Below are 56,721 nucleotides of genomic sequence, written 5' to 3' on the forward strand. Positions count from 1 at the left end.
TGTGGTCTGCTCGGCACTGGCCGCAGAAATTTCGTTATTCAGATCTGCCACCTTCTTAATGGAATTCACGATGTTATTTAGAACATCCCCGGACTTATCCGCAATGTGGGTCCCATTTTCAATTTTTTCCACCGAGTCTTTAATCAAAGACGTGATGTCTTTGGCGGCTGAAGCGGATCTTTGTGCCAGGGCACGAACCGCTTCGGCAACAACTGCGAAGCCTTTCCCCTGCTCGCCGGCACGGGCGGCTTCCACCGCCGCATTCAGGGCCAGCAAATTCGTCTGGAAGGCGATATCGTCGATGACGTTGATGATCTCTTCGATCTTTTTCGAAGACTGAGAGATATCACGCATGGATTCAACCAGATTCTTGATCTCGCGTTCACCGTCCTCGGCCGCGGAACGGGAGGACTGCGACAGCGTCGCCGCCTGTTTGGCATTGTCAGAATTCATTTTCACCATGGAAGTCATTTCCTCCAAAGAGGCCACGGTTTCTTCCAAAGAAGCCGCCGCAGAAGTGGAGGACTGAGACAGCCCCTGACCGGCCAGGGTCAGTTGTGTGATGGCTTCGTTCACCTGATGACCAGCCCCTGCCAGACGGGAAACCGTGTTGTTCACCGTACGGCTCAAAGACATACCGATAAACATCAAAAGACCAAACACCAAAGCCGCTGCCACACCACCAATGGCCGCCAGCATGATCAGGCCTTTTTGGGTTTCAGCTTTCTGTAAGGTGTTTTTTTGAGCGGCAAGCTTTTCATACATCACCACAACATCGCCAGCGACTTTTTTAATCACTGTGGAATGCTTCAGGTAGGAACCCTCGGTCATAACCTCACGCAACTTATCAAAGTCGGCGCCTGGTTTTTCCAATGCTGCAATGAGTGCTTCGACTTCCTGAACATATTCCGCATTGACTTTACGTGCGGGCTCATACATCTCGGCTTCACCGGGCTGGAACGAGGCCGCTTCATAGGCCTTGATGGCATCCTTATATTCAGTAATGGCTGTCTTTGCTTTGCCTACATAACTGTCACGATGCTTGGGAACATCTTTGTTGGCCAGTGCCCCCCAAAGATACTGCCCAATGCGGGCTCGACTGCCTTCGATTTCGCCGACGGCCTTCATGTTCGGAATGACATTAACATAAGCGTCATTCAGCATAGAGCCGGCGATGTTCAGATCTTTATAGGCCACCCAACCCAGCAGCGCAAAGCCTGCCATCGGAATCAAAGCACACACAAAAAGCTTGCCTTTAATACCCTTGAACCAAGAACTGATTGCCATAATATTTTTTGAAACCTCAAAAAGAGTTGTTTTTAGATCCCCTCTTTTTTCGGTGAAAAACTGGCCCACCTGAAGGGCTTAATACAAATAGTAAAAATGGGACAGTTCCACGAGTTTACTCACATGCCGAACTTACACTAGTTGCTTTGGTTTATGTCGAAACTGAGACGCCCGCCTCAAGTAAACGAATCTTTGAACTATTCAATGATTCCGAAGGTGTGGCTTTTTTATCGGTGTAACAAAGCGGGATTATTGCATTCAGGAATTATCGATAACACCCCTAATTGAATTTCAAAAAGCTCCCGAAGAATAAGACGTCACCTATTTGGGGTAGCTATTAAACCATAAGGAAGTTGAAATGAAATTCTCAAACGGCACGTGGAATCATAAAGCAGTCATCGCAATCGCTCTAACCTCCCTTTTCTTTGGTTGCGCCAAAAAAGAAGAAGAAACACCCAGCACCGGCGAGGTGACTGTGGCCCAATTGGAAGGCACACGCTGGGGCTCATGCACAGCGGTGAGCGGCAGCACCTATGGGTCAGCAGTAAATGGCATGTCTTATATGCGCGGCCTTACTTTCCAGTCTGATGGCACTTATGCAATTACGACGTTGTTCTTCACGGGCACGACCTGCGCCTTTGGTGGGGATAACGTCTTTACTATGAGTCAGGCAGGGACCTTCGAAATCGGTGAAGTTCAGGAATCCGGCGCCACTCAGATCATTTACACTACCGCAGGTTCTGTACTGACGACCTTTGCAGGCACCTCCGCCGGCGGAACGACTTGGGCCGGAAACTTTAACGACGCAACCTGCACGGGCGGCCCTGATCTGGTCGTGGATACAAATGCGACTGACACTAACACGGTAACTGGTCTGTCGTGCTCTGATTCAAGTCCCGACTTTGCCTTCCCAGAGTTTGCGCCAGCGGGAACTGTGTTCTATGACCTGGTAACTCTTTCTGGCTCCACCCTTACAGTCGGTGATCTGGCCCAACTATGGAACATTGGTCAGGTGTCCTCGTACCCAACCAGCGCCACTCAACAATTCATTGAATACTAAATTCACACCTGCCGCCGCAGAGAAAAACTAGCGGATAGGAAGAATACGGATCTGACCTGGCATGCGCACGATGCGAACCAGGGACAGGTCCTTTTTCAGAACGCTTGGAGTGCCATTTTGCTGATTCATTTCAGCATTTACTTCCTCTTGAATCACTACCATGTAAGTGGCTTCAAAGATGTGCCCGGTGCCGGCATGACGGAAACCCACAAAGTAAGTGTACTGAGCTCCGGCACTCATCCAGCCTCCACGGGCAAAAGACGTCTGGACCGGGTCGGTGAACTCTACGGAACCACAGTCCTCAATCCAACTGTCAAAACGTGGTGCCGAAGGGTCACAGTTTTCTTTTTCCAGTTCATCCCGCAAGCTGGCCAAACGGGTGTTTGGATCATCCAAAAGCATTTTCATGAACTTTTCATTTTCTTCACCGTCGACAAACATGGCCGCCTGAATTCCCTGCCCTTCATCGGTAACGATTTTGACCACAGCCCTTTCAGCATCAACTTTCGTGAAATGGCGGCTTTCTGCGGCAAAAGCGGCGGAAGAAAAGACAATAGAACCCAAAATGGACAGCACAATCCATGTTTTCATTATAAAGAACTCCTTGTTGTGAAGAACATAAGGGATAGTGCAGAACTTTTCTTGAGACAAATTAACATGCCTTCATTAAGGCACTGTCATGTGGTAGGTTGGACGGATGACTGAGCTCAAAGAACGATTATTAAAATATTACGAAGAAAACGAAACCAAAGTTGATATAGCATTCTTTCTGGGCGGCTTCTTTTTCGATATTCTGACCCTTTCCGCCATAGATGATCTGTTGGGTATCTCGCAACAAATCATCTATTTACTGATTCTGGGGTCGGTGCTTTATTACGACTTCCTGTTCACCCATGGCCTGTTCCAGCCCTCCCGCCGCCTGGGCAAAATCTGGGAATACCGCCAGTTGATCGTGCATTTCCTGCTGGGAAGCCTGCTCAGTTTGTATTCGCTGTTCTTCCTGAAAAGTGCGTCTCTGTTTTCGTCGGTGGTCTTTGTCGCCCTGCTGATGGGGCTTATGGTGGCCAATGAAATGAAGCGCGTTCAGCGCAGTGAAATCAATATCAAGATCGGCCTGTACGTCATCTGTGTGTTTTCATTCTTTTCCATGACGATCCCGGTGATCCTGGGCTTTGTCGGGCTGTTCCCGTTCCTGCTGTCCATCGCCTTTACCGGGGTTGCCATTTATGGGGCTTTCCTGCTGTTGAAAAGAAAGATCCAGGATCAGCGCACCTTGCAAAAATCCCTGCTGCTTCCCGGAGCCACGGTGCTGGTGCTGTTTTTGGCGTTCTATTTGGTGGGGTGGATTCCGCCGGTGCCGCTGTCGATTCAAAACATGGGTATCTATCACAGCGTGGAAAAATCCGAGGGCAAATACATCCTGTCCCACGAACAGGCCTCCTGGAGATTCTGGCGCCGAGGAGATCAGGAATTTTACGCTGAACCCGGCGACACCGTTTATTTCTTTGCCGAGATCTTTTCCCCGGCAAGGTTCAGCGACTCGGTGATTCTGCACTGGTATTACAAAGACCCCGTCCGCGGCTGGCAAACCACCGACAAAATCCCGATGAACATCACCGGCGGCCGTAAAAACGGCTATCGCGGTTTTGCCTCAAAACAAAACTATTCCGCCGGTGACTGGCGCATCAGCGTAGAAACCACCGACGGCCGCGAAATCGGACGCATCTATTTCAAAGTAATTAAATTAGAATCAAACAACCCAGAACGAACCTTCTACAAAGACATCTACTAAAGAGGCCTTATTGATTCACTCGCACCAGTTTCACTTCAAAGTCCTGGGAGGGGCTTTTTTGAAGCTGTTCCTGGGCTTGTTCATTGGCGGCAATCGCCACTTCCGAGCTATTCAGAATTCTCAGCAACCTCTTGCGCAGAATCTTTTCGCTGATTGAGGCTTCCTTGATCATTTCGTTGAATCCCTGAACCTCAGCTTGGGAAAACGAAGCAGACATTAAAATCAGTGAAATTATTAAGAAGCGCATCCGTGCCCTCCTGTTCCTATCTATAGGAAACAGGCTGGGCTTCGGTCGGTTAATAATTAATTAGAAGCCTCTGGCGGGTGCTGAGGATCAATATACGTCTTTTCAGCATCCTCTTTAAGGACCTGGGCCAACTGCTGAGCGGCCTGGCGGGAGACGTCGATGAAAGTCTTCTGATCGTGGCGAACTTTGAATTGCTCTTGCAGCATCAGTTCATCATGCAGGCGGAAGCGCTCAATGATTTCATGGGCGCGCTTGGCAGGAGTGCCCATTGCAACCAGCAACTGCTCAGAAAGCGCAATGCTGGAATCAATCGTTTCACGGCGAACATAAGCGACTCCGGCTTCCATCAGGTCAAACGTGTGCTGACGGTTGCGGGACCGGGCAAAGACTTTCACATGCGGATAATCATCCCGCAAAACCTGGGCAATTTTGTTGGAGGTCTCAACATCATCCACCGCCAGCACGAAGAACTTGGCATTTTTGATCCCCGCAGCCTCCAGAATCTCGGGACGGGAGGCATCACCATAATAGACCTTATTGCCAAAACGGCGAAGCATGTCGATTTGTTCTGTATCATGTTCAATCGCGGTGAATTTGACATCCTGGGTCCGCAAGACACGGCCAAAGATCTGACCGACACGACCGAAGCCGGCGATAATCACGGCATTGCCACTGTCACCCTCATCAATCTTGTCATATTGAGGACCACCGCCCGCCGGGCTTTTGCAGGCAATCATGGCCTGGATCTTTTCATTCAGCACGATGATAATCGGACTTGCGATCATGGAAAGAGTCACCACCAGAGTGAATCGCTGGGTCCATTCTGGTGAAAGCACCTGCGCACTTTGCCCCACCCCGAAGATCACAAACGCGAACTCCCCGCCTTGCACCAGATACACGGCCAGATTGTTGGAGGCCGGACGGTGCAGGTTCATCACACGTCCCACACCATAAATCAGGAAGCCTTTCAGAACCATGTAACCCACAGTGATCCCCAGGATCAGACCGGGATTTTCAATCAGCAAAGACAGCTTGACCGACATGCCCACAGATACAAAGAACAGACCCATCAGCAAACCCTTGAACGGTTCAAGGTCGGCCTCCAATTCATGGCGGTATTCAGATTCTGAAAGCAGGACGCCGGCCAGGAATGCCCCCAATGCCATCGACAGTCCCACGCTTTCCATCAGGAAGGCCACACCGATCACCGTCAGCAACGTCACCCCGGTGAAAAGTTCGCGGCTGCGGGTTTCCGCCACCACTTGCAAAAATCTTCCCATCAGAATGCGACTTCCCAACGCCAGGCCGATAAAGATCGCCAGGGCCCCGCCCCAGTTCACCTCGCGGGTGGAGGCCGTCACCAGCCCCAAACTTGGGATCACCGCCAATGCCGGAATGGCCACCACGTCCTGCATCAACAGGATCGCAAAAGAAGCCCGGCCAAATTCGGTGTTCAGAACCTTTCTTTCAGACAAGCTTTGCAACGCAAACGCCGTCGAAGACAATGACAGAGCAAAACCCACAACAGCCGCGCTGGCCCAAGAGATGCCCAACTGGTGCCCGGCGAAAGTGAACACCACGGTACAGAACAGAATCTGCAACCCACCGAAGCCCAGCAGGGTTTTTCTTAAACCCCACAGTTTTTTGGGCTGTAGCTCAAGGCCGATGATAAAGAGCAGGAAGACCACGCCGAATTCAGCGATGGTTTGCACGAACTGAAAGTCGGAAATCAAACCCCAACCCAGGGGACCAATCAATATCCCGGCCGCCAGGTAACCCAGAATGGTTCCCAGGCCCAGCTTTTGAAACAGGGAAACAAGAACGACAGAAAAACCCAGGAACGCAAGAATCTGCAGAAGCTGCTCATGTAAAATCATGTTAACGAAGGTATCAAGCTGTCTTGATCCGGGCAAGATTCCTGTGACAACCATGGAACGATCTTTTAGTCTGGGGCCTATGACAAAGAAAACTGCAGGCATCTGGTTTATTTTTATCACCGTGACTTTGGACATGATCGGACTGGGTTTGGTGATCCCGTCCCTTCCGGACATCATGCGCCGTTTTGTTTCCAGCGAAACTTCGGTCACGGAGTACTTCGGCTATTTCATTTCCATTTATGCGCTGATGCAGTTTTTAGCGTCCCCGCTTTTAGGGGCCCTGTCGGACCGTTTCGGTCGACGCTCCGTCCTTTTGATTTCACTGCTGGTCGCGGGCTTTGACTACATCCTGATGGCTTATGCGCCAACGCTTGAGATCCTTTTTGCCGGGCGAATCATCGCGGGCCTGACTGGTGCCAACATCACCGTGGCGATGGCCTATATTGCTGACGTCAGCAATGATGAAAACCGTTCGGCGAACTTTGGCATGGTGGGCGCTGCCTTCGGCCTGGGCTTTATTATCGGGCCGGCGATCGGGGGACTGCTGGGACACCTGGGACCTGAGTACCCGTTCTTGGTGGCAGCAGGTCTGAACCTGCTGAATTTTTTATTTGGTTTGTTCATTCTGCCGGAATCGCTGCCAAAGAACCTGCGACGCAAAATCGATTTGCGCCGAACCAATCCGCTGTATTCGCTGTTGGGGGTTTTGCGTTCCAAACACCTGCTGGCTCTGTTGCTGGTTTATTTTTTCTTCCAGTTGGCGGGTCAGACTCACCCATCCATCTGGACGCTGTACACTGAAACACGTTACGGGTGGACAACAGCGCAGGTCGGCCTGTCGTTGGCTGTGGTCGGACTGCTTTCTGCTGTGGCCCAAGGTTGGCTGACAAGGCTGGTGATTCCGAAGTTTGGCGAACATCGCACTGTGGTGATCGGGGCCTTTGGTTATGCGGTTTCATTCATTTTCTATGGCATGGCCACAGAAGGCTGGATGATGTATGCGATTCTGATTTTGTCAGCGGTGTTCTGGACTTCACCTCCGGCACTGCAGTCCTTGATCAGTCACAAAACACCTCCTCAGGAACAGGGTGAATTGCAGGGCTCCCTGGTCAGTCTGTCCAGCCTGGCCGCGATCATCACCCCGCTGGTTACAACCAAACTGTTCGCACATTTTTCTTCAGGAAATCCGGCAACTCTCTACCTCCCGGGGGCACCTTACTATTTCGGCGCGCTGATCTGCTTCATTTCCTGGGCGATAATGTACCGTCGTAAAGTGTAACCAGAGAATTGCTAACTTTCTCGTTCGGCTTTCATCAAATCTTGACCTCTCGTTTTTTCGGCGTCCATGTTATGCTTAAAAAAACGGGAGGTGGTTATCTATCACGGCGAACGCTTTAACAGCATCACTCACCTGATCGGTGCCGCCTTGTCGGTGGCAGGATCTTCTGTGCTGATCACGCTGGCGACCGTGACCGGTGACTTTTGGAAAATTGTCGCGACCAGTGTTTATGGCGGCATGCTGGTTCTGCTCTACACCATCTCGACGCTGTATCACAGTTTTCAAGGCCGCTCGAAACAGATCTTTCAAAAGCTCGATCACATCGCCATCTATCTTTTGATTGCCGGAACCTACACACCCTTCACCCTGATCACTTTGCGTGGTCCCTGGGGCTGGTGGCTGTTCGGTATCAACTGGACGCTGGCGCTTTTGGGAATCATCTATGAACTGACGCTGTCACACCGCACGCGCATCCCGTCGATGATTATCTATGTGCTGATGGGATGGCTGGTTGTTGTCGCCCTGAAACCTTTGACGGCCGCGCTCCCCACTTCCGGCATTTTCTGGCTGACACTGGGGGGACTGCTGTACACCGGCGGCATCGGATTCTTTTTGTATGATGAAAAGGTCAAACACTTCCATGGCATTTGGCATCTGTTTGTACTTGGTGGAAGTGCGTGTCAGTACTTCTGCATTCTCTTCTATCTGATTTAAGTGTCACATTGACCCTGATCGGGCTGGCACTGTCTTTGAAATATTTTCCTGCGTGATCCAACAACGGAGGGAAAATGAAACCACTAATGACTTTTGCAATGATCTGTTTGTTCTCGATGAACGTGTTTGCCGCCAATATCTTTGACTGGGTGAAACCCGACCGTCCTGGAGACCGTCCTGGTTATGGCCGCCCGCAAGTCAGTTGTTCTGCCAGCGACGACGGTTGGGAGGAGCACTGGAGCGGCCACCGTGATTGCCGCGAGTGCTTGAAAAAGCACGGCAACTGTATCGAAACCTGTTCTGCCAAATACTATGCCTGTACGGCGGAAGGTGTCGACTATCGTGGTTACCGCATGACAATCGAAAGCCGTGGCAACACTCAGTACGCTGCTGAACGCGAGGCCATTGACCGCTGCCACTACCGCTACAGCAACTGCCGCATCACCTCCTGCAACGAAAAGAACGAAACCGTCTCGCGCAGATCTTGCCGCTAGTTCGTATTTCCGGTTATCTTTGAGGGAGTCATGAGCTCCCTCAAAGAATCTCTTTATTCCGCCATCAATGTGACCATGCCCGTGGACCTTTCCACGCAGCTGGATCGTCATGCCTGCGTGGCCCTGATCCTGCGCGGAGATTCCTGGGACAATCTGGAGCTGGGATATATCCAGCGCGCCTTCAGCGAATCCGACCGCTGGTCAGGACAACTGGCTTTCCCCGGCGGTAAACGCGAAGAGACCGACAAAACCGATCTGGACGCTGCCCTTCGTGAGACGCGGGAAGAAATCGGCATTGAGCTGACAAATCCGGAACTGCTGGGACGTCTGAATGATATTCAGGCCCGCAAAGCCGGAACCATGCTGGATTTTTACATCCGCCCGTTCGTGTTTTTCATCGAGCGCGATTTCAATATTGTGCTGGATCCAAATGAAGTGGCGGATTTTTTCTGGATTCGACTTAAAGAAATTCAAAATCCCCACAGAGTGACGACCTATCGCCTGCAAAGGGACAACATCTCTCTGGAGCTTCCGGCCGTGTATCTGGATCGTGAGCCGCCTTTGTGGGGTTTGTCGTACATGATGACCCTGAATCTGCTTGAAGTTCTGGCAGCGGCGAACAAATAACCATCAAATTGTCTCACCACTGATCGTCAAAAAGAACGACACCCCTTTTTTATCGCTGTTCGCAGCGAGCTTTACGTCTCACGCTTGGACGACGTTCATTTTTTTCCAGAATTTAAAAAAAGTCGCTCAACTATCCAAAGGTCTGGCCGATAAGTTTTATGAACCTCAGGTTAGGTTCTGCGAAAGGAGCCTTGAATGGCTAAAATGCATGCAGTACGTAAGGAATATATCTGGAACCGGGAGATTCGTGAATTGGCTCTCCTGACAGAGACGGGTCCACCTTAACTACTCCAGCAGATTTAAGATTGGTGATTAAATAAAAAAACCAGAGCGAATAAGGCGCCCTGGTTTTTTTATTTTTATAATGCGGTCTGAAACTACAGGATCGAGAAGATCGTGGAGAAGCTCAGAGTCGTGGACTCGGTACGAGCATCTTTAGGGTAATAGTTCAGATAAGGCGCGAAGTAGATATCACGAGAGAACGCATAGCCCATGCCCACGCGGCCGCTCAGGGTTTTGTTCAGCAAATCCATCTCGCCATCACGGTAACGTGGATTCCAGAAGTTCATCGCCAGGGACGTGTAAACGTTCAACTTGTCAGAGAAGTTGTATTTCACCTGTGGATAGAAACCCAGGTGGTAACGGGATGCTTTACCGTCTTTTGGTTCATAACCGCGCTCATACAGGAAGACGCTCAAGCCTGTGTCCAGGCCCACCGCAAAACCGGAAGCCCCGATGTTGTAAACCAGAGAGTTATCGTAAGAAAGAGAAGAGTACTGACCCACATCGCGGAAGTTCGGAACCGTCGTCAGGGAGGCACCGTAAGAGTTGCGAACCTGAACATCACCCAAACGCGCATTGCGATCATAGCTGATGAATGGAGTTTTCACATCCGTGCGCTCTGCCCCCTGGAAGGGAGTCAGAACGTTGATGCCCGTCCCCGCGCTGATCGCCGCTTTGGAATCCAAACGGTAACGACCGCTGATGGAGCCGCTCAGGGAAACCTGATTCACACCGATGGAACCATCCGGATTCGGCTGAAGTTTGCTGTCAAGGTCGCCCACAGGAGGACCAAAGTAAGAAAGAGAGAATTTCAAAGAGTAACGGGACAAGGAACCGGATTCCGCTTTCAACTTGGAATCAGTGATGTCTTTGTCGTCTTCGAATTTTTTGTTTTTCAGAACATCACCCACGGAAGTGGTTGTTTTCTGAGTTCCGGATTCCACAGATGGAGTGGAAAGAGTGGTAGAAGAAGTCTGAGCGTTGGCTGCCAACGAAAGACCCAGCACTGCCGCGAACAAAAGCCCTTTAGTCATTAAATCCCCCAAAGTTTCGGCAGGTTGTACCTGCCCAAGAGGGAAAAGGAAAGTCATGCTTTTGTTATGGAACGGGGCGGGTAGTTTTTTCTAAAATCCCTCACGTAATTTATAGAGCACCTGGGGCAGAGATTCGACCACGTCGGACGCCGTCATGCTTAAAAGATCGCGCTTTCGGGACTTCCACAGATTCGCCGTGGCTCCGTGAACGTAGGCCCCCAGCAGGGCTGCCCTTAAAGCAGGCACCTTTTGTGCCCTCAAAGCCGTTATAATCCCCGCCAGCACATCCCCGGTTCCGGATTTCGCCAAAGCGGCGTTTCCGGTGGAAATTCCAAAAACCCGGTTGGGGCCGGCCACCAAAGTCTGCGGGCCTTTCAGCAAAACCACACAACCCATCATCTCCTGAGCAATGCGAACAAATCCATAGCGGTTGGCGGCGATTTCTTCGGCCTCCACCCCCAGGCAGCGCGCAAGCTCTCCGGTGTGAGGTGTGACGATCCAGGTTGGGGGTAACGGAAACAGATCCTGTTCCGCACAGACCGTCAGCGCATCGGCATCGAGCACCACCCGTTCGATCTTGCGGGCTTTCAGTTCACGAATCACCTCCGCTGTGAACGGAGTGACTCCAAATCCCGGTCCGCACAAGAGCGCATCAAACTTTTGATCCTGCCATTTGTTTTTCTTAAGATCCAAAACCAAAAAATCCGGATTTCCCAACGATGAAACCGCCATCCCTTGCGGGGCCAGCATCACATAGCCACTGCCCATGCGCAAAGCCCCGCGGGCCGCCAATATCCCGGCCCCTGGGTACTGGGAACTGCCCGCCAGCAAAAGACTGCGGCCCCTAGTGGCTTTATTATCATGGGTGCCGACAGCAGGTAAAAGTTTCCGCGCCGTTGATTTCTTAAGGATGCGAACGGGATCATTGGCTTTTTCCATAAACCTTAGTGTATAAACCAAATCCATGATCGTAAAGACAGAAGCCGACCTGGAAGGTCTAAAAAAAATCGGGAAAATCGTCGCCAACTGCCTGCAGTACATGGCTCGTAAAATGGAACCCGGCATGAGCACCAAAGAGCTGGACAACCTCGGTGGCCAGTATCTGGAGCTTCATGGCGCCAAGTCCGGCCCCATGGCAACGTACAACTTCCCCGGCTACAACTGCATCAGCCTGAATCACGAAGTCGCCCACGGCGTGCCCTCTGACAAGAAGATCATCAAAGCCGGTGACCTGATCAACATCGACGTGTCGGCGGAATTCGGCGGCTACTTTGCGGATAACGGCGGATCCTTCATCGTGCCTCCGGCAAAGAAAACGGACGAAGAGCTTTTGAAAGTCACCCGTCTGGCGCTCGACACAGCGATCAAGGCCGTGAAAGCCGGAGAGCTGATCAATGTGATCGGCTACAATATCGAAAAAGTCGCCAAGTCCCACGGTTACACCGTTATTGAAAACCTGGGCAGTCATGGTGTGGGCCGCGGCCTGCACGAAGAACCAAAATTCATCGCGGGTTATTACGACAAAACCGACAAACGCAAACTGAAAGACGGCCATGTCATCACCATCGAGCCTTTTGTTTCCACCGGCGCAAGATTCGTCGATGAAGAACCCGACAACTGGACACTGGTGGCCGGCAAAGAACATCGCACCGCTCAGTTCGAACACACGATGGTGGTTCTGAAGGACCGCGCCCTGATCGTGACCATTCCTGATTCTGTTTAAATACACGAGGGCTTTCTTTGCAGAGGGCCTTTTAAAAGTTCTAAGATTTTCTCCTCACCCTTAGGAGACCTTATGAACAAACGCATCGCCGCTCTGACCGTGGCTTTGATGGCCAGCCCCATCGCGCAAGCCGCATCCCCTTCCGCCGGATTCAAAATAGAATCCAACATCACTCTGGCTTTGGCTGAAGAGGCCGCCAAAGAAGCTGTCGCCAACTGCGCAACCAAGGGCTATCAAGTGGCCGCTACCGTCGTCGATAAGGCAGGCGACGTTAAAGCGATGTTTCGCGCCGATGGCGCGGGCCCTCATACCGTCGATGCCAGTCGCCGCAAAGCCTACACCTCCGCTTCAGCCAAGAACGGAACCTCCGCAATGCTTGCAACATCTCAAAGCAATCCTGCCGCTCAGAATCTTGGCGCCATTGACGGATTCCTATTGCTCGGCGGGGGCCTTCCCATTCGAGCTGGCAGTATCGTCATTGGTGCTATTGGCGTGGGTGGTGCTCCAGGCGGTCCTTTGGACGACCAGTGCGCTCAAGCTGGAATCGACAAAATCAAGGATCGACTAGGAAATTGAAACACTAGATTCCCCGACACGCTGCCTAAAGGCTTTAAGCCGGAAGAAAAAGGTGAAAGGCTGTTTACGTTCCTAAAATAACCGGAGGATTTATGAAACTGTTTTTTGCTATCGCTTCTTTGCTAGTGGCTTTCTCTGCGCAAGCTTCTGACCGTAAAGTCGGAAACATCATCGCGGTTGAAAGAGAAATCTCCAACCTTTACAACACGTGCTTGAAGAACGTATCTGGTGCGACAGACAAACCTCAAAGCTTCTTCTCTTGCGCTATCAAGTTCACAACTGATGGTGAGCTTCCGGTGACGAAGGGCCGCGTTCTGAAACTGATGGATGACCGCTGTCAGGTTGTGGGTGAAGCGATGAATGGTGTTGTGCTGATCACTTTCTCTGGCACAAAATCTCCGTCCACTTTCGAAACTTCCCGCGCGTGCCTTGAAAGATCTCTGAGCGATAAAGACTTCGTAAAAGTGATCGTTTACACTCTGGAATAATTGCTCCACGCGATTATCAATTCATTTGCAGGAAGAAGTGCTTCAACACTTCTTCCTTTTTTTTGCTTTCGCTCATCTCGAATGAGAACGATCTCACCTAAAAAGGCGAGAGACCTTTTTGTTTTTCTGCGTCCTTTTACTTGCCTCATCTTAGCCCCCTAATTAAAATGATAAGGAAGCTTTAATATGCTTGCTGACAGTTCTAGGAGATCCTATGGCAAAGCTGTTTCTAACTGAAATTCCCTCCCGTGAAGCCATTCAAGAAGAGGCTGGTGTTCTTTATCCCCAGGTGAACCCAGAGGCGTGGTACTCGCATATTCTTTTGCGCAAAATCACCACGGAGTTTGAAATCAATCTGGACAAATTTTTCACTCAGTACAATTTGTCCTCAGGTCGTTTCACGCTGATGATTTTGCTGAACAAATATGTGGACGGCCTGATGCCTTCTGAATTGGCCCATATGGTGGGTGTGACCCAAGCCACAATCTCGGGGCTGATCAACAGTCTTGAAAAAGCCGAGATCGTGCAAAGAACCACGCACGAAAAAGACGGCCGCTCGTACGTGATCAAGCTGACTGAAAAAGGAAAAAAACAAACCGGCGAGATCCTTCCAGAGTACCAAACCCGCATCAATAGATTCTGGAGTGAGTTCCCATCCCAGGAAAAAGATCAGATCAACGGTTACTTTGAAAGACTGCTCAAACAAATGAAAGGCTCAAACAAATGAAAGAAATCGGACAAAAACCCGCTGCCGAATAAATAAAAAAAAGCCCGCTTACAAAGCGGGCTTTTTCTTTTTCAAATTTCCAATTTCCAATCTCTAATTTCCAATAACTATTCGCCTGCCATAGTACAACTGATGATGTTGTCCAGAGTAAAGCCCGATGTATTCTGGAATGGACCGAAGTGGTTGTAAGATCTGCCCACGGACATGTGCGGGCTTACACAACGCTCTGCCGGAGCTTTCAAGGAACCGTTGGAGTTCACGTTGTACGGGTGCGTGTTCTTGGAGCTTGTCGCATTCACCTGAACTGCGAAGCTGCCAGTGACTTTCGCTGCCGCACAGAAGGCGTTGAAGGTCTGCAAAGAGCTTCCCAGCACACGGATCAATTCAGACTGGGATGCATTCGTTTTGATGCCGCACTTTGGATACAGTTGATTCCATTCACGGATACAAGCCTGGATATTACCACCAGCGTCCGGAGTGAACTGGAACAGACCGATGTTCAGACGGGATTCCGCAGGCTGGTTTGGATCTTCATAGAAGTTCACACCCGCTGGACGGCGATAACCGGATGGAGCATATTTATCCGCCACTCTTTGCGCTTTCGCCGTATCTGCCGTCGTCAAAGACTCCATGTAAGACAGACACATCATGAACTTGGACCACAATTTAGAGGCTTTCACGTAACCTTCGCGGTTGCCGGACAAAGCCTCACGGCGATAACCATTCATCAGATTTGTGAAGTCATTGATTTTTTTGATCGTTGCCGCACTTGGAATATTTTTACCCGCAAAGGTCGTGTTCAAAGTCGAGGACGTCACGTTACACAGTGGATGTGAAATCAAACTGTTTGGCAGATACGTGTTCACGTCTTTATTCAGATTGAAGTAAGAAGCCACATAGCCCAGTTGCGCTTTGCTTGGCTGCATTTTCAGTTCAACTGCGTAAGCGATACGATCTGCAAAACGGTCGTTGGAATCCAGGTTCGTGTCACATTTATCTGTGGCATGAGCTTCCTGGGCGTTACGAACCGGCAAAAGCTCGCGGTAAGTGCTGTATTTGGCATCCACCACACCGCCGACCGGGTAAGCCACTTCTGTAAAGACGTTGAAACCTTCCGGAGTGATAGAGTCTGTCACCGCCGCAGGTTCACGCACCGGAGGGGTTGTTGTTGGTGGAGTCGTGGTTGGCGGAGTTGTTGTCGGAGGTTTCGTAGAACCAGTGGATCCGGAGCTGCTGCTGCCACCGCCGGAGTTCACCGGCTTCTTCGCCATGGCGAAGGTCGTGGAGGAAAGAGTTGTCGTAACGATAAGGCCCATCAGGATGTTGGTTGTGCTTTTTTGTGTTTTCATACCTCCTAGATCGGAGATAGGTCGCGCGACTAAAGGCGTTCTGGACCATTTTAAGGTCCAGTTTTCAGGATCTTGGTAAAGTCCGGGAAAACTGAAAAATTAATAAACAGAAACCCTCTGGACCTTGGACCGTACTTTGGGTTTAAGAACTGCCAACGGTCCACCGATAATAAAGGGGTAGGTAAACAACAAAAAGGGAGTCTCAATATGAGTCAAAAATATGATGTACCGAACCTCTTTAATTTCCTTCTACATACTCCAGAGGGCGGTCTCAGAAAAATGCTCGTGGACAACAAACCGTTCACTGAAGCGCACTTTAATCTGATGATGAAAGTGGTTCGCGCGTGCAACGAATCCCAGTTCACTGAACACTTTGAAAAACAGGATTTCCCAAAAGTAAAAATGGGCCCTGCGGATATGAAACTAAAAGAGAAGTTCTGGGCTGACTGCATGGTTGTATGGGATAACCGTGGACTTCTGACTCCGGCTGTGGCAACTAAGGCGGCATGATCGCATATCTTGCCCCGGAAAAATTTCTGCCTGATCTTCTGGAAGAACTTAAATACGTAAAATCAGTTCACGGAAATCTGGTACTCACTGATGGGCCCCTGCAGAATCCTGTATGGGCCCAAAATATTTGGCTTGATGCCGAAATCATTCCTTTTGAATCCATCACCCAGGCTGCCAAGGCCTTAAAGTCCCGCGGTAAACTGTGGGCCCCCTACACCATTGAAAATCACCGCCGTGCCCAGTTGATTCAGGACCAACTGCCGAAACTGCGCCCACGGGTGATCAACTTTCTGGATCCGCTTCCGGAAAACAATCTGGGTGCCTGGATGCTGCTGGATAAAAACACGCTGCTGGCATCGCCGACGACGAACTCCCCGTTTCCATTGGGGGACATTCAGTTCAATGAAGATAAAAAGAATCCTCCGTCACGGGCCTACCTGAAACTGTGGGAGCTATTCACTGTCTATGGCATTCGTCCCGACAAAGGGCAAAGGGTTGTGGACTTTGGCAGCTGCCCCGGCGGATGGACTTGGGTGCTGCAGACCGTGGGTTGTGAGGTCGTCAGTATCGACCGCGCCCCGCTGGAACCACATATCGCCGCCTTGCCCGGCGTGAAGTTCATGAAGACCAATGCCTTTAACGTGAAGCCCGAGGACATTGGGGCCATTGATTGGTTCTTCTCGGACATCATCTGTTATCCCGAGAAATTGCTCGAGTTGGTTCAAAATTGGCAAGCTTCAGGACTTTGCTCAAACTTCGTTTGCACGATAAAATTCCAAGGTAAGACCGACTATGAAACTTTGAAAAAGTTTCTGGCGCTCGATAATGTACGTATACAGCACTTGCACCACAACAAGCACGAGGTCACGGTATGGATCAAAGCACCTTCAAGCTCATAGCGCGCGCTGATGAAAGAGCGAAACTTTGGGATGATATGGCCAAAGCTCGCGGCGAATTCCTGTGCAAGGGCACGGACGATTCTATCTGTAAGTTGCGTGTGGTGCTGTTCAATTCCAAACACCAGGCTTTAGAGTGCACGTTTGAATCGCCAACCCAAATGAAGGATCAGGAAGAATACCTGGGGCATTTCTTTTTGGGTGGTGAAAAGTACTACTTCCAAAGCAAGGCCCAGGTCATCAACGGCAAAGTGCTGATCCCCGTCCCTCAGGAACTGTATCACCTGCAACGCCGCCAAAACTATCGCGTGCGCATCCCGGATGGATACCAGGCTTTCTATAATATTATTCTGGTGAATGATAAACCCCAGAAGATCACAGGCCAGTTGGCGGATCTCAGCAGCCAGGGCTGTCGTGTGGTGTACCGCTTGGATGCCCCTTTGATGAAAACCGGCGACAAAGTCACAGGTCACCTCCTGATCGGCAAAAGAAGCCCGATCGAAGTTCAAGGCGAAGTCCGCCACATCAAAGTCGACGACGGCAACAAGGTCATCCAAACCTTCGGCATTGAGTTCACCCCCCTGCCAACAATCCTGGAAAACAAACTCTTCGCCATCACCCTAGAAATCCACAAAGAAGTCTTCCGCCGCTAAAAGGTGCCTGGTGACTTTTTACACCTACGGCGCGTTATTCGCCGGCAGGTCCGAGGATCGTCGGATCCTGCTTGCGGATCGCTTCGTATTCTTTTTCCAGATCCTGCTGCTGTTGTTTCTTTTTTAGCTCGGCTTGTTTTTTCTGATCTGCCAGGGCTTTTTTGTTTTCATCAAAGCGCTTGGTATAGTCGCGATGAAGCTGATTGAACTCGTCCGTCTTTGAGCGGATGTAGTCGTCGAAGTTTTTACGTTTGTCGCGCATGTCGGCTTCGAACTGGTCGCGCTTCTCTTTTTGGTTTTCGTAGAAGTCCTTGCGCTTGGATTCGTGTTCGTCATAGAACTCTTTGCGCTCGTCAGAGGTGGACTTGGTTTTTGCAAAAGCCTTGCGCTTGTCGGCCAGCTCTTTCGTGAATTCATCACGCTCTTTTTTCTGGATCTTGCCGAACTGTTCACGCGCCTTGGTCATGTCTTTATTAAACAGATCGCGCTTCTTGTTCACGATCGAGCTGAACTTGCCGCGAACTTCAGACGGTGTGCGGGATAAATCAGAGACCAGCCCATCCATGAAGGCCTTTTCATCGTTGTCCTTTTTTACGTTGGCCGGGATGTTCTTGCGAAGTTCTTCAAACGCCTCACGGTCGGCCTTCAAAGAGTAATTTTCATCCACCAAAGTGGTTGATTCAGGACCTTCGTTCTGAGCGCGGGATTCGATCGCAGACAGCAGGACGACCAAAGTAAAGAATAGAACCTTGATCAAAGACTTTGGTCTTAATGTATCTTGCAGCTTGGACCCCGCAGTTGCGAAAGCCGGTGATAAACTCATGCTGTCCTCCGTGATTTTGCTTCTTTTTGAGAATAATTGGACTCTACACAAAACACAACCCGCCGATAAGTGGGACATATGTTGTATGGAAGAAGAGTGATCGAACCTCAACGCGTGCCTCAGGGACAGGGTCCCCGCCGCTTCATATTGAATAAAGCCTTCCAGTACAAGTATTGCTGGTACATGATCACGGCCGTTGCGGGCGGCGCTATTTTGTTCCTGCTTCCGGCTTATTACTTCATCAATCAGAACTATGAACTGTTCAAAAGTCTTGCTTACGACACGCACCCCACGCTGGTTCAGCATCTGGAGCGTGAGATCACCTGGCTGCAAGTGTTCCTGGCGGCAAGCTTTGTGTTCCTGACCGGAGTGACTTTGTTCCTGGTGATCCGCATGACGAAAAATCTGCTGTCCCCGCTGGTGGCAATGGAAAAGCACATGCACCAGTTGATGCTGGGTCAGTGGCATATCCCGGACTATCACCTGCCGGAAGAAGACGACTTCCGTGATCTGTCGATGACTTATGACTATTTCTATCGCGCTTTGAAAGCCAACACAGAGACGGAACTGAAGCTTTTGGAAAAGCTCAGCATTGACCCACAAAACCGCGAGGCCTATGCCGCGTGGAAACACCTTTTGTCTGAAAAACGTGCCCGCCTGGGCATCAAAGAGGAATTTATCCTTAACGAGAACGTCGTAGAGATGAACGAATTTGATCAGAAACGTCGCGTTTCATAAAAAAAGCCCTCCGAAGAGGGCTTTTTCAATTTACTTTCCGATGTAAAGACTCCAGGCAAGTCCGAATACCCATAGGCCACCCAGAATCAATCGCAGCGCCCAATTCACTTTAGCAAGTGATGGACTGACACCTTCCGTGCGCAAAAACTGGCAAGTGATTACAAGGAAGATCAACGAATGCCCATACCTGCTGGCATACGAAGGCAGAACCACTCCCATTAACACACCAACTAGTACAACCCAAATCGGAACCTGAACGTTTTGGAGCAACCAAGCTCGAACATTGGAATTCATACTAGAATCCTCCTGGAATTCGATGACCATTGTTCACTACAATCTTCATCTTCTTTTGCATGTTGCCCTCTACAGTAAAGTAGATGCGCGCGCGGTCTGGAGCGAACGTGGAAATGCGTTTATTTGATCCATCATCCTTGCATTCAGGCTTAGTTGAACACTGCACGCCACCCAAGGCACCGCCAATTACGGCACCTCCTGCGGCTCCGGCAGCTCCAACATGAGGTCCTCCACCTGCCCCAATTGCACCACCAATTACGGCACCTTTTTGTGCCCCATCTAAAACGTCATCAATACAGGTAGAGACGCACTTGTCTCTATCGACTACCAAATGTTGATTATTGCGATGGTGCCTATCTGATTGATCCTGAGTAGCAGACTCCTCTTCCACCTCAATATTGATTCCCGACAAAACAGCCTTCAAATTCCGACGGGCAGCGGGGTCTTTTTCCATCAAATAGAACTTCCCAATTGGAATAGCCAAGCCTTCGACGACACCCTTTTCTTCAGTGTTCTCCAAGATCTTTCTATACATAACACCAGCATTGAAAGAGTCGTCCTTTTGCTGAACGTACTTCGAGAGGCTTTCAATCGCACTATACACCTCGGGACTCGCAACTACGTCTGCCTTAGCGAAAACAGGAAGTGCACAAGCTACGAATACAATTTTCAGACAATGGTTTTTCATAAACAGTCTCCTTTGCATCGGTACTAATGCAGAGACGGTGCTAAGAAAATCAGGCCTCAAATCCATTTAAACAGGGAATGACGGCGATAAATCCATTTTTTGAGTTTTTTACAGTCCGATTTATTGGATTTCGGACATTCCGGACACTATCTCGAACGTCGTAGAGATGAACGAATTTGATCAGAAACGTCGCGTTTCTTGATCGCCTCACGCTTGTCGTGGGTCTTTTTACCCTTCACCAAAGCGATCTGCAATTTGGCGCGGCCGTTTTTGAAGTAGATCTTCAGCGGCACACAAGAATAACCCTTTTCACGCAAAGCCTCGAAAATTTCATCAAGCTCACTTCTGTGCATCAGAAGTTTGCGATGTCTTTCAGGAACGTGATTGTTATAACTGGAAGCCTTGTATTCCGCGATGTGCGCGTTTTGCAGATACGCTTCATCCCCTTTGAAAGAGATGTAGGAATCCTTCAACTGAACATCCTTGTTGCGCAGGGATTTCACCTCGCTGCCCATAAGCTGCAGACCCGCCTCGTAGGTTTCCACGATCGTGTAGTCAAAGCGTGCTTTTTTGTTCTCATGAACAATCAGGATGTTTTCGCTCATTTACTCAAATCCAAAATGCTTATACAGGGCCACAAACTGCTTCGGAGAAAGCTCCTCCGCGCGGGCCGTTTCTTTAAAGCCCAGCTCGGCCAACCAGCCGACCAGTTGCTCTTCAGTTAGCTTCTTTTGACTTAAAAGACCAGACAAATTTTTCTTCAAAAGCTTACGTCTTTGCGCGAAGGCACACTTCACAAATGTCAGGAAAGCCTTGCGGTTTTTAACGTCAGACTCAATACGCTCAAAGGACAGCACCCGGCTGGCCACCTTGGGAGGCGGCTGGAAATCCCTTGGCCCCGCATCGGTCACGGTTTCAATCTTCCAGAAAGCCTGTGCAAAGACACTTAAAAGACCGTACAGGTCGCTATCCACGGTTCCGCGAATCTTCTGGGCGACTTCCTTTTGGAACATCAGCACCATGGCTGCCACACCGTCTTCTTCCAATGAACGCTCAATCACGATACTGGAAGAAATCTGATAAGGCAGGTTGCTGACAAAGACCACGCGCTTGCCGGTATAGAACTGCTTCCAGTCCAAGCGAAGGGCGTCTTTTTCGATCACCGTCAGGCCTTTTTCGCGCCAGTAAGCCGCGATGGCAGAATCCAGCTCAATCACCTGCATGGGCAGATTCAGCTCTAACAACAGATCCGTCAAAGCACCTGGGCCGGGGCCCACTTCAACCAGTTCTTCCGGCGCAAAGGCCTTCACCTGATCGATGATGCGATTGATGACCGTGTCGCTGACCAGAAAGTTCTGGCCCAATGATTTTTTCGCGGCAATGCCCATGGCCTCTTGCGCGCGCTGCAGACGTTCGCGTGAATAACTCATTTAAAATCCGATGCAAGAGCTTGAGGGGACGGTCCCAGATCCAAAGCCGACACTTCACCGCGAGCCATACGCAAAGCGCCGACGTAACCAATCATCGCGGCGTTATCAGTGCAGTAACGCAGAGGTGGAATCACCAAAGTATAACCTTTTTTATCGGCCCATTCCTGAGCCCGCTGACGAAGACGTGAATTCGCACTGACCCCGCCAGTCAGAATCACACGTTTGGAGCGGAAGACTTTCGCCGCCCGATCCAGTTTCGCGATCAGGACATCCACGATGGCTTCCTGGAACGAGGCGCACAGATCCGGCAGACGCTCCTGCACAAGTTCTGGTCCCAGTTGTTCAATCATGCGCTGGCCGGAAGATTTTAGTCCCGAGAAGCTCATGTCGAAAGTGTCATCATGGATCATGCTGCGGGGGAATTCGAACGCCTGCGGATTTCCCGTCTTGGCCATTTGATCGACGCGCACGCCACCCGGGAATCCCAGGCCTGCCATCTTTGCAAATTTATCGAAACACTCCCCGGCCGCATCATCCTTGGTAGCACCCAAGATACGATAATCGCCCAGTCCTTTAATTTGATACAAACTTGTGTGCCCACCGCTGATCGCCAAACCCACATACGGGTATCCGAAATCTTCCGGTGGAGCATATTTATCATCGCGCAAGAAAGGCGCCAGCAGATGCCCTTCAAGGTGATTCACACCCAAAAACGGCAGATGTTTTGCCTGCGACAGGGATTTCGCTGTCACCAGCCCCACGATCAAAGCGCCGATCAAACCCGGACGATTGGTGACGGCAATTCCCTGCACGTCAGACCAATTCATGTTGGCTTTCTTGAAGGCTTCTTCGATCAGTGGAATGAGGGCGATGGAATGGTTGCGGGCGGCTATTTCAGGAACGATGCCACCATAGATTTCGTGATCCAGATCCTGAGAGGCCGCCACCACAGAGTGAACCCAACCGGTACGATCAACGATCGCGACGGAGGTGTCATCACAGCTGGTTTCAATGGCGAGAACTCTTTCAATCACAGTATTACTTTTTTAAACCCTTCAAACGGATCTTAGCACGACGAGCCTCTTCTGACTTCGGAAACTTGCTGACCACCTCGTCATAGAAGGTTTTTGCCTCGTCTTTCATGCCCAATTCCTGGAAGGACACCCCGATTTTATAGGTCGCATCGGCAAACTTAGGACCTTTCGGGTTTTCATCACGGTACTTTTGATAGTTCAGGATGGACTGTTTCCAGTCTTTCTTGGCAAAAAAGTCCTGAGCCGCTTCAAAAGCGTCCCTTTTAGCCTGTTTTGCGGATTTTTCGGCCTGAGCCGCGGCTTTTTCAGCGCGCAGGGCATTTACTTCCGCGTTCAGCGCATAGATTTGTTTTTCCATGGTTGTGAGGGCTTCTTGCATTATAGCCACTTTGCCGCTCAGATCCTGGTTCTGCTGCTGAGAGTTTCTCAGGGCGTTTTCCACACCTGAGTGGCTGGAACCCAGCTTGTTTTCAACCACATCCACGCGGCCGTTCAGCTCACGCATTTGCTCTTCAAGGTCGGCCACACGGCCGGACGCATCCGCATTGGTCTTTTGCAAAGTCACAACCTGTTGCTGCATCACCTGGCGCTGTTCATTTTCACGAACATCGGTGCGGGTTTTCAAACAGCCCGTCAGCAAAGTCGCGGCGGCGACAACAAGAATGATCAACTTCATAAGACATCTCCAGTTTTTTGACGAATCAGACGGGCCGAGTTCTCAGCTTTTTCAGCTGCCATACGGGCACGGATGAATTGTTCTTTGGCTTTGCCGTAATCACGGTCTTCGAAATAGATGCGGCCTTTACGATAGGCTTCTTCCGCCTGATGCCAGTATCCGGGAGAATGGCGGGCCGCTTGAACAGAACGAGCCGCATCCAGTGCGGCTCGAGCTAAGGAATAGTCATCCAGGGGAACAGGCGCAGTCTGACAGCTGACGATCACCGTGAAAAGTAAAACTCCGATGAAAAGTCTCTGTATGTTCACTCTGCGCCTTTCTTAGGTGATCTTACTGAGCAGGTACGAAGTTCGCACGGCGGTTTTTCGCCCATGCAGCTTCAGTATCGCCAGTCTCAAGTGGTTTTTCTTTACCGTAGCTGATAGTGCTCAAACGGTCAGCCGCGATACCCAAAGATACCATGTAAGCTTTAACCGCGTTGGCACGTCTTTCACCCAAAGCCACGTTGTACTCGATAGTACCACGATTATCACAGTGACCTTCGATTTGTACGCGAACAGAAGGATTTGCCTTCATCCACTCGACGTTAGTCGCGATATCTTTTTTGGAAGAAGCATCCAGGCTGGATTTGTCATAACCGAAGTGAACAGTTACCAAACCAGAAATCTTGCCGGAATCAGAACCCATTGGATCAAAATTCAGCGGAGTGGAGTCAATCGCTGTAGACTGACCGCCAGTAGGCAAAGTCTCAATAGACTGATCAGACTGAGTTTGTTTTCCTTTACAACCTGCTACGAATGCGATGGCAACAAGACCTAGAGCCAATTTACGAACCATGATGTCCTCCTATGAACTTTGAGTCGTTATTATAACTTATAACACTAAAAACTTTAATTTATAGCAGCTCATTGTCAAACCTTAGATTTCCTAAATTGATGTTGCGTTGCTGTACAGCCGGACCACGAGCAAAGATTTATGCAAAAATACTCCGCAGTTTACAGCTTGGCGTCTCTATTTCTGACAATTTTACTTTCAGTGTCCCAAGCCAAGGCACAGCTTGAAGTGCCTCCGCAGCTAAAATGGAAAACTCTCAAGACCGCCCACTTCGAAGTCATTTTTAATGCCGAGCAGCAGGACCTAGGCTATCTGTATGCGGAAAAATTAGAGAAAGCCTATTCAGAACTTCGCTCTTACTTTCATTCCCGACCTGACAAAACAATCGTCATTATCAACGACAAAACCGATGTCACAAATGGATACGCCACAAGAATCCCATATCCACACATCATGGCCTACCCCGTGCTCCCCGGCCCCGAAGAAAGTCTTTCTGATACAGGCGACTGGGCGTTTGAGCTTTTGGCCCACGAATACACCCACATCCTGACGTTCGAACCCGCCAACGGGATCATGAAACCTCTGCGCGCGGTTTTTGGAACCATCATCGCGCCGAACATTCTGATGCCCCAGTGGTGGAAAGAGGGCGTGGCCGTCGAAATGGAAACCCGCCTGTCCGATCACGGCCGCTTGCGCTCGCACTATCAGGACGCCACCGTTCGGGCGATGGTCGACGCCAAAACCCTGCGTGATTTTGATATCGCCGAAGCCAATGAAAACATCTACACCTGGCCTCAAGGAGCAAGACCTTATCTTTTTGGCTCTTTAATGTGGAGTCAGATGATCGCAGACAAAGGCACCAAAGTTGTCGGCGAACTGCATGAACGCCAGGGCGGCCGGGTTCCGTACTTTATTGAAACCCCGGCTCGGGACTATTTGGGGGCCAGCTACAGCTCTGAATACGACAGCATGATGAAAGAAACCGAACTGCGCGCCCTGGAGCAGCTAAAAACCCTGCGCGAAATTTCTCCGACTGCCACGATCACCCCACAAAACAACTTCCAATCGGTCAGTGCACCGGCGATTTCACCTGACGGAAAACATCTGGCCCTGATCACCGAAGATGACGGCAACTCCCGCGCGGTGAAAATCCTGACCAAAGAAAAAGACGGTCAAAGCTTCCTGGATTCGCGCATGACCGACACCATCGAACGCTTCAATGAAAGCTTTATCCCGGCCACCCAAAAAGACGGCCCACCAACCGGAAGCATTCAGCGCATTAGCTGGTTCCCGGATTCCAAACGCCTGATTTACGACAAGATCGACTACACCAATCGCATTCAAAGATATTCCGACCTGTTCGTGTATGAGCTTGGCGAAAGAAAAGCCAAGGCCCTGACCAAGGGACTTCGTGGACGTGAACCTGCCGTGTCCCCGTCCGGCAACCAGGTGGTGTTCGTTAAACTCGATGGCAATCGCACTCACCTGGGGCTGATTCATCTGGCAACAGAAAACAATCCCCCGGCAGAACTGCTTTTCTCGCCCCCTATGCAACAGCGGGTGTCCTATCCGACATTCCTTGATGAAGACACGATCGTGTTTTCCCTGCGCACCGAAGACGGCCGCGAAAATCTGCACCGCTATTCCATCTCCTCCAAAACTTCCGAAGCCGTGCTGACGGACTATCCCAACGCCCGCTTTGCGCGAAAAACGACGGAAGGCGTGATCTTTGCTTCGGCCAAAAACGGCGTGCCGAATCTTTATTTGTCAGACGTGGAATTTAAAAACGTCCGCCCGATTTCTCACACGCTGACGGCTCTGTTCACCGCAGACATGGATCCTTTGAATAAAGAAATCTTCGCCACCGAGATGACCTCCCAAGGTTTGCGTGTTTCGGCGATCAAGCCCGATGAATGGCAAAAAACACCGAACACTCTGCCTCAGGTCAGTTCTTTGATGGGCGATCGTTACGCTAAAGCCGAACGCAATCCCCAGGCTGAAGAAGAAGCCAGGAATGCCGTGAAAGCTTCCGAGCTTGATGACTATTCTCCGTATGGTTATCTGCTGCCGCGGTATTGGATGCCGTTTATCTCGGGGTCTTCCAGCGAAACCGGTCTGGTGATCGAAGCGCAGACCTCGGGCTTTGATCCACTGAAAAAACATATGTATGAAATTGCCGCGTCCTGGGATACCGGCATCAACAAAGGCAGCATCCTTGGAAGTTACATCAACCAGACAACCCCATGGCCGTTTGCGGTTTTAAGTTATAAGCGCAGTTATTATCTGGGAACGGTGTCGAACGAAATTGAGGACTTTGGCGCACAACTGTCCGTCCTTCCTGACACGCACTGGGCCTCGATCTATTCAAACCTGCAAGTGGGCTGGCAATATCTGGAAAGAACCACCCTGACGACTGAAGTGAAGCGCACGGGGCCTTATGCGTATTTGAGCTATGCGAACTATTCCCAGTCCGGCGCGCAGATTTCGCCTGAATCCGGGGGCGGAGCTTACTTGGGAGCTTACAACTATATCGCGCAGGAAGGTTACCTGAACCATTCGCAGTTCTTAGCGGGTGGTGAAATCTATCTTTCCCGCTTCTTGCCGAAACACCATGCGATCATGCTAAGACTGAACGGCGTGTACACTCCGGAAAAGGTGTCGCCGATTTACGGGGTTTCCACCGAATCCATGGTCTTTATCCCCAACAGCCCCCTGCCTCAGTATATTTTGCGTGGCTACAAACGCGGGCAGTTGTTTGGCCGAAATCTGGTGACCGTCAATGCCGAGTACCGCCTGCCGCTGAAGGATCTATATCGCGGCTCGGGCACGGATGCCCTGTTCTTGCGCCGCCTATCTGCCGCCGTGGTGGGTGATGCCGCTGCTGCCGAGGGCCGCTTCGTGAACGACGTGGATCTGGTTTATGAAGTTACCAGCATGAACAAGCCCTATTACAGCGCCGGAGTCGAAGCCAAACTGGAAACCACTTTGGGTTACGTGATCCCGGTGAATGTGGTCCTTGGTTACTATGTCGCCTTCCAAGCGCCGAAGGGACCCGAGGGCGTTCTGGCGACGGCATTGCAAATAACGGGGTTCTAGACCCTGTTATTGCGGTGAGCCAAACCGCTCCATCTTGACAAAGACACAGCCCCTCGAAATTATTGAGAATATCGACAACTAGCGGCGAGGATGCTGCGCTGTCATTTTGGGGGGATTCATGGAAAAAATCAGCTGGATTAAAGAACTTGTGAAGGCTGAACAACAGATGGAAGAGTCCGGTCTTGTGGACATGAGTTTCGGCTTTGATGCTGAAAAGATTCTGATCAACGAGACGATTCAGTTCCTGCTGGCTATGAAAACTGAGTTCGTGGATGCATCCACATCCTTCAACGAACTGAAACCTTCGGCTCTGGGCCGTATCAAAATCTACGGCATCGCCAAAACCCACGCCGACTTCATGCTTTTCCGTAACGGCTTTAAGATGATCTTCTCTTTGAAAGCTCCGGGCCAGATCAGCATTCGTTTTAACTTTATCGGAACCAACTACATCCCGACTCCGGGCGCGGAAGCGACTCAAACGGCGACCAACGTGATGGACGAACACATCATCGAAGCCAAATGGGGTGCCTTCGGCGAAGTCATCTGGACATACCAGAACCAGCCGGCAAAGCTGGAATACATGGTTCGCCACTATCTGACTCTCTTCATCAAAGAGAGCTCCAAATAAGAAAGGCCCCGGAAGGGGCCTGTTTCTTTTTCTGAATGTGAAATTGAATTAGCGAATCGCCGCCACACCCAGAGTGTGATCATGGCGAATTTCAATGCGCACTTTACCGGCGCCCGCATTCACCTGCTCTTGAATTCCAGAAAGATGCTGAACACAAGTTTCCATGTTTTCAACCGGACTGGAAAGCTGGGTCGACATCATCGAACCCTTCAAAAACACCATCAGCTTCGTGTCCCCAAAACCCTGATGGCACTTCAGACTGAAGCTCTGACCACCGCCGGTGTTAAAGCGAAGGAAAGATCCACCGTTCAGTTTAGAGGTGGTCATTTCCATCTTGTCGGCAGAAACCGGAACCTCCAGGGCGGATTCAATCTGCGCCTGAGCCGTGACTGCACCTGCCAACACTGTCAGAACCAAAAGGGATTTCGCGAACTTCATAGTCTTCTCTCCATAAGGGTTTTAATTTACAGATCCCTATGGTGCAGTTCCCGTTCCCGGTTTTGCCGGGGTCCCGTTCAACCAATGCGTTTCCAGCACTGTTCCACGGGCGTTCCGGCATCAAAATGAGTCTCAGCGATTAAAACTTAGACAACTCTACGATCGCATCTTGAATGAATGTCTGGTGAGCATCCACGCGAGTGAATACTGAGAACAGCATACACTTGGGAGTCAATAGACCTGGCAAAGAGTCTCCACGACTTGCCACGCCCCACACATGCAGACGGCCGTTGATTTCAAGGTAAGCCGGGCCACCGGAGTCACCACTGCAGATGCCTTTGCGCAAGGACTGACCCAGCATCACTTCGGTTCTGGAGAAGTTGATATCGTCGATGGAAAGCTTTGTTGTGCGCAGAGTGCCCGCACCTTTGCTCATCACGATTGTCCAGTTCAAGCCATAACCGGCAACGATGGTCTTAACGTCATTATTCAGGTGACCTTGTTCAAACAAGATTGGCGCCACCGTGTAACCCGCTGGAGCTTCGCCTTCAAAACGCAGAACCGCGATGTCGTTGGTGTCTTTGGTTTGAACCGCACCCGTGTAACCGTCATGCACAACCTGACCGGTCACGCGGCGGATTTGTTCTTTGCTGGCTTTCTTCATTTCAGAAGTAAAGTAGATCGCCAGATCTTTCGCGTTTGGATCCACACAGTGAGCCGCTGTCAGAACCAGATTTTTTGCAATCAAAGTTCCAGAGCAGATGTAACCGATTTTGGATTCATAGATGCCCACGGTGCTGCGACCGATGTTGCTGGCAGCTTCAACCTTGTCACCACCTACGATAGCTGTGTTATCAGCTACGGTCAGATTCGGGGAATTCTGTGGCGCACAAGCAGCCATCAGGAAAAGGGAAGAAACCAATAGTAATGCTTTGTTCATAAAGCCTCCGTTTGTATGGGCGGAGGTTTATTACACACAGACTGGATACTCCAGCGTATTGGTTGACACTTTTGTGGGGTTTTTGTCTGAAAGGGTGGATTTACCTAATTACACAACCCGCTGAAACTTGGGGCTGGAGGGCGAAAACACCTGAAATCTCAGGGGATTGATACTGAGGACCTGCAAGGAAATAGGGTCGTTCTTTTTAAAACTGCTGCCCGTGTGATTAAAGATAAGAAGCAGCTCCCCTTGAAAGTTACACAGAACTTCGGTGGGGGATGTGACCTCTTCCACCTGGGCGCGCAGGATCTGGCCTTTCTCCAAAGATTTAAGAAAGGCCCCGGATGCCATTTAGTCCAAGTCCTTCGCCAGATCAATGCGGCGGAACTGAACCGGACGGATCTCTGGCTCACCGATATGCAGGACCGGTCTTTTCTTTTCCACCGGAGCCGCGGTCGGCGCCGCCGGAGTCGGCTTTTCGCTCAAGAAAGTTTGCGCGATATTCTGGGTCACGTTGAACAAGGCAGATACGTTGTTCGCCGTCTGCTGAGCAGCTTCTTCTTCAGCCTTCACTTCATTGCAGGCGGCTTTAAAGGCATCACCCAGTTTTTTCAGTGCTTCCTGATCGGCTTTGGGGACTTCGAAAGCGGTGCTGATTTCGATAGGGATTTCTCTTTGCAGCGGGGTCATAAAGCTGATGTTATCCACGTCGCTCAAGTCGGATTGAGTGGATTCCTCCATCTCTTCGTTGGCCCATTCTGGCAGGCTGTCTTCGCAGAACATCAACTGATCGCGATTCACTTTGGCGATGAATTCAATTTCACCGCGGGACAGATCCACTTCACGGGCGATTTCATCCACGGATGAACCCTGATGGGCCATGCGCGCGGCTTTCACATATTTAACTGTGTTCTGGCGTTCAATGATTTCAGTGTGAGGAATGCGATCCTGGAAGATCTTGGCCACTTCCATGCTCTTTTGCATGTTCTGTTCGATCTTGCCGATTTGTTTGTCAGCGGCCTGAATCTTGGCCTGGATGTCTTTTACTTTTTGCTCCAGCAGCGCGGTCAGCTGATTGACTTGGGTTTCCGTGCGATCGGAAAGGTCTTCCAAAACGGCGATCTTGGATTGCAGCAACTGCAAACCTTTGCTCAGTCTTGGATCGTCTTTAGGAGGTCGGTTCAAGCGCACCCACATACCCACAACGCCCGCCAACAAAATCAAATTCACAAGTACTTGAAGCAAGACCCAAAAGCTCACCCATGGCCTCCCCGGCTATTCTGTTATTTATTTTAGACTGGCCAAGGTCCGTCTCACAATGAGACCAAGGTCCTAAATGTATCAAAGCAGGACCTAGACCCTAACTCGCTTTGGGACAGAAAAACCGGTGTGTTATTATGCAACAAAGGGGAGTGTGGATTATGTCGTTGAAAAAATGGCAAGGGGCGCGTTGGGCCTCTGTGTTGCTGGTGTTGGCTTTGAGTGCCTGTGGACCTGTAAAATTTTCTGCCCCTTCCAACGACGATGTCGGTACGGATGGAAAAACTCCCGATCCGGTTCCAACTCCGGGCGCCACCCTTCGCGATGTTCACTACAACAACACCGTTCAAGCCTCTGACAATAAGCTTGATATCATTCTGGTGATCGACGATTCCAACTCCATGCTTCCGGACAACCGCAAACTGGCGGCGAATCTTTCAGCCTTCATCACTAAACTGCAAAGCTCTAACATTGACTGGCAGATGTGTGCGACAGTGACCCGTGCGCTTCCTGTGACGGCAACGGATTCCGCTTGGGGTGCTTCCATCTACTGGCAGAAAAACGCCACGGCCTCCACTTCCCTGGGCATGGTGCTTAAAAAATCCAGCAACGTGGATTTGAACGCGGTCTTTGCCCACACTATTGAATATATCGGCGCCGGTTACAAAAACTCTGACGACGAGCGTGCGATCAAAGCCGCTTATCACCACGTTTATAACGGTGACTATCACTACAATCCAAACAACGGCTGCTACCGAGCAGATGCCGGGATCGCCTATATCATTATCTCTGACGAAGACGAGCGCAGCATCGGTGGCGATGCTTCACAGCAGGTTTACGCGGGTGAATTGAAAGCTCTTGAAAACGAAGACAAGCCACAAGTGTTTGTCGACTATGTTCGCTCCACTTTCGGGGCTACTCAGCGTTTCACGGTGAATTCCATCATCGTAAAACCGGGTGATTCTTCCTGCAAGGCATCCCAGGACGCTGGCGGCGCGAAAAGCCATTACGGCTTTAAGTACGCGGAACTGTCCCAGCTGACTGGTGGTGGGATCGGCAGTATCTGTGACAGTGACTATTCCACGAACTTGAATCTGTTCATTGATAAGATCAAAGACTCTTTAAGCTCTGTGCCTTTGGAGTGCACTCCGGTGGGTACTGTGAATGTGACCATCACACCAAGTATCGGGACTGTTGAATCCCGCGTGGAAGGTCAAAGCATCGTCTTTAGCACAGCGGTTCCTGCAGGCCGCACCATCGACATCACTTATAAGTGTGCCGATGACAGCCGCAGCCCAAGCTCTGTAGGCGGCAAAGTGACCCCGCTGAAAGAAGAAGGCTTCTTAAGCCGAATGCTGAGCTTCTTCCGTAACTTGTTCTAATCCGCGATAATAAATGAAAATAAAAAAGGCCTTGAGCGATCAAGGCCTTTTCTTTTTAGTCTTAAACAAGCTGGCTGACCAGATCTTTCATGCGGGCCACTCCCCGCTTCATGGTCTCTTCTGAAACCGCAAAGCTCAAACGCATGAACCCTTCGGTTCCGCATTCAGCCCCCGGCACGGTCGCCACAAAGAATTTTTCCAGCAGCACATCACAGAAGTCTTTTGAAGTTCGGATCACGCGGTCTTGATGGGACTTACCCAGGTGCGCACGGATGTCGACCCAGAAATAGAAAGCCCCTTGCGGTTCCGCGGTTTTAAAACCCGGCACGGTTTCAAGCTCTTTCAAACCTGAATTCTTGCGGGCCACGAGTTTATCCACGACACCTTTGATGTCCGCTTCTGAAGTCTTGATCGCCGCCAGCAGGGCATGCTGGGAAATACTGGAAGGAGACCCCGTGCTTTGACTTTGATAGTCCGCCATCGCCGTGATCAGGCGCTCAGGACCCGAAGCCCAGCCAATGCGCCAGCCGGTCATGGAATAAGCCTTAGAGCCCCCATTCACCAGCACCGTGCGATCCTTCAGATCCGGAGCCACCGTCAAAATGTGCGGCGCCACCTTACTGCCATCAAAGACCAGGCGGTTATAAATGTCGTCAGAAATAATCACCACATGCGGATGTTTGCGCAAAACTTCAGCCAGGGCCTTTAGTTCATCCGCAGAATACTGCAAGCCCGTCGGATTGCTTGGCGAACAGAACAGGAAGCCTTTGGTTTTGGCGTTGATCGCCGCTTCCAGTTTTTCCGGCGTGATCTTGAAGTTTTCCATTTCTCCGCATTCAACGATGTGGGGCACACCGTCCGCCAGCTCCACCATCGCGGGATAACTGACCCAGTAAGGCGTCGCAATCACCACCTCATCCCCCGGCGAGCAGATCATCTGCAGCGCCGAAAAGATGATGTACTTCGCACCGGAAGCCACCGTGATTTCTTTCGGGGAATATTCAAACCCCAGTTCGGACTTCAATTTTTCTGAAATGGATTTTCTAAGCTCCACCGTGCCGTTGGCCGGTGTGTATTTGGTGATGCCTTTTTGAATAGCCTCAATACCTGCGTCGGAAGCCCCCTTGAAAGTGGGCCAATCGGGCTCTCCAACAGTCAGGGAGATCACATCGTGCCCCTGGGCCGCCAGCTCTTTGGCCTTTGCCACCAGAAACAGAGTTGGAGAAGGCTTCAGATTTTGCGCTCGTTTGGAAAGCTGGATCAAGATTCGCTCCTTACTTTCTGATTTTTTTCTCCATCGCTTCGACCACCACGTCCGGAACCAGGCCTTTCAAGGCGCCACCGTTGATGGCAACCTCTTTCACCCCGCGCGAAGAAATATAATAGAACTCGGGGCTGGCAAAGACCAAAAGGGTTTCAAAGTCCGGCGCCAACTTGCGATTCATGTTCGCCATGGTCATCTCGTACTCGAAATCCGAAACCGCACGCAAGCCCCGTACGATCACCTGGGCTTTGGCTTTTTTCATGTACTCCACCGTCAGGCCGCCAAAGATATCGACTTTGACGTTTTTCAGATGGGACAAGGCTTTTTCGATCAAAGTCTTTCGTTCTTCAACAGAAAACATGCTTTGCTTCTGTGAAGATTGTGCAACCAAAACGATGACTTCGTCATACAAAGGGGAAATACGGTTGATGATATCCACATGCCCCATTGTGATGGGGTCAAAGCTTCCTGGGTAAACGGCAATTTTACTCATGTTGTTCCTCTTCGGGTGCCGGTTCTTCATCCTGCTCCAAAGCACTTTCGTGGCAGAACAGACTTAGGATTTTATCGCCATATTCTTTTTTGCTGTAACGAACCACACAGCCGTAACGGTCTTCCATGCGTTCTTTGGCCTGGGATTCAATCGCCAGCAGGGTCGTTTTGCCAAACGCTGCACTGGTGCTGGCGGCTTCCATCACGAAGTGGGCCATCTTTTCTGTGAACGGAGGATCGGCAAAGATAATATTGAACGGTTCGCCCTCATAGGATTTCAAATAAGCGATCACGTCCATATTGACGATCTTGTAATCCGAAGCCGGCACACGCAGCTTTTCAAAATTCTTGCGCGTGATGACCAGGGACTTGGGGTTCTTTTCAACGAAGGTGCAGAACTCCGCCCCGCGGGACAAAGCCTCAATACCCAGATTGCCGGTGCCGCAGAACAAATCCACCACACGGGCGCCGTCGATATCAAATTGCAATTTATTGAACAGGGTTTCTTTCACCCGGTCCGTTGTGGGGCGGATGTGGTCGGCATCAAATGCCACCAACTGGTGTCCACGATATTTCCCCGCAATAATTCTCATGACTACAAATCCTCTGCCATTTTCACAACGGCAAAAATATCTTCAAAAGGCTTCGGCACAAAAAGATTCGCACCCATCTGCTGAGCGGTTTCCATGTTGTGTTCACCGGCGAAAGCCGACATCAAAATCACCTTGGCTTTGGATTGATCGCGCATTTCCTTCAAAACTTCAGGACCGGTACGACCCGGCATCAGCACGTCCAAAAACACCAGATCGGGATTTGAAGTCTGCCACAGTTGCAGGCCTTCATTGCCGTCACCGGCCTCCAGCACGTCATGACCCTTGCCTTTCAAGGCACGGCTCAAAGAGCGGCGGACCAGAGCTTCATCATCAACAATTAAAATCTTCAAGGCGCATTCCTTTGCGGAAGCACGATCGTGAAACAAGACCCGTGGGGATCCACGTTTCGGAATTCGATGGTGCCTCCGAATTTTTCAATGACTGACTTAGACATACTTAACCCAAGACCCGTACCAAGTCCCTCTTTTTTTGTCGTAAAGAAGGGTTCAAAGATGCGGCGGCGGATCTCTTCCGGAATGCCCGGTCCGGTGTCCTCAATCTCCAGCACGACCGAGCCATTCACCAAACTGGTGCGCAAGCTCAAGCGGCCCGGATCTTTCATGGCCTGACAGGCATTGTTAATCAGATTAAAGACCACCTGTTGCAGCAAATGCGGCTCCACATAAACCGTGGAGCCCAAAGTTTGTAAATCCACCTCCAGGCGGTGGGTGCGCAACGCCGACTTCAACATCGGCAAAGTGCGCTCAACGACCTCGTCCACACTGATATATTCAGATGGCTGGTCTTCCCCTTTCGAAAAATCGAGCAGGTTTTTAATAATGCGCTGAGACCTGGCCGTGGCCTTTTCAATCTCAACCAGATCAGAATGCAGATTGCTGCCCTCTTCGGCTTCCTGCAGCAGCACTTGGGACAACGAACGAAGCCCCGTCAGAGGATTGTTCAGCTCATGGGCGATGTTTCCGGCCAGTAAACCAATGGCTCCCATTTTTTCACTTTGCAACATGCGCAGGTAAAGTTCGCGGGACTGCGTGATATCCACATACTGGTTCACAATATTCGTGGGCCGACTGCCCTGATCCAAAAGCACCGGATAGCTGTGCACCTGATAAATACGCCCATCCACTTGGATCTGCCCTGCGGCCGGAGCGCCTTCTTTCAAAGCCTGCGGCACCGGGCAGCCTTCACAAGCAGCCTTGCGATGGGCAAAACTTTCGTAACATTTGTGGTGCATGAAACGATCGCTGAATTTGCGATTGGCGCGAACCACATTGTAATCGATGTCCACAATCGCGATAGGATCGCGCATGCCATCGAAGGTTTTCTCCCAGCGATAAGAGAAAATGGAAAGCTGGTTTTCCAAAAGAACACGGTCCAAGGCCATACTTAGCGGACGAACCCGGTCATTCATGAAATCCATGAACGGGCCCATCTCTTTGTCGTTCAGCGAGTTTTCAATGCACAAAATCGCTTCACCTTCACCGCTGGTCAGGTGACTGGTCATGCGCAGTTCAAAAGGCACAACATAGGCTTTAACAAACGGACGGCCAAAGTGATTGGCAAACGAGCGAATCAGCTCAGCACTGGGCACCTGCGCGGTCTTGGGAAATTCAAAATAACTTGAGGATTCGGTCTGAGTGAAATGCCCGGATTGAAAGCTTAAAAAGAAGGTTTTGGATCCGCCCAAGCGAAAGGACAAAATCGGGTCCCCCATCTTATGGAACTTGCGCAGTTCCTTGCGCAGAATCGCCAGGATGTCTTCAAACGAGGTCTGCGTCGCCAGATCCTTGATGAAACGAATCAACTGACGTTCCCGGGTCAGCTTTTCGCTTTCCTCGTGGTGGGACATTTCAATGTACTGGGTGCGCTCTTCGACCATGCCCTCCAGGGAATGGGTCAGGGCTTCAAGCTGTTTATTCTGGTGCGAGGATTCTTTCAGCAGCAAAGAACGGGACAGGAACATCGCGTGCTTTTGCAAAGCGTTTTCAAGCTGTTCCCAAATCTCATGCTCCGTCAAAGGCCAGCGCATGAAGCGATACACCTGGGCTTTGTTGATGCCTTCGCGGACTTCCTGTTCGTTAAGCTCTTCTGCGATCAAAATACGCGGAGCCATCGGCTGCAACAGGCGGGCTTGGTACAGGAACTCCAACGCATCGGAGTTGCCAACTTCCTGGACTAAGATCGAGGAAAAGCGCTGATTCTGCAAAAGCAAAAGGGCCTCAGCAATAGAGGCCCTGAAAATGATCTCCACTTCCCGCTTTTGAAACGGGAAAAAGTGCGGAAGTCTAATTGGCGATACGTTTCCGACCCATAGAATGGGATCGAGCTTGTTCGGAATCGAACTGATTTCCTGTGTATTCGCCATTAAGTGATTTCTCCAACACCTTCAGGTGGTCCAGCCACATCTGAAGAACATTGTTTAAATCATACTCCAGGACATCCGCTAAAAGAACAAAATCCTTATTTTCCAGAGCGCGCAAAGCCTCAAGAACTGTTCTTTTGCTCTCAGCTTCGGTTTTGCCCCAGTCCAGAGGCGTGGCGCCAAAGAACTGATCCCCCATGGTTTCTTTGATCGTCATGGCACTGTCGATCAGGAACTCACAATTGTGAACCAGATCGTGAATGGATTTTAAAAGACCGCTCAACCCCTGAGCACGCATGCGCTTGGCCAGGTTTTCGGTCTGTTGAATCAGTTCCGGCATCGCCTCAATCCAGCCGCGCAAAACAATGCCCGTCAGATCGCGGCTGTTTTCAGTCAGGTACTCCAAGGTTTCAATCTGTTCCAAGGTCACCGTTGAAAAACGCGCCTCATCGGCTTCAGCCACTTCCAGACCGTTGACGATGTAGCGGCAAACAACCTGGTTGGTATGGCGCAAGTCCGATTCGATATCGCTGAACACACGCGCTAAGGGAATATTCTCATTATAGAAATTGCGAAGATCGTCTCCGCTGACTTTAAACCGCTCCATTGCCTGCCTCTTCCTTGAGTGCCTCATGCGGAATGTATACATGAAGGTAGCGTTTGAATCGCTCATGCACATTCAATGTTGCGGTACGGATTTCCTCGAGCGAGCCGGGTGCAATGCGGATTCTTTCCGCGTGATACCAGCTTACTAGAGGACTCAATTCCGGAACCATTCGGCTAATGTTGTTGATAACTTCTTCGGCGCTGTCCAGAAAAGGAGCCACCTTGGCCACCCCCAACTCGGGAATCAACGCCAACTGCTCCATAGCAAAAGTATTGATATCATTCAGCTTCATCGCCCCCTGCAGGATCTCCATGCGGTCGGCGATCGGGAAATTGCCGCCCATATAAAGGGCTTCCACCAACTGCCACTGGAAGCTTTCAGCGGGTGCCTCTTCGCGAGCATAGCTCACAAGGCCACCCGTTCTGACGATCAGTCCTTCGCGCACCTGACCATCCAAAAGATCCCCCAGCACCGAACCCAGGTCCTCGCCCACCACTTCGGCTTCGCTTTCGCGGCGATAGATAAAGGACAGACTTGCCTTCGGACCGGTCTCCCAGAAATTCACCGGCCCCACACTGACATTTAAAGTCGGTGTGTCCGTCAAAGAGGCAATATGAATAGGCGCACTGTCGCAACCCACCAGCACTTCGGCTTTTTTGATGATCGCAGGCAGTTCTGAAACCTGCGTACGCCCCGCCAGATTCACAAAAGTCATATCCGGCACCTGAGATTCAATCTGCAGCGCCAGTGGAGCTTCGGCAGCGGAACCAATCAGCACCACCGGAAGATGCGCATATCTGAGCGAAGTGACTTTCAAAGCACGCACCCACGTGTCCGGGGTCAAAGCTTTTTGAGGATCACTGGCTCCGACATGCAAAACCAGATAGCGCTCTGGCAAAGTCACAGACGTTTCCTGATAAGTCGATATGCTCCAGTCCTCTTCCGTGTACTGCACATCCACCATCGAAGCCAGTATGTCAGCCACGTGAACACGATTGGGCTTATCAAGTCCCACCTGGGCATAGAAGTAAGCACTGACGTCATCAGCAAAACACAAACTGCCGTCGGCATTACGGGTGTACCCGTTCACCACGGTCTTCGCGTCAGACAACGCGTGGGTCAGATAGCTGGAAAATGGTGAGAATGTGAAATTGATGATGCGGTCGAATTGTTCGGACTTCAAAGTCGTCACGAATTCATCCATGTGCTGGAGGGACGCTTCCAGATCCGGCTCGGCCTGAATCAGCGGCGTCAGAATATGACTTGAAGGCAGTGACCAATGGCGATCCACCGCCTGCAACCCTTCAAGGGCGCTTTCAAAGCGCGGACGAGTCAGAATATGAATCTCTGCCGTGGGATAAGTACGACGCAGGCCCTGCAAAACAGGCCAGGTCATATAAATATCGCCGAGCCTAGCGAGTTGCAGGATGAGTATTTTCATTTTTAATCTGTTCCTTGACGAGTTCTTTCAACAACTGAACTTTTTCAGCTTCCTTGCTATAACTTTGCGTCTTCAAGATCTCGCTGTAGGCTTTTTCCAGTCTCTTCAAAGCCACTGATAGATAGTTGTCCAATTCCTTTTGCATAGTACGCTCCTTCCATGGAGAGAGATTGCAAATGACGAGTCAATGTTTCACGAATTGCCAGAAGCTCGGCTTGATCTTCCAGGTCCGCCTGCACACGATCCAGAATCTGGGTCGCCTGAGAATAGCGGGCCAACAGGGATTCCACGAACCCCTGGAAGTAACCGGCCTCATCTTTTTTACTTTTAATAATATCCTGAGCCACTAATATCAGTTCCGCCACATCCGAGGCTGAAACCGTCTTGCGGCTGGCCAGAACTTCCCGCGAAGGCAGGGCTGCGATAATGCGTCTTTGCCACGCCAGATAAATTTGCGTCTTTTCCTGATAACCGGCCAAAGCCTGCACCAGGTTCTTTTCCGGATGAGAATCCAAAAGCTGCTTCAGAGCCGCGACATAGGCCGGCTCTGCATCGCGAGAGGCTTTATCCAGATAAAGCTTCCAAGTCGCCCGCTCCAAAGAGCCTGCGGTGTTTTCAATGTTTTTGGATTCACCACTGAGTTCATCCCAGACTTCACCAAACACCCGTTCCACTGTGATGTCTTCAGTCAGGATTCGTGCGTTTTCAGAAAATGCACCGGTTTTCACCGCATCGCTGGTGCCCAAAACCAGTTCCACCAACGGAACCCCCATCTGGGCCGCCAGATGCTTGATACTCGTGTCGCCCGTGACCAGCAAAGCACAGTCTTGCAGATGCTTGCGAGCCTCGGAAAGATCACAGATCAAAAGGTCTCGTTCAGAAAATGCAGTTAACAAAGTCTCACGTTCAAACGGAGCCCCCAGGATCTGAACCTTGTAATCAACAAGGGCCATTTCAATGGTTCGCTTCAGTTGAACGAAATTATCCAGACCCCAGTTCTTCGCAGTCTGACTGGTCAGGCACTGGAACAGAATGGATTTGCTTTTCTTGCGAACCCCTGCCGCCTGAGGGCGAACCGGAAGATCAAAGGAACTCCCCAAAAGCTCCACATAATGGAACAAAGACTTTTGAGTCCCTGAAAAGCGATCGTTAAAGTACTTAATCCAGCGGTTGTCCATGCCACGGAAGCGGCCATCTTGCTGATGCAGACCGCGCTTTTCGGGAATCTCCAACGCCCCCAACAGATAAGCACTGAGTTTATTATGCGTAAAATTATAAGCCAGATCATAGCGCTCGCCATTCAGCGACTGCACCAGTTCCTCCAGCAGGGAATAGGAATAAAGAATGTTAAAGCCGCTCTCGCCCAAGCCCCGTTGCAATGTTTCCCGGTCAAAATGGATGTACTTATCCACCACACCGTGAAGGATGCGTTCGACATTTGCAAACTGACGGTTCATCAGCAGATGAATCTCGGCGGTGGGATGTTTTTCCCGCAATCCGCGCAGCAAGGGTTCCTGCTGGATGATGTCACCAAGCCTCAGAAGAGAGACAACCAGAATCTTCATTTATTTCACCAATTCACCGAGCACGCGGAAAATTTGTTTATTAGTTTCAGGCATTGCAGAGGCCTCAATCACCGGAATCACGTCATTGATGGACAACAACTGATTTGGCTTCAGGTAAAGGGCCTTCATATTGATCCCGAACTCTTCGAAATGATAGCGAACGGATTCCACCGAACGACCGGTTAGGTGCGCAAAACATTCAGTAAAGAACTGAGCCTGCGCGCCCCAGCATTCGTGGAAGGAAAGAACGAAAGAGCGATGATTCAGCACTTCCTGGAAAAGTTCCGACTTGAACAGATCCTGAGCCGTTTGCACCACACGAATCTCGACGCGGTCCTCAAGATCCGGAAACTGGGAGCGGAACACCGGAATTAGGGATTCGCGGGATTCAATCACCGTGATACGCACATCAGGATCCACATCCGCCAGAGCCGCCACATGGAATCCGGCACCAAGGCCCACGACGACAACATGCTCAGCCGGCAGAACTCCCAGGGAATAAGCCCACTTCAAACCTTCACCGCGCGGATCGCGCAAAGAAGCCAGGGCCTGACCCTCTTCAAAAGCAACCAAAGATGATTCGTGATTTTCAGAGAATGTGATCATAGGCATTTTAAGCAACCTTCTGTGATGCAATGATTTTCTTTTTAAGACTTCTGACTTCCGCGTGATCTGGATTCCAAAGAAGAACACGTTCAATTTCCAGCATCGCCTGATCCACCTGACCGGCACTGCACAGCAGGTTGATCAAAACCAGGGACATGTCTTCGTCTTCTTCCACACTTGCAAGATAACCCTGAAGAGCTTCGATGGCTTTTTGTAACTTACCATCACGCAAACCCCAGTTTGCCGCCAGATGAACGGCTGTACGGTTTTGTGGATTGATATCGATTGCCGTTTCAATATTGGCCCAGGCCAGCTCCATATCACCGAACTGACTGTGTACCATGGCAAGACCAACCCAGGCTTTGTCATTCTCCGGATTGATTTCAACGGCTTTACGGAAGCAATAAAGGGACTTGTCATAGTCACCGCGCTGAACTTCCAAAGTACCAAAATTCACCAGCAGCACATCGGACTGCGGGTTCATGGTGTAGGCTTTATTATAGTATTCTTCCGCTCCGTCGAAGTCGCCCTGACGCACGAAAATGTTACCCATGTTTTTGTAGGTCTCAAACAAAGTGCCGGTTTCATCCGTCAGAACCGCCAAAGCTTCAAAATACTTGTCCAAAGCTTCCTGATCGCGACCGGACTTATATAAAGACGTGGCATAACCGTGCAGGCTTTCAAAGCCATAGTCCACTTGTGCCAGAGTCTTTCTGACGATCAAAGCCTCGGAGCTGCGGGACATCTTGTCCAGGCAGTTTGCGAGCATGTTCAACGTTGCTGGGTTCTTGGAATCTTTATTACTGGCTTCGCGCAACAGATTCATCGCCAAAGGGTATTCGCGATGTTTCATCAACACTTGGGCATGACGGATGAAGTTGGCTACACGAGGGTCCGTGATTCTTTCTTCTTTGACTTCCGGCACTTCCGCGTCGAAATCGGCAATAGCCTGTTGCGGATCAAAATAAATTTTAGTGGATTCCTGAACGAACTCAGGACCTGAATGGTCACCGGAAATTTCACTGGACTTTTGAACGATCTGATTTTCCAACATCTGTTGTGCTCTCCTCGCGAAGACTTGATGGAGCAACACAGATGCCAATGGGTCGTTTGTGATTTAATTGAATCTGAGGCAAGTTCAGCCAGTTGTTTGACTCTTTGGCCAAACTCGCCGTCATGTTTTTGTCAGGAAAATTTTTCCTAGACCTCTTCATCCAGACGCTGATTGAAGGTCTTGGTCTTGTAACCACCCACAGCCTTGCGGTTGCGGCGAACCTCCTGCAGTTCACGGATAATGGAGTTCTTGGCCATTTCAATGCAAGCCAACACCTGAATATCCTGCTCGATAATGCGGGCAACATATTCATCCTTGATGGACAAAGCCTCTTTCACCTCGCGGCGTTCGTTTTCGGCGATCACACTTTCAGCCCCGATTTCGGAGTGAGCCTTTTCAATCTGGGCATCCACGTATTTCAGGACATCCAGAATGCGGTCGCGGGTCTGATAGAAGTACTCCAGATTGTCAAACTGCCCTTGGGCGAAGTTTGCCAGTTCCACTTCATTCAGTGCATAGAACTTTTCGAGGTAATGATTCTTTTCGTTCAACAAGGTGATAATTCTGGTCATGTCCCCTCCACAGTGACTCATTCTTAGCCCGCTTTTTTGTCTGGTGAATTATTGGTTTCCTGCTTCAACTTTTCCACAGCCTGAACCCAGCCATCATACAGCGTGTTCAGAAGTTTCAAGTTTTCCTTCAATGGCTCAGGACTGCCTGTGATATTGGCTTTGGTGTACTGCTCCATCATGAACATATAAAGCTGTTCAAGCTGGTTCGCGACATCGCCACCGACTTTGTGATCCAGAGTGTTGTTAAGTTCCATAATGATATCGAAAGCGCGCCCGATATTCATACCGCGGTCCGCGATCTTCTTTTCCTCAGCGGCCTTGATCGCCAGCTTCGTGAATTTAATGGCACCTTCGTACAGCATCAGCAGGATTTTTTCGCGGCTGGCGCTTTGTACCGAAGTCGTTTTGTACTTCTGATATGCATTTTTATTCATAGACCCCTCACTCCATCCTTCACTTATTCAACGTTCTTATGCCTTGGGTGCCATCGCTGCGAAGCGTGCCTGCTGCGCATTGAGGTCCGACATCTTCTGTTCCAGATCCGCGAATTTGCGTCGCAGACTGTCTTCTTTTCTTTCCAACTGGCGTTCTTTCGTTTCAATGCGGTTGTTCACCTGCTTGATACGATCCTCCAGACCACGCTTACGGTTGGAGATGGTGCCGAACTGCCCGTTCACCAGATTCCCGATCTCACGCTTGACGGTGGCCACAAAGCCGGTGTTAAACCCGTCACCGCGCAGGAACGCCGCCACACCCTGTGGGTTGGCCTGCAGCACCTTGTTGAACTTGTCTTGCGAGAAGTTCAAAGTACCGTTTCTGTTGAACTCAATTCCCAGCTCACCCACACGGCGAATTGGTGATTCCACACCCATCTGCGGATTCAAAATCACACGGCGCAGACTGTTTTCAATCGAACGCAGCATGCCGTCACCGCCCAATGGGCCCAGGGACGGATTCTTGCCGTTACCGGCCTGCAGCTTGCTCTGCTTCTGGATAAAATCCAAAGCCCCATTGTAAGCATCCACAAAGCTTTTAATCTTGCCGCTGATGACCTCGAGATTTTCTTTCACGGAAAGACGAATCTCGCGTCCCGGCGCAGCCGATTTAAAATCCAATGTCACGCCCGGTACCAAATCCGTGGATTTGTTGTCGGGAAGTTCAATCTCAAAGCCGTCGACTTTGACCTTCGCGTTCTGCGCCTTGCGCGACTCTTCGAAGTACATGTCCTGATCCCCGTCCAGAAGATATATCTTCGGGAAAGTCACCTGACTGTCGTTACCGGTGGAAAGACCCGACACCAAAAGTTTGAACGGGTTTTCCTGATCCTTGCGATCTTCCAGCACCTGGGCTTTCAATCCCACATTGGCAGCGTTGATCTGTTTCATCACGCCTTCCAAAGTCGAATTGGATCCGTTGATGTAAACCTCTTTTGTTCCTTCCGGTGTTTCGAACTTGATATAACCAACACCGATCTGAGTCTGATCCTTGTCCGGGAAGCCGTTGGACATGGCCGCAGGCTTTTGCGCCAACTGCACCACTTCCACAGAGTATTCACCCGGAATGGCCATTTGCGGGTCGACTTGGCCTTCCACTACATTCGGATCGCCACTCAGAAACTTTTTGTCGACAAAACCGCTGGAAGAAGTCAGTTCACCCAGATTCTTGGTGATATCATTCACCTTTGATTCCAGATCCTGCACAAGCTTGAGTTTGTCCTCTTGCTTGGCGCGACCAGCTTCCATTTGTTTCACGGGAATCCGCTCAGCATCCATCAGCTGCTCAACGATATTTGGTGGTAGCCCAGAGGCCATGCCGGTTATACGAATCCCTGCCATGAATTCATTGTGTCAAAATGATTCAGTGACCGTGAGTCAATTAAATGTCTCTAGGAAAGGCCAGTGGAGAGGCTTTCAGGGCTCTAATGAAAATAAACCCACAGGGATTTTGACAGGGTCCTGATTTGCTGGACCTCCTGCCGGGAATCTTATGCTCTTTTGAAATTAAAACTTAAGCCGAACGCTTAAGTAGCTGTCCTCGAGGAGAGTTATCCGACGGCAAAGTCCATAATTCCAATTCAGGAATTCGACGGATGATCGTGCCCAGATTGTCTTTCACAACAACAAAGCGTCCATCGCCTTCATCTTCAAGCTCCACAGTCCACTTGTGTTCTTTCATTGCCGGCAGACTGCGCAGATGATCCATGGCTTTTTCAAGCTGCTCTTCCGTCATCGGCTCGTGCTGTTGCTGCTGATTCTGATACTGCTCTTGCCCGTTGGCATCACGATCGTGTGCAGAGTCGGACTGAATCGTCTTTCCGATCGAATCAACATGGCGAACTTCATTGTTCGGTATAATGTTGGAAATCAGTCCCTTAATATTCATGCCCAACTTATCGGCACATTCCCCCCTCCCCAAAAGGTGCCTGGTGACTTTTTACACCTACACCGCATCATAACCAGACAGAAGTCGTCCCAATATACGACTTCCCTCGACGAAGGAAAGGGTCCTAAACTATTCCAACGGATAGGAGCAAGCATGAAAAAAGCTCTGGCAAAGGAATTAACCTCACTTGTGAACTGGGCCGTGACGGAACTCGGACACGTTATCAAAGCAGAACTGGGCGCCCAGCAATTTCAACGAATTGAAAACATCCGTCGCTTTGTGAAATCCAAATCCGGCGGGCAGCTTGCGAGCTTGTTAAAACTAAAGAGCGACATGGAAATTCTTTCGCCCCCTCAGCGCTTTGAAATTGCACATTCCTTTGCCCTGATGCTGGAACTGATCAACGCCTGCGAGTCCGCCTATCGCACTCACCGTCTGCTGGAGGAAAAGACCGCGCCGCTCAGTGAAGAAACCCACGCCTATGGGCGCATCATCCACGTCCTGACGGCCCATCCAACAGAATCCCGCAATAGCGACATCATTTTCTACTTCCGCAAAATTCATCAGTTGCTTCTGCAGCGCCTGACCGCGGAAAGACATGATCAGACGCCAGAACTGCATGCGCTGCTTCGTATGGCCTGGCAGCTTCCCATGTCCAAGCAGCGAAAACCTTCGGTCATGGACGAGGCCGAGTACATTTATTCACTGGTCCTTCAAGACGACATTATCGAAATCTATCTGCAACAACGCCATGCCCGGATTCCCTTTTACATCCGCACCTGGGTGGGTGGCGACAAGGACGGACACCCTGGCGTGAACGAAAAGACCATGCTGGGAAGTCTTGGCATGTCCCGGACCCGCCTGCACAACTGGGTGAAAAAACAATTCGCCGCCTATCTTGCGGACCTGGCTCCGTTGTCCCGATCTGGGTTGCAGCAAAAAAATGACATTCGAAAACTGCAAAGGCATGCTGTGGCTGTAAAAAGAAACCTGACAAGAACCCGTCGTATTTCCTCCGGCGATGCCACGCGGGTTCACGCCTTAAGCAAATCAGTCCATGACCTTGCGATGGAACAGCAGCGCATTTTTGGAGCTGAGTCCCCGACTCTGAATCGCATCCGCTATTTGCTGAAAATCTTCCCGGGTCTGGTGGTGCCGCTTGAAATTCGCGAAGACAGCAGCCTGGTGCATGAGGCTTTGACCGATTCAAGATCCCGAATGAACATCAGCCGCATGCTAAAAACCCTGGCAAACCTAAGCCCCGAACACAGCCCGCGAAACTATGTGCGTGGCTTTATCTTAAGTCAGTGTGAATCGGCCAGGGACATCGAGGCGGGCATCCGGCTGAGCTCACGCCTGTTAAAGGGTCCCCGACTGCCAGTGGTGCCCTTGTTTGAAAGTTCGCATTCATTAAAAAATGGCACGGACATCATCAGCGCATTTCTTTCCGTGAAAAAGAACAAAGCACTAATCAAAAAACACTGGTCGTCTCAGTTGGAGGTGATGCTCGGGTATTCGGATTCAGCCAAGGAAAACGGCTCTTTCCCGTCACGCTTCCTGATCCAGTCGGCCATGCTGGGGCTTGAGTCCGTCATTGAAAAGCACGGACTGGTCCCGATCTTCTTCCACGGATCCGGCGGCAGCATCGAACGCGGTGGCGGTTCGATTCAAGAGCAGACGGAGTGGTGGCCGCTTTCGGCTCTGAAGAATGTGAAGATGACGGTTCAAGGGGAAATGATCTATCGCAGTTACAATTCCCCGGCCATTTTGCAGCGGCAACTTAATTTGCTGACTCAAAATCGCGATGCCCGCAAGCAGGCGCCGGCCACGCGCACCTCGGCCGTCAACCGCAAGGCCCTGCAGAGGCTGTCGGACTCTGTTCAGCAAAGCTATCAGCAGATTTTGCAACAGCCGGACTTTCTGGAGTTGATAGAAAAAGCAACGCCCTATTCTTTCATGAAGGACCTGCGCATGGGTTCACGTCCCTCCAAACGGCAAGGACCCGTGCAACTCAAGAGCTTGCGCGCCATCCCGTGGGTTTTGTGCTGGACCCAAACCCGCGCCCTGTTCCCGACGTGGTGGGGCTTGGGAAGTCATTGGAAAAGTCTCACGGCTTCAGAGAAAAGCCGGTATCGCAAAGCCCTTAAAGAATCCGCGATGTTCCGCAGCTACATTAAAGCCGTGGGCTTTACCTTGGAAAAAATCGAGATGGACGTGTTCTTTATGTACTTGCGCTCTTCACGCTTAAGCAAAGATACGGTCGCTAAATACGAAAAAAGCTTCCGCAAAGAGTATGCGGAAGCTTCCAAGTGCATCCGGGAACTCACCCGGGAGAAAAGTCTTTTATGGTACCGCCCGTGGCTTGAAACCAGCATCGGTCTGCGCTCTCCGCTGATTCATCCTTTGAACGTCCTGCAGCTTGTCGCCCTTGAAACCAAAGACATCAAGCTGCTGCGGGAAACAGTCACCGGTGTTGCCAGTGGGATGCTGACTACCGGTTAGTGATGGTGTCGCGAAGCTTGTTAACGTCGATGGCTTTCATGGCAAGGTCTGTGGCTTCGGCGTCAAGTTTCGCCGAATTTTCCAACAGACCTTCTTTAACCACGACAAGCTCTTCAGGGGTCAAACCGATCTTGTCGAACTTGCCCGCCGCCAGGGCTTCCTTGGCAAGATTCTGGAAGAATTCAGGATCATTCACCGTCGGGCTTAAGCTCTTCAGATAAGCCGTCAATCCGCCCACTTCTTTCAACTGCTCGCTGATCTCAGCATCCCCGGTCGTACTGCCACTGTTAAAGTCTTTCCCATTGTAGCCCCAACGCATGTACGGAGTAATGTAGTCCTCCACCACATCGGCAATTGTCAAAAGAGGATTTTTCTTGTCGCTTTTGTAAAGGAGTTCTGCAATCTCCAATGACGGATTGAAGGTAACCTGAACATAGGCTTTGTGCTCGATCTTGTACCCGGCCTTCTTCATGTACTCCAAAGAAGAAATGGTGCCATTCAAACTGTCCTTCGCACTGCTGAGAATCTTTTCGCGCTCTGCAAAGAAGACATTGCGGTACTTGTCCTGACGATCACAACCAATGATAGTTCTTCCGCCAGTTCCTGCTTCCAGAATATGTTCGTCCGAACAATACATGCCTTTGCTTTTCACGGACTCGATGCCCTTATAAGCCCAGTCGATGGCTTTTTGGTCATAAGGCATGATCTTGTCTTTGATGAAGGCTCCGGAAGCCAAGGACGCGGCATTGTCCGTATAGTCCATCACAGTGGTAACAACAGCCTTTTCAATAACAAGATTTCCCTTCGCTCGCTGCTCCAGCGTTTCCTTGATCTCTTCGTCCGTGTGATCGACGGACGAACTGCCTGCGAAGTTATGGCGAAGCCCCAGAACGTGACCCATTTCATGGGCTATCACCGCACGCACATTATCTTCCTGATCCGGCTGATTCATATCGACTCTCATCCCGCACAGATCGCCATGTTTGAACGAGAACAGATCGTTCTGTCCACCGCCCGTCATGTCTTCTTTTTTGGTGAAAGAGGACGTCATATAAACAAAGCCCCGGAAGGCCTCACCCGTCAGAGGATCCACCTGGGTATTGGCGTAAGCACCAAACCCGTTATCCCAGTGAATCCAGCGAATCACGATTGAACGGTCTGTTTGCGGATCGGAATCCTTGTAGCCGGTTTCAATCTTCAGAACGTCACGCCCTAGAACGCGGTTCCAGTATGTCACGCCCTCTCTGACTGCTGCCTCCATTTTTTTCGGAACGTTGGCGTCGATCAATACGCGGATGTCACCTGCTTTTTCGTCGGTGTTCCAGCGGATGATCTGGGTTTTCATGTTGTCTTCATCCTTCTTGAAGGTGTTATTGACGAAGAACCCAAAACGATTCTGCGCATCCATGGGCTTGGACTTAAACTCATCGTTCTGCAGGTAAGGTTTGATCTCGAAGAAAAGAGTTTTGCTGGTTTCAAACTTTTCAGGCTTTTTCATCCCGATCTGCTTCATCTTTTCTTCGGCTTCCTTGTTTGCTTCGCCCGCTTCACGGGACTTTTCGACAACACGGATCACCTGCTTCATAAAGATCGAGTTGTTACGCAGGGACAAAGAACTCACGTAAGAATCCTTGATATCCAGATGAGATTCCAGCTTGCGTTCGCCACGTTCGATCACGTCGGAATACGTGTACGGCAAAACGATTTCCATCGATTCCTGCAAATTCATGGACAGGAAGCCCTGCCCCATGTCGAACACCACCTGGTCGGCAGTTTCATCGACAATTGCAAAACTCTGGATCAGTTGGTCAGCGGTGACCGTCTCGACGACGTCTTTGACGGTCTGATTGAAAATCGCAATGCGATCTCCGTTTCTTTCAAAAGAAATCAACTGAGGGCGGAAGAAACTGGGCGCAGCGGACCGGGACGACTCGATAACCGTCGGAACCAGCATGAACAGCTTTCCTAAAGAGGACTTTTCAAAGGTCACATGATTTTTACTGACCTTGGCGGACGCCTCGATTTTCCCGGGAGGCAGAGAGTCCTTGACGATGATTTTTTCTGTCTCTTTACTACAGGCTACCAGCATGGACGAGCAAAGAAGCATGGCAAATGTTGAACGGCTCCAGGACAGCATACGTACTCCCAAATCGCTTTAAACCGTCTGCCGCCGTCAAAAAACGAGACAGCGGACCCAAAAAAGGGCCAAGCCGGACACCATATCCAACTTAAGCGGCTTAAACTTTCAGGAATTACAGCAAAGCAAGAACTGCTCCACTGCTTGGATTGACAGGCGAAACGCAAAAAACCCCGAGAACCGAGGCAACCGTATTATCCTAATTATGTTGCGAGGAGTCCCAACCCCTTAAGTACCCCAGGAAGACCCATGTCTTCCTGGGTAGGTTGGTACCGAGAGGAAACGGAGGTATCCTCTCAGGTCAAATCCTTATAAAACAATTCTGATATTAACCAATCAATCTTAGTGCAGAGTTTGGCATCGCGTTGGCTTGAGACAACACAGATGTATTCGCCTGCAAAAGAACCTGGTTACGAGTCGTCTCTGCAGTTGCTGCTGCTACGTCTGTATCGCGGATACGAGAGTTAGCAGAAGAGATGTTCTCGTGTTGCACACCCAAGTTATCAACTGTGGACTGCAATCTGTTCTGAAGGGCACCGAGATTTGCGCGGTAACCATTCACTTGAGACTGAGCCGTGTCGATCGCTGCAAGTGCGTCTTGTGCGCCCGTTTTGGAAGAGAAGTCGAAACCATCAATTCCCAAAGAGGACGTTGTTGCATTCGTTTCACCGGCGTTGAAGGAGATTCTATCTGCTTCAGGGTCATTGTTGATACCTACCTGGAAGTCGAACGAGTCGCCGGAACCATCCAGAAGTTTTGTTGTACCGAATCTAGTAGTCTGAGTGATACGTTGTGCCTCAGATTTAAGTTGCTGAACCTCTTTATCAAGGAAGCCACGCTCTGTATCACCGATAGTGTCAGAAGATGCCTGTACACCCAGTTCTCTCATACGAGTCAGGATGTTGGAGATCTCAGACAAACCACCCTCTGCAGTTTGAACCATGGAGATACCATCGTTCGCATTTCGGGAAGCCTGGCCCAGAGAGCGAATTTGTGATTTCAAGTTTTCACTGATCGCCAAACCTGCTGCGTCGTCTGCCGCTTTATTGATGCGGGAGCCGGATGCAAGTTGTGACATTGATTTGCCGATTTCACGCTGAGAGTTCACCATTGTTCTCTGTGCGTTGATAGCGGATACGTTCGTAGAAATTCTCATTCCCATTTGGGACCTCCATTAATTCGGCCGCCTTATACCTACTTAGGCTGACCAAGTTGTACACGTTGTTGACTCAAACTTTTGTCTGGCTCTCTCAAGCGAATCTTCGTAAGGCAATCACTCCTTGCGGGTTCCTCGAGAGCTTCGACTTGGTTTGCGTCGTTGCTTCTGACATACCTTTCGGCGAGGTCTTGAAAGGCTTTAGTCGGGTCCTGTAGTTCTGGACCATGATCCAGTAAAACCTGGACTAACATCCTGAAAAACAGACCAAAAACCGGCATTTTTCAATACCAAGGTCCAGTCCCACCCAACGTCCAACCCGACCAAAAGAAAGGTGCCTGGTGACTTTTTACACCTACACCGCATCAAAAAGTCAGAATCCGGATCTAAAACGAAGGTCTGAAAGGCTTTGATCTAGGAATTTCATTTGAATGACTACTTATGTATGGGAAGAAACAGATTCATTTGTCATACGGAATTGCCATATCACATCACTGCTAGATGCATTAATCGCGATTGGTTTTCTGTCGAGCCAGAGAATGTCTGGAGAGTGATGACCACGCATCTGCACTTCATACATCTGGCATTTGGAATTCGAATTCATGCATTTGTTTTGATGAGCAACCACTTCCATCTGATAGCTTCAGCACCCAATGGCAATTTAAGTGAAGCAATGCGCTTCTTCATGTCGGAATCCGGAAGAGACCTTCGGACATTCAGCGAGCGAATCAACGTCACCTATGGATCAAGGTTTCACCGAAGTCTGCTGTCGAACCAGCTCTACTATCAACATGCCTATAAATACTTATATAGAAATCCGGTCATGGCGGGGCTTTGCGAAAGAGTCGAAGACTATCGATACTCGACACTAAGAAGTCTTCTTGGATTGGAAAAGATGGAGGTTCCCGTATGTGATGACACTCACTGGGAAACCTGGGGCTCACGGTTTGCCACCTTGGAGTGGCTAAATACGGATCCCGGACACGAAGATTGGGAAAAGATTCAAAAAGGTCTAAGAAGAAGTGTTTTTAAAATCAGCCCCTATAAAAGTCGTCCATCCCATTTAGAAGTTGACGCGCTGTAGGTGTAAAAAATCACCAGGCACCTTCTAAAAATCCCTGGGGGCGGATGCCCCCAGGGTGGGCTTAAGACGAGGAGTATATGTGGGCGACCCCTCTTCCCGAGAGAAGCCTTATCCCAGAACAGGCTTCCCCCGACATTCCGTAATCGCGAATGTGAATCTTAAATATTTACGCTGATATTAATTAGACCAACTTCATTGCAACTTGTGGCAACTGGTTGGCTTGAGCCAGAACCGACACCGCTGTATTTTGCAGAATACTTGCAGATGTCATTTCGGCCGTTTCTTTCGCCACGTCGGTGTCGCGGATTCGAGAGTTCGCCGCAGACAAGTTTTCATAGGACACGTCAAGGTTACTCACAGCGGACTCCATTCGCGACTGCATCGCACCGAAGTTCGCTCGCATACCCGAGACTTTTTCAATTGCCTGGTCGACCTGCTCCAGAGACGCACGCGCATCCCCCCTGTCCGCCATGGCAATCGAATCGATTCCCAAAGCCGAGGCCGTCGAGTCGGCATCAAATTCAAATTTAATAACGTTGTTCTCATCCGAGTAGGCACCCACCTGGAACTCCATCGCTCCGGCGGTTCCATCAAGCATTTTCTTCGTACCGAAGACCGTGGTCTTGGCAATACGATCCGCCTCTTGGATAAGCTGTTGGGTTTCTTTATTTAGGAACTCCCTCTCTGTGTCACTCACAGTATCGGAAGCCGCCTGTACGCCCAGCTCACGCAGACGCACCAGAATGTTGGAGACCTCATTCAAGCCCCCCTCACTGACCTGAACAAATGAGATGGCATTGTTGGCGTTGTTTCGCGCCTGACCGATACCTTTCAATTGTCCTTTGAAGTTCTCAGAAATCGCCAAGCCGGCGGCGTCGTCGGCCGCATTTACGATACGGCTACCAGAAGCCAATGCCTGTGCGGCATGCTCTGCGCGTTTCTGTTGTTTGGATAGCACGCGTTGTGCTGCGATAGATGCGGTGTTTGTTGCGATTCTTAAGCCCATAGAACCCCCCTTGGGATTAGAGATCCGAGCCGCTGGTTTTTGATGGAATCTAAAATGATCTAAGGTAGCACCACTTACCCTTTGAACACCCGAAATCCGCCTACGTCCCGTGATCTGTTTGTTTAAATTTTACTTTTCAAAAAACTTTTAAAATTTAATTCAAGGTTGGAGCCGCCCCTCTAAGAAACGGTGATTGGACGTTTCTTTCGAGGAGCTTTAGCTTCGAGAGGAGGTATCCTGATTTGATCTGGAGATCCTTTTTAGCTTGCCCAACGTGTACAACAAACTCTTCGGACCTAGGTCCAGAAAACTTTAGCCCAAGGTCCAGGATTTTTTTTGGTGGTTTTGCTAGTACTTGATTTTACTGGATATTAAGGACTCAAAAATTTTTGACCAAGGTCCAGTTGAGGCCAGACCAAGGGCTAAAAAACGATGTTTTATCGAAGACTTATGTTACACGCCAAAAACGCTACGGTGTTTTTCGCACAGCCAGAATGTTGATCCCCGCGGTGCTCGGCGAAGCCATCATCACGCGTTCGACATAGCTGTAAAGGGACTCTTTCTTCACACGTTTATCGTCGTCACTGCCATCACGGGAAGCCCCATTGCTTGCGTGCACCATGTACAGCACACCCTTTTCGCGAATCAAAAAGCCCATGTGCGAAACATCCAGGCGCGTGCCGATGGCTTTGCGCAGATCCCAGTTCGGGCGCACCACATGGAAGATCGTTCCCGACGGAATCTTATCCATCAGCTCGGGGGTTTTCAGCAGATCCTCTTTGGCGATGTAAGGAAGCTGGCCCAGTTCCGGCTTGAAATCGCGGCTCATGCCCACGAAAGCCTCACCCTTTTTCGCAAACCACAGGTCTTTTTCAATCCACGTCTGAGACCACTTGGTCTTCGCCCCCGCGATGGAGCCAGTGATGTCTTTTACAAAACCATTTTCAATATTGTTGGGAATCCAGTCGACGCTCGGGAAATGATTGCGGGTCTCGTACGACACCACTGCTTTTTCATAGCGAATCTGATTCATACGCACACGGAACTGTTCAGGACTTGATGACAGCGATAACGCCAGCACAGTTTCCACAAACGTCGTGCAGTCAAAACCATCAAAGCGATAAAGCGGTCCATGGCTGATGTCGCCTTCCGGGCCCTCGCCCAACGGATCCACGATGTACGGGCTTTTTTCAGAAAGGAACTGCAGCGCAAAAGCCGACACACGGTCTTTGCCCTGCAATTGTGCGGATGAGGTGTAAAGGCTTTGCAGACGCTGCTCCGTCCCCGTTACTTCGGCCAACGCATAAGCCGGCACCATCCCCATCACCAGGGAGGAAACAAGCAGTGATTGAAGCAAAGAACGTTTCATAGTCACCTCATGAAAATCCAGCATTCCTTTACAAAGCAAAACGGGGGCTCAAAGAGCCCCCGTTTAATTCATTCTCACTGCAAAAAACTGTGTATCACTTTGACACAGCGACATTTAAAGCCGCTATTTCACGATCCCATCCATCCAAGCTTCCAATTCCGAAGCCCCCTGCCACTGGGCCTTGTGAACATCCTGAGCCTTGCGCACAACCATAAAAGACACCCCCGCAGACGCAGGCTCCTGCGCGAGCAATCCAATCGCCGCCGCATACACTGACGGGGATTCCGACGGCAGCACATGCCCTGCATTCGCCACCACGATCACCCGCACCGGCTTTCCCGAACGCAAATAATTTTTCAACGCCAGAATCTGATTTTTCAGGCGTTCGGAATTCTCTTCCCCCGCCAGAATAAAATCACGAGTCACCGCGTTCGCTTTATAGTCCACTTTCGTCAGATCAAAATCTTCTGCTGCGCGGACAATCGTCACATATCCGGCTTTAATATCCCCCGCGCGCGGATTTGCCCCATAATAGTCCGGATCACTGGAAAGGTTCGCATCCACCACCGCACCCCAGTGCTTGCTGTAAGCCTGATCACGGAACTGACGAATCCAGAACGGAGCCATCAGCGGATTCAGCTTCAACCAGCCCTCCCACAACTCGGCGTTCTTCGCCGCATCAGGATTGGTTTCAGTGGGAATTCCCAAAGGGACTGTTTCAATCACATGTGGGAATTTTTTGGGACTCAGGAACGCACCCACAGTCGAAGTGTATGACAGCGTCACCGGAACGGCGTCTTTGATTTTCAAAGCCGCAACAAGCTGTTCAATATCAGAAGAAAAATCCGCAGAGCGAATGGTCGAGTCATACAGAAAGTACGGCGTTTCACTGGCAGAAAGACCTTCGATGGAAAGAGGATGCGCCGGCAATGAAGGCAGCAAAAGATTCCACCCTTGTTCTGCCAGCAGTTGCACTGAACGATCGCCCGCACTGAGTGCGCGGTTCACCCCGGGAAGTAAAATCAATGTCGAAGAGTTTTTGTTGGTTTGGATGTGCTCATAGGCAATTACCTTGCCGGTTCCCAAACGAAGATGCTGAACCTTTGCCGCGGCTGTCAGTGATACCAGAAGAACTGAAATGAACAGAGCGATTGTTTTCATGAAGCTGGAAGTAACAAAGGCTCTGGGCCTTGGCAACAGCTAAAAAGTAGAGCTTTTGACCTACTTTTCCTGTTCTTCCAGAATGGTTTTTTTAAGTCCTGGGAATCCCCGGCGTTCTCGTGCACTGGCCGCTTCTTCGCCGCGAACGACACGATATTCAATGCGATTTTTGGGATCTCCGAAACCAAGGCGCGCCATGGTGTTTTTCTTGTTACGGTGATCCATAAAGCCCGTGAAAAAATCAAAACGGCCGGCACCTTTGACGCCGCCCCCGGCATCGCGAATCACGATATAGCCATCATGAACTTCACCATTGGGCATCTTTGCACCCACCAAACGTGGAATGTAAAGAACATCACCCAGCTTATAGATTTTCAAATCCGCCGCGGCCGAGAAGTAAGGATCCAGACACGCATTGCTCACTCCATATCCGAACGGACACGTCTTGGTGTCGGTCACGATAAAGCGAGCCACGCCTTCTTTGGTTGAATGATAGTTGTAAGAGGTCGACACTCCATCATCCTCAATCAGACAAGAACCCTGCAGCAGGCACTGGGCATAGTCAGAATCACAAAGCGTGGTCAGAATACGTCCGTCAGGGGAAAGCAGGTCGCGCAATGAAGCCGAAGAGCATTTGTTTTTATCAAGCTGAATTGTGGGCTTGTAGTAAATGGTGGGGATCAATCCGGAACCGTCGCTGGATTTTGAAGCCGCACAGGCATTCAATAAAACAACAGCGGCAAGAAGAGCAAAAATCTGACTGAATACTTTCATCTTTTGACCCTCCTTCATTCCCGCTATTTATAGCAAACTTCAGAGGGGTTTTCCGGCCTGGCCGGAAAAATACAGCGTGTGCATGTAAGGCTTACACTGATGGCAAAAGTTTAATCAACGCGCAGCAGGTACTTCAGCAGATAATCATCCACCATGCGCTGATAGTTGACCTTTTCAAGGGCCTTTTTAAGCTTAGCCGCCTTATCACGATTGTGAGTGTTAAAGGCGAAGAACAAGTCCTTGTCCTCCAAGATACGCTGGTTCACTGAAACCCGTCCCGCATACTGTGGATGAGTTTTCAATATCAGATAGCGGGCGTTGTTGATGTCCATCAGCGCACCGTCAATCTGCCCCAAAGCCACCCGGCGCACATTCGTGTCATCGCTCAGGACAGACTCCACGGTCAGCACTTTCTCTTTCACCAGTCGATTGAACTCGGCCGTGTTGCTGTACCCATCTGTGATCCCAAGCTTTTTTCCCTTCAGATCCGGCAGCTTTGCCCAGACCAGGGGCTTGCTTCTTTGCTGAATAAATCCCAGCGGAGATTTAAACAACGCCTCGGAACGAGTAAAGCCGGGCAACACATCCTTCCAAGAAGGAAAATAGCCAACCACATCCGGCTGTTCAGCATTCTTTTGAGTTTGAGTCCAAGGGTGAAAGACAAATTCGACGCTAATGCCGGCTTTGTTGAGAGTGTCTT

The 56,721-nt window shown here is 50.4% G+C and carries 59 protein-coding genes (2 of these 59 running past the window's edge); 19 read left to right on the forward strand and 40 right to left on the reverse strand.

The genetic code is table 11. The features are described from left to right. Positions 1-1,287 carry the 5' portion of a methyl-accepting chemotaxis protein gene (locus B9G79_RS15120; protein ID WP_088566918.1) on the reverse strand. 369 nt of this gene lie to the left of the window's left edge, so 1,287 of the gene's 1,656 nt are visible here — the first part of the coding sequence; its start codon is at positions 1,285-1,287; the stop codon falls past the left edge of the window. A 358-nt stretch (positions 1,288-1,645) separates the two neighbouring features. On the opposite strand from B9G79_RS15120, the gene B9G79_RS15125 reads away from it, so the two are divergent. Next, positions 1,646-2,347: a hypothetical protein gene (locus B9G79_RS15125; RefSeq protein ID WP_088566233.1), complete on the forward strand. Its 702-nt coding sequence runs from the start codon at positions 1,646-1,648 to the stop codon at positions 2,345-2,347. Between the two features lie 27 nt (positions 2,348-2,374). Here B9G79_RS15125 and B9G79_RS15130 read toward each other — a convergent pair whose 3' ends face one another. Continuing rightward, on the reverse strand, positions 2,375-2,938 hold the full coding sequence (locus tag B9G79_RS15130) for a hypothetical protein (protein ID WP_088566234.1): 564 nt from the start codon (positions 2,936-2,938) through the stop codon (positions 2,375-2,377). A 106-nt stretch (positions 2,939-3,044) separates the two neighbouring features. Here B9G79_RS15130 and B9G79_RS15135 point away from each other — a divergent pair, with 106 nt between their 5' ends. Continuing rightward, the gene (locus B9G79_RS15135) at positions 3,045-4,139 is read left to right on the forward strand and encodes a DUF2914 domain-containing protein (protein ID WP_088566235.1); all 1,095 of its coding nucleotides are present in this window, start codon (positions 3,045-3,047) and stop codon (positions 4,137-4,139) included. 7 nt (positions 4,140-4,146) lie between these two features. Here the strand turns inward: B9G79_RS15135 and B9G79_RS15140 are convergent, their stop codons facing one another. Continuing rightward, positions 4,147-4,386 carry a hypothetical protein gene (locus B9G79_RS15140; RefSeq protein ID WP_088566236.1) on the reverse strand — a complete coding sequence of 80 codons (240 nt, stop codon included), beginning with the start codon at positions 4,384-4,386 and terminating at the stop codon, positions 4,147-4,149. Between the two features lie 56 nt (positions 4,387-4,442). After that, complete coding sequence (locus tag B9G79_RS15145) at positions 4,443-6,317, reverse strand: monovalent cation:proton antiporter-2 (CPA2) family protein (protein WP_232468758.1); 1,875 nt, start codon at positions 6,315-6,317, stop codon at positions 4,443-4,445. Positions 6,318-6,342: 25 nt separating this feature from the next. Here B9G79_RS15145 and B9G79_RS15150 point away from each other — a divergent pair, with 25 nt between their 5' ends. From B9G79_RS15150 to B9G79_RS15165, 4 genes are all read left to right on the forward strand, one after another. Next, the gene (locus B9G79_RS15150; protein WP_088566237.1) at positions 6,343-7,542 is read left to right on the forward strand and encodes a TCR/Tet family MFS transporter; all 1,200 of its coding nucleotides are present in this window, start codon (positions 6,343-6,345) and stop codon (positions 7,540-7,542) included. A gap of 96 nt (positions 7,543-7,638) precedes the next feature. Beyond that, complete coding sequence (gene trhA, locus B9G79_RS15155) at positions 7,639-8,256, forward strand: PAQR family membrane homeostasis protein TrhA (protein WP_416480765.1); 618 nt, start codon at positions 7,639-7,641, stop codon at positions 8,254-8,256. Positions 8,257-8,330: 74 nt separating this feature from the next. After that, the gene (locus tag B9G79_RS15160; protein WP_088566239.1) at positions 8,331-8,750 is read left to right on the forward strand and encodes a hypothetical protein; all 420 of its coding nucleotides are present in this window, start codon (positions 8,331-8,333) and stop codon (positions 8,748-8,750) included. 30 nt (positions 8,751-8,780) lie between these two features. Continuing rightward, complete coding sequence (locus tag B9G79_RS15165; RefSeq protein WP_088566240.1) at positions 8,781-9,377, forward strand: NUDIX hydrolase; 597 nt, start codon at positions 8,781-8,783, stop codon at positions 9,375-9,377. Positions 9,378-9,754: 377 nt separating this feature from the next. Here the strand turns inward: B9G79_RS15165 and B9G79_RS15170 are convergent, their stop codons facing one another. Then, a complete protein-coding gene (locus B9G79_RS15170) occupies positions 9,755-10,693 on the reverse strand; it encodes a hypothetical protein (protein ID WP_232468760.1) in 939 nt (312 codons plus the stop codon). 90 nt (positions 10,694-10,783) lie between these two features. Then, positions 10,784-11,632, reverse strand: a complete 849-nt coding sequence (locus tag B9G79_RS15175) for an NAD(P)H-hydrate dehydratase (protein ID WP_088566242.1) — start codon at positions 11,630-11,632, stop codon at positions 10,784-10,786. Between the two features lie 25 nt (positions 11,633-11,657). Here B9G79_RS15175 and map point away from each other — a divergent pair, with 25 nt between their 5' ends. The 4 genes from map to B9G79_RS15195 all read left to right on the forward strand — a co-directional run bounded on the left by map (position 11,658) and on the right by B9G79_RS15195 (position 14,207). Then, the gene (map, locus tag B9G79_RS15180) at positions 11,658-12,416 is read left to right on the forward strand and encodes a type I methionyl aminopeptidase (protein WP_088566243.1); all 759 of its coding nucleotides are present in this window, start codon (positions 11,658-11,660) and stop codon (positions 12,414-12,416) included. 72 nt (positions 12,417-12,488) lie between these two features. Continuing rightward, entirely contained in the window at positions 12,489-12,992 is a 504-nt protein-coding gene (locus B9G79_RS15185; RefSeq protein WP_088566244.1) for a GlcG/HbpS family heme-binding protein, read from the forward strand. Between the two features lie 92 nt (positions 12,993-13,084). Continuing rightward, entirely contained in the window at positions 13,085-13,480 is a 396-nt protein-coding gene (locus B9G79_RS15190) for a hypothetical protein (RefSeq protein ID WP_015089801.1), read from the forward strand. 214 nt (positions 13,481-13,694) lie between these two features. Next, entirely contained in the window at positions 13,695-14,207 is a 513-nt protein-coding gene (locus B9G79_RS15195) for a MarR family winged helix-turn-helix transcriptional regulator (protein ID WP_232468762.1), read from the forward strand. Positions 14,208-14,314: 107 nt separating this feature from the next. Here the strand turns inward: B9G79_RS15195 and B9G79_RS15200 are convergent, their stop codons facing one another. Then, on the reverse strand, positions 14,315-15,556 hold the full coding sequence (locus B9G79_RS15200) for a hypothetical protein (RefSeq protein ID WP_088566245.1): 1,242 nt from the start codon (positions 15,554-15,556) through the stop codon (positions 14,315-14,317). A 207-nt stretch (positions 15,557-15,763) separates the two neighbouring features. On the opposite strand from B9G79_RS15200, the gene B9G79_RS15205 reads away from it, so the two are divergent. Genes B9G79_RS15205 through B9G79_RS15215 form a run of 3 tightly spaced genes read left to right on the forward strand, consistent with a single transcriptional unit; the run spans position 15,764 to position 17,615 of the window. Next, a complete protein-coding gene (locus tag B9G79_RS15205) occupies positions 15,764-16,066 on the forward strand; it encodes a hypothetical protein (protein WP_157678796.1) in 303 nt (100 codons plus the stop codon). Then, on the forward strand, positions 16,063-16,965 hold the full coding sequence (locus B9G79_RS15210) for an SAM-dependent methyltransferase (protein ID WP_088566247.1): 903 nt from the start codon (positions 16,063-16,065) through the stop codon (positions 16,963-16,965). The genes B9G79_RS15205 and B9G79_RS15210 overlap by 4 nt, the downstream gene beginning before the upstream one ends. Then, entirely contained in the window at positions 16,938-17,615 is a 678-nt protein-coding gene (locus tag B9G79_RS15215; protein ID WP_088566248.1) for a flagellar brake protein, read from the forward strand. The genes B9G79_RS15210 and B9G79_RS15215 overlap by 28 nt, the downstream gene beginning before the upstream one ends. Before the next feature lie 34 nt (positions 17,616-17,649). On the opposite strand, the gene B9G79_RS15220 is transcribed toward B9G79_RS15215, so the two are convergent. After that, positions 17,650-18,438, reverse strand: a complete 789-nt coding sequence (locus B9G79_RS15220; RefSeq protein WP_232468764.1) for a hypothetical protein — start codon at positions 18,436-18,438, stop codon at positions 17,650-17,652. A gap of 96 nt (positions 18,439-18,534) precedes the next feature. On the opposite strand from B9G79_RS15220, the gene B9G79_RS15225 reads away from it, so the two are divergent. Continuing rightward, the gene (locus tag B9G79_RS15225; RefSeq protein WP_088566249.1) at positions 18,535-19,176 is read left to right on the forward strand and encodes a hypothetical protein; all 642 of its coding nucleotides are present in this window, start codon (positions 18,535-18,537) and stop codon (positions 19,174-19,176) included. Between the two features lie 295 nt (positions 19,177-19,471). Here B9G79_RS15225 and B9G79_RS15235 read toward each other — a convergent pair whose 3' ends face one another. From B9G79_RS15235 to pal, 7 genes are all read right to left on the reverse strand, one after another. Further along, positions 19,472-20,158, reverse strand: coding sequence for a hypothetical protein (locus tag B9G79_RS15235; protein WP_088566251.1), 687 nt, complete (start codon positions 20,156-20,158; stop codon positions 19,472-19,474). A gap of 146 nt (positions 20,159-20,304) precedes the next feature. After that, complete coding sequence (smpB, locus tag B9G79_RS15240) at positions 20,305-20,763, reverse strand: SsrA-binding protein SmpB (RefSeq protein ID WP_088566252.1); 459 nt, start codon at positions 20,761-20,763, stop codon at positions 20,305-20,307. Further along, a complete protein-coding gene (gene rsmA, locus B9G79_RS15245) occupies positions 20,764-21,588 on the reverse strand; it encodes a 16S rRNA (adenine(1518)-N(6)/adenine(1519)-N(6))-dimethyltransferase RsmA (protein WP_088566253.1) in 825 nt (274 codons plus the stop codon). Beyond that, the gene (gene tsaD / locus B9G79_RS15250; RefSeq protein ID WP_088566254.1) at positions 21,585-22,622 is read right to left on the reverse strand and encodes a tRNA (adenosine(37)-N6)-threonylcarbamoyltransferase complex transferase subunit TsaD; all 1,038 of its coding nucleotides are present in this window, start codon (positions 22,620-22,622) and stop codon (positions 21,585-21,587) included. The genes rsmA and tsaD overlap by 4 nt, the downstream gene beginning before the upstream one ends. Positions 22,623-22,626: 4 nt before the next feature. Continuing rightward, entirely contained in the window at positions 22,627-23,298 is a 672-nt protein-coding gene (locus B9G79_RS15255; RefSeq protein ID WP_088566255.1) for a tetratricopeptide repeat protein, read from the reverse strand. After that, on the reverse strand, positions 23,295-23,606 hold the full coding sequence (locus B9G79_RS15260) for a DUF4398 domain-containing protein (RefSeq protein ID WP_088566256.1): 312 nt from the start codon (positions 23,604-23,606) through the stop codon (positions 23,295-23,297). Before B9G79_RS15260 ends, B9G79_RS15255 begins: the two co-directional genes overlap by 4 nt. A 22-nt stretch (positions 23,607-23,628) precedes the next feature. Further along, the gene (pal, locus tag B9G79_RS15265) at positions 23,629-24,135 is read right to left on the reverse strand and encodes a peptidoglycan-associated lipoprotein Pal (protein WP_088566257.1); all 507 of its coding nucleotides are present in this window, start codon (positions 24,133-24,135) and stop codon (positions 23,629-23,631) included. Positions 24,136-24,273: 138 nt separating this feature from the next. On the opposite strand from pal, the gene B9G79_RS15270 reads away from it, so the two are divergent. Together B9G79_RS15270 and B9G79_RS15275 are read left to right on the forward strand one after the other, a co-directional pair. Then, positions 24,274-27,228: a TolB family protein gene (locus B9G79_RS15270; RefSeq protein ID WP_088566258.1), complete on the forward strand. Its 2,955-nt coding sequence runs from the start codon at positions 24,274-24,276 to the stop codon at positions 27,226-27,228. 118 nt (positions 27,229-27,346) lie between these two features. After that, on the forward strand, positions 27,347-27,856 hold the full coding sequence (locus tag B9G79_RS15275) for a hypothetical protein (protein WP_088566259.1): 510 nt from the start codon (positions 27,347-27,349) through the stop codon (positions 27,854-27,856). 48 nt (positions 27,857-27,904) lie between these two features. On the opposite strand, the gene B9G79_RS15280 is transcribed toward B9G79_RS15275, so the two are convergent. From B9G79_RS15280 to B9G79_RS15295, 4 genes are all read right to left on the reverse strand, one after another. Continuing rightward, complete coding sequence (locus B9G79_RS15280) at positions 27,905-28,294, reverse strand: hypothetical protein (RefSeq protein WP_088566260.1); 390 nt, start codon at positions 28,292-28,294, stop codon at positions 27,905-27,907. Between the two features lie 139 nt (positions 28,295-28,433). Next, entirely contained in the window at positions 28,434-29,234 is an 801-nt protein-coding gene (locus B9G79_RS15285) for a S1 family peptidase (protein ID WP_088566261.1), read from the reverse strand. A gap of 108 nt (positions 29,235-29,342) precedes the next feature. Beyond that, positions 29,343-29,585: a hypothetical protein gene (locus B9G79_RS15290; RefSeq protein ID WP_088566262.1), complete on the reverse strand. Its 243-nt coding sequence runs from the start codon at positions 29,583-29,585 to the stop codon at positions 29,343-29,345. Continuing rightward, positions 29,586-30,494, reverse strand: coding sequence for a DUF2802 domain-containing protein (locus B9G79_RS15295; protein WP_232468766.1), 909 nt, complete (start codon positions 30,492-30,494; stop codon positions 29,586-29,588). 161 nt (positions 30,495-30,655) lie between these two features. On the opposite strand from B9G79_RS15295, the gene B9G79_RS15300 reads away from it, so the two are divergent. Further along, on the forward strand, positions 30,656-31,876 hold the full coding sequence (locus B9G79_RS15300) for a hypothetical protein (protein ID WP_088566263.1): 1,221 nt from the start codon (positions 30,656-30,658) through the stop codon (positions 31,874-31,876). A 61-nt stretch (positions 31,877-31,937) separates the two neighbouring features. Here the strand turns inward: B9G79_RS15300 and B9G79_RS15305 are convergent, their stop codons facing one another. The 14 genes from B9G79_RS15305 to B9G79_RS15370 all read right to left on the reverse strand — a co-directional run bounded on the left by B9G79_RS15305 (position 31,938) and on the right by B9G79_RS15370 (position 44,832). Then, complete coding sequence (locus tag B9G79_RS15305; protein WP_088566264.1) at positions 31,938-33,140, reverse strand: pyridoxal phosphate-dependent aminotransferase; 1,203 nt, start codon at positions 33,138-33,140, stop codon at positions 31,938-31,940. 10 nt (positions 33,141-33,150) lie between these two features. Continuing rightward, a complete protein-coding gene (gene coaD / locus B9G79_RS15310) occupies positions 33,151-33,633 on the reverse strand; it encodes a pantetheine-phosphate adenylyltransferase (RefSeq protein WP_088566265.1) in 483 nt (160 codons plus the stop codon). Beyond that, entirely contained in the window at positions 33,626-34,225 is a 600-nt protein-coding gene (gene rsmD, locus B9G79_RS15315; RefSeq protein WP_088566266.1) for a 16S rRNA (guanine(966)-N(2))-methyltransferase RsmD, read from the reverse strand. Before rsmD ends, coaD begins: the two co-directional genes overlap by 8 nt. A 2-nt stretch (positions 34,226-34,227) precedes the next feature. Further along, a complete protein-coding gene (locus B9G79_RS15320; RefSeq protein ID WP_038451406.1) occupies positions 34,228-34,575 on the reverse strand; it encodes a response regulator in 348 nt (115 codons plus the stop codon). Next, positions 34,572-36,494 (reverse strand): ATP-binding protein, encoded by a 1,923-nt coding sequence (locus B9G79_RS15325; protein ID WP_088566267.1) that lies wholly within the window; start codon positions 36,492-36,494, stop codon positions 34,572-34,574. Before B9G79_RS15325 ends, B9G79_RS15320 begins: the two co-directional genes overlap by 4 nt. A gap of 34 nt (positions 36,495-36,528) precedes the next feature. Continuing rightward, positions 36,529-37,212, reverse strand: coding sequence for a hypothetical protein (locus tag B9G79_RS15330; RefSeq protein ID WP_011163185.1), 684 nt, complete (start codon positions 37,210-37,212; stop codon positions 36,529-36,531). Next, the gene (locus tag B9G79_RS15335) at positions 37,199-38,608 is read right to left on the reverse strand and encodes a glycosyltransferase family 9 protein (protein ID WP_232468768.1); all 1,410 of its coding nucleotides are present in this window, start codon (positions 38,606-38,608) and stop codon (positions 37,199-37,201) included. Before B9G79_RS15335 ends, B9G79_RS15330 begins: the two co-directional genes overlap by 14 nt. A gap of 101 nt (positions 38,609-38,709) precedes the next feature. Then, on the reverse strand, positions 38,710-40,218 hold the full coding sequence (locus B9G79_RS15340) for a glycosyltransferase family 9 protein (RefSeq protein WP_088566269.1): 1,509 nt from the start codon (positions 40,216-40,218) through the stop codon (positions 38,710-38,712). Further along, complete coding sequence (locus B9G79_RS15345; RefSeq protein WP_088566270.1) at positions 40,219-40,830, reverse strand: hypothetical protein; 612 nt, start codon at positions 40,828-40,830, stop codon at positions 40,219-40,221. It lies immediately after the preceding gene. A gap of 1 nt (position 40,831) precedes the next feature. Then, the gene (locus B9G79_RS15350) at positions 40,832-41,878 is read right to left on the reverse strand and encodes a tetratricopeptide repeat protein (protein WP_088566271.1); all 1,047 of its coding nucleotides are present in this window, start codon (positions 41,876-41,878) and stop codon (positions 40,832-40,834) included. A 146-nt stretch (positions 41,879-42,024) separates the two neighbouring features. After that, a complete protein-coding gene (locus B9G79_RS15355) occupies positions 42,025-42,450 on the reverse strand; it encodes a hypothetical protein (RefSeq protein WP_088566272.1) in 426 nt (141 codons plus the stop codon). Positions 42,451-42,473: 23 nt separating this feature from the next. Further along, positions 42,474-42,884: a flagellar export chaperone FliS gene (gene fliS, locus B9G79_RS15360; protein ID WP_011163179.1), complete on the reverse strand. Its 411-nt coding sequence runs from the start codon at positions 42,882-42,884 to the stop codon at positions 42,474-42,476. A 36-nt stretch (positions 42,885-42,920) separates the two neighbouring features. Further along, complete coding sequence (gene fliD / locus B9G79_RS15365) at positions 42,921-44,261, reverse strand: flagellar filament capping protein FliD (RefSeq protein ID WP_232468770.1); 1,341 nt, start codon at positions 44,259-44,261, stop codon at positions 42,921-42,923. Between the two features lie 196 nt (positions 44,262-44,457). Further along, positions 44,458-44,832 (reverse strand): flagellar protein FlaG, encoded by a 375-nt coding sequence (locus tag B9G79_RS15370; RefSeq protein ID WP_088566274.1) that lies wholly within the window; start codon positions 44,830-44,832, stop codon positions 44,458-44,460. A gap of 153 nt (positions 44,833-44,985) precedes the next feature. Here B9G79_RS15370 and B9G79_RS15375 point away from each other — a divergent pair, with 153 nt between their 5' ends. Then, a complete protein-coding gene (locus B9G79_RS15375) occupies positions 44,986-47,334 on the forward strand; it encodes a phosphoenolpyruvate carboxylase (protein ID WP_232468772.1) in 2,349 nt (782 codons plus the stop codon). On the opposite strand, the gene B9G79_RS15380 is transcribed toward B9G79_RS15375, so the two are convergent. Then, the gene (locus B9G79_RS15380; RefSeq protein ID WP_232468774.1) at positions 47,324-49,471 is read right to left on the reverse strand and encodes a zinc-dependent metalloprotease; all 2,148 of its coding nucleotides are present in this window, start codon (positions 49,469-49,471) and stop codon (positions 47,324-47,326) included. The two genes, B9G79_RS15375 and B9G79_RS15380, sit on opposite strands and share 11 nt — an antisense overlap. Before the next feature lie 328 nt (positions 49,472-49,799). Further along, the gene (locus B9G79_RS15385; RefSeq protein ID WP_088566276.1) at positions 49,800-50,633 is read right to left on the reverse strand and encodes a flagellin N-terminal helical domain-containing protein; all 834 of its coding nucleotides are present in this window, start codon (positions 50,631-50,633) and stop codon (positions 49,800-49,802) included. Between the two features lie 439 nt (positions 50,634-51,072). Between B9G79_RS15385 and B9G79_RS15395 the strand changes: the two genes are divergently transcribed. Continuing rightward, on the forward strand, positions 51,073-51,711 hold the full coding sequence (locus B9G79_RS15395; RefSeq protein WP_088566278.1) for a transposase: 639 nt from the start codon (positions 51,073-51,075) through the stop codon (positions 51,709-51,711). Between the two features lie 181 nt (positions 51,712-51,892). On the opposite strand, the gene B9G79_RS15400 is transcribed toward B9G79_RS15395, so the two are convergent. The 5 genes from B9G79_RS15400 to B9G79_RS15420 all read right to left on the reverse strand — a co-directional run. Further along, positions 51,893-52,717 (reverse strand): flagellin N-terminal helical domain-containing protein, encoded by an 825-nt coding sequence (locus tag B9G79_RS15400; protein WP_088566279.1) that lies wholly within the window; start codon positions 52,715-52,717, stop codon positions 51,893-51,895. A gap of 469 nt (positions 52,718-53,186) precedes the next feature. Continuing rightward, entirely contained in the window at positions 53,187-54,086 is a 900-nt protein-coding gene (locus B9G79_RS15405) for an N-acetylmuramoyl-L-alanine amidase-like domain-containing protein (protein WP_157678798.1), read from the reverse strand. Between the two features lie 123 nt (positions 54,087-54,209). Beyond that, entirely contained in the window at positions 54,210-55,247 is a 1,038-nt protein-coding gene (locus B9G79_RS15410; protein WP_088566281.1) for an alpha/beta fold hydrolase, read from the reverse strand. A gap of 60 nt (positions 55,248-55,307) precedes the next feature. Beyond that, complete coding sequence (locus tag B9G79_RS15415; protein WP_088566282.1) at positions 55,308-56,021, reverse strand: 3D domain-containing protein; 714 nt, start codon at positions 56,019-56,021, stop codon at positions 55,308-55,310. A 110-nt stretch (positions 56,022-56,131) separates the two neighbouring features. Further along, positions 56,132-56,721, reverse strand: partial view of a substrate-binding periplasmic protein gene (locus B9G79_RS15420; protein ID WP_088566283.1) — the 3' portion only. It continues 151 nt past the right edge of the window; 590 of the gene's 741 nt are visible here — the last part of the coding sequence; its start codon lies beyond the right edge, outside the window — the gene reads right to left on this strand; the stop codon is at positions 56,132-56,134.

This window comes from Bdellovibrio bacteriovorus (assembly GCF_002208115.1).
Classification (GTDB): domain Bacteria; phylum Bdellovibrionota; class Bdellovibrionia; order Bdellovibrionales; family Bdellovibrionaceae; genus Bdellovibrio; species Bdellovibrio bacteriovorus_C.

Excerpts from the sequence above, each read along its gene's own strand:
- B9G79_RS15275 (WP_088566259.1), top strand. The coding sequence starts at position 27,347 with ATGGAAAAAATCAGCTGGATTAAAGAACTTGTGAAGGCTGAACAACAG.
- B9G79_RS15215 (WP_088566248.1), top strand. The coding sequence starts at position 16,938 with ATGGATCAAAGCACCTTCAAGCTCATAGCGCGCGCTGATGAAAGAGCG.
- B9G79_RS15145 (WP_232468758.1), bottom strand. The coding sequence starts at position 6,317 with ATGGTTGTCACAGGAATCTTGCCCGGATCAAGACAGCTTGATACCTTC.
- B9G79_RS15415 (WP_088566282.1), bottom strand. The coding sequence starts at position 56,021 with ATGAAAGTATTCAGTCAGATTTTTGCTCTTCTTGCCGCTGTTGTTTTA.
- B9G79_RS15150 (WP_088566237.1), top strand. The coding sequence starts at position 6,343 with ATGACAAAGAAAACTGCAGGCATCTGGTTTATTTTTATCACCGTGACT.
- fliS (WP_011163179.1), bottom strand. The coding sequence starts at position 42,884 with ATGAATAAAAATGCATATCAGAAGTACAAAACGACTTCGGTACAAAGC.
- fliD (WP_232468770.1), bottom strand. The coding sequence starts at position 44,261 with ATGGCCTCTGGGCTACCACCAAATATCGTTGAGCAGCTGATGGATGCT.
- B9G79_RS15335 (WP_232468768.1), bottom strand. The coding sequence starts at position 38,608 with ATGACCTGGCCTGTTTTGCAGGGCCTGCGTCGTACTTATCCCACGGCA.
- B9G79_RS15375 (WP_232468772.1), top strand. The coding sequence starts at position 44,986 with ATGAAAAAAGCTCTGGCAAAGGAATTAACCTCACTTGTGAACTGGGCC.
- B9G79_RS15210 (WP_088566247.1), top strand. The coding sequence starts at position 16,063 with ATGATCGCATATCTTGCCCCGGAAAAATTTCTGCCTGATCTTCTGGAA.
- B9G79_RS15280 (WP_088566260.1), bottom strand. The coding sequence starts at position 28,294 with ATGAAGTTCGCGAAATCCCTTTTGGTTCTGACAGTGTTGGCAGGTGCA.
- B9G79_RS15355 (WP_088566272.1), bottom strand. The coding sequence starts at position 42,450 with ATGACCAGAATTATCACCTTGTTGAACGAAAAGAATCATTACCTCGAA.
- B9G79_RS15170 (WP_232468760.1), bottom strand. The coding sequence starts at position 10,693 with ATGACTAAAGGGCTTTTGTTCGCGGCAGTGCTGGGTCTTTCGTTGGCA.
- B9G79_RS15370 (WP_088566274.1), bottom strand. The coding sequence starts at position 44,832 with ATGAATATTAAGGGACTGATTTCCAACATTATACCGAACAATGAAGTT.
- B9G79_RS15160 (WP_088566239.1), top strand. The coding sequence starts at position 8,331 with ATGAAACCACTAATGACTTTTGCAATGATCTGTTTGTTCTCGATGAAC.
- B9G79_RS15185 (WP_088566244.1), top strand. The coding sequence starts at position 12,489 with ATGAACAAACGCATCGCCGCTCTGACCGTGGCTTTGATGGCCAGCCCC.
- rsmA (WP_088566253.1), bottom strand. The coding sequence starts at position 21,588 with ATGAGTTATTCACGCGAACGTCTGCAGCGCGCGCAAGAGGCCATGGGC.
- B9G79_RS15385 (WP_088566276.1), bottom strand. The coding sequence starts at position 50,633 with ATGGGAATGAGAATTTCTACGAACGTATCCGCTATCAACGCACAGAGA.
- B9G79_RS15330 (WP_011163185.1), bottom strand. The coding sequence starts at position 37,212 with ATGGAGCGGTTTAAAGTCAGCGGAGACGATCTTCGCAATTTCTATAAT.
- B9G79_RS15165 (WP_088566240.1), top strand. The coding sequence starts at position 8,781 with ATGAGCTCCCTCAAAGAATCTCTTTATTCCGCCATCAATGTGACCATG.
- B9G79_RS15125 (WP_088566233.1), top strand. The coding sequence starts at position 1,646 with ATGAAATTCTCAAACGGCACGTGGAATCATAAAGCAGTCATCGCAATC.
- B9G79_RS15200 (WP_088566245.1), bottom strand. The coding sequence starts at position 15,556 with ATGAAAACACAAAAAAGCACAACCAACATCCTGATGGGCCTTATCGTT.
- B9G79_RS15190 (WP_015089801.1), top strand. The coding sequence starts at position 13,085 with ATGAAACTGTTTTTTGCTATCGCTTCTTTGCTAGTGGCTTTCTCTGCG.
- B9G79_RS15140 (WP_088566236.1), bottom strand. The coding sequence starts at position 4,386 with ATGCGCTTCTTAATAATTTCACTGATTTTAATGTCTGCTTCGTTTTCC.
- B9G79_RS15300 (WP_088566263.1), top strand. The coding sequence starts at position 30,656 with ATGTCGTTGAAAAAATGGCAAGGGGCGCGTTGGGCCTCTGTGTTGCTG.
- B9G79_RS15175 (WP_088566242.1), bottom strand. The coding sequence starts at position 11,632 with ATGGAAAAAGCCAATGATCCCGTTCGCATCCTTAAGAAATCAACGGCG.
- rsmD (WP_088566266.1), bottom strand. The coding sequence starts at position 34,225 with ATGAGAATTATTGCGGGGAAATATCGTGGACACCAGTTGGTGGCATTT.
- B9G79_RS15395 (WP_088566278.1), top strand. The coding sequence starts at position 51,073 with ATGGGAAGAAACAGATTCATTTGTCATACGGAATTGCCATATCACATC.
- B9G79_RS15270 (WP_088566258.1), top strand. The coding sequence starts at position 24,274 with ATGCAAAAATACTCCGCAGTTTACAGCTTGGCGTCTCTATTTCTGACA.
- B9G79_RS15345 (WP_088566270.1), bottom strand. The coding sequence starts at position 40,830 with ATGCCTATGATCACATTCTCTGAAAATCACGAATCATCTTTGGTTGCT.
- smpB (WP_088566252.1), bottom strand. The coding sequence starts at position 20,763 with ATGAGCGAAAACATCCTGATTGTTCATGAGAACAAAAAAGCACGCTTT.
- B9G79_RS15410 (WP_088566281.1), bottom strand. The coding sequence starts at position 55,247 with ATGAAAACAATCGCTCTGTTCATTTCAGTTCTTCTGGTATCACTGACA.
- B9G79_RS15220 (WP_232468764.1), bottom strand. The coding sequence starts at position 18,438 with ATGAGTTTATCACCGGCTTTCGCAACTGCGGGGTCCAAGCTGCAAGAT.
- coaD (WP_088566265.1), bottom strand. The coding sequence starts at position 33,633 with ATGAGTAAAATTGCCGTTTACCCAGGAAGCTTTGACCCCATCACAATG.
- B9G79_RS15235 (WP_088566251.1), bottom strand. The coding sequence starts at position 20,158 with ATGAAAAACCATTGTCTGAAAATTGTATTCGTAGCTTGTGCACTTCCT.
- B9G79_RS15130 (WP_088566234.1), bottom strand. The coding sequence starts at position 2,938 with ATGAAAACATGGATTGTGCTGTCCATTTTGGGTTCTATTGTCTTTTCT.
- B9G79_RS15340 (WP_088566269.1), bottom strand. The coding sequence starts at position 40,218 with ATGAAGATTCTGGTTGTCTCTCTTCTGAGGCTTGGTGACATCATCCAG.
- B9G79_RS15400 (WP_088566279.1), bottom strand. The coding sequence starts at position 52,717 with ATGGGCTTAAGAATCGCAACAAACACCGCATCTATCGCAGCACAACGC.
- pal (WP_088566257.1), bottom strand. The coding sequence starts at position 24,135 with ATGGTTCGTAAATTGGCTCTAGGTCTTGTTGCCATCGCATTCGTAGCA.
- B9G79_RS15405 (WP_157678798.1), bottom strand. The coding sequence starts at position 54,086 with ATGAAACGTTCTTTGCTTCAATCACTGCTTGTTTCCTCCCTGGTGATG.
- B9G79_RS15285 (WP_088566261.1), bottom strand. The coding sequence starts at position 29,234 with ATGAACAAAGCATTACTATTGGTTTCTTCCCTTTTCCTGATGGCTGCT.
- B9G79_RS15380 (WP_232468774.1), bottom strand. The coding sequence starts at position 49,471 with ATGCTGTCCTGGAGCCGTTCAACATTTGCCATGCTTCTTTGCTCGTCC.
- B9G79_RS15255 (WP_088566255.1), bottom strand. The coding sequence starts at position 23,298 with ATGAAGTTGATCATTCTTGTTGTCGCCGCCGCGACTTTGCTGACGGGC.
- map (WP_088566243.1), top strand. The coding sequence starts at position 11,658 with ATGATCGTAAAGACAGAAGCCGACCTGGAAGGTCTAAAAAAAATCGGG.
- B9G79_RS15135 (WP_088566235.1), top strand. The coding sequence starts at position 3,045 with ATGACTGAGCTCAAAGAACGATTATTAAAATATTACGAAGAAAACGAA.
- B9G79_RS15205 (WP_157678796.1), top strand. The coding sequence starts at position 15,764 with ATGAGTCAAAAATATGATGTACCGAACCTCTTTAATTTCCTTCTACAT.
- B9G79_RS15290 (WP_088566262.1), bottom strand. The coding sequence starts at position 29,585 with ATGGCATCCGGGGCCTTTCTTAAATCTTTGGAGAAAGGCCAGATCCTG.
- B9G79_RS15350 (WP_088566271.1), bottom strand. The coding sequence starts at position 41,878 with ATGTTGGAAAATCAGATCGTTCAAAAGTCCAGTGAAATTTCCGGTGAC.
- B9G79_RS15195 (WP_232468762.1), top strand. The coding sequence starts at position 13,695 with ATGGCAAAGCTGTTTCTAACTGAAATTCCCTCCCGTGAAGCCATTCAA.